50 protein-coding genes and 3 pseudogenes (2 of these 53 cut by a window edge) are annotated in these 57,671 nt (G+C 42.1%); 11 read left to right on the top strand and 42 right to left on the bottom strand.

What is annotated here, in order from left to right; all coding sequences use genetic code 11:
• The 16 genes from AC1DM9_RS05075 to AC1DM9_RS05000 form a co-directional block, all read right to left on the bottom strand.
• Window positions 1-1,186: the 5' portion of an extracellular solute-binding protein gene (locus tag AC1DM9_RS05075; protein WP_477512853.1), read on the bottom strand. It extends 380 nt beyond the left edge of the window; the window shows 1,186 of its 1,566 coding nt (coding positions 1-1,186); the start codon lies at window positions 1,184-1,186; its stop codon lies off the left edge, out of view.
• Between the two features lie 63 nt (window positions 1,187-1,249).
• On the bottom strand, window positions 1,250-2,131 hold the full coding sequence (locus AC1DM9_RS05070) for a carbohydrate ABC transporter permease (protein ID WP_057304608.1): 882 nt from the start codon (window positions 2,129-2,131) through the stop codon (window positions 1,250-1,252).
• A 15-nt stretch (window positions 2,132-2,146) separates the two neighbouring features.
• The gene (locus AC1DM9_RS05065) at window positions 2,147-3,130 is read right to left on the bottom strand and encodes an ABC transporter permease (RefSeq protein WP_477512854.1); all 984 of its coding nucleotides are present in this window, start codon (window positions 3,128-3,130) and stop codon (window positions 2,147-2,149) included.
• Window positions 3,131-3,417: 287 nt separating this feature from the next.
• The gene (locus AC1DM9_RS05060) at window positions 3,418-3,570 is read right to left on the bottom strand and encodes a hypothetical protein (protein ID WP_477578873.1); all 153 of its coding nucleotides are present in this window, start codon (window positions 3,568-3,570) and stop codon (window positions 3,418-3,420) included.
• Window positions 3,564-3,767, bottom strand: coding sequence for a hypothetical protein (locus AC1DM9_RS05055; protein ID WP_477578871.1), 204 nt, complete (start codon window positions 3,765-3,767; stop codon window positions 3,564-3,566). The genes AC1DM9_RS05060 and AC1DM9_RS05055 overlap by 7 nt, the downstream gene beginning before the upstream one ends.
• A 223-nt stretch (window positions 3,768-3,990) precedes the next feature.
• Window positions 3,991-4,461, bottom strand: a complete 471-nt coding sequence (locus tag AC1DM9_RS05050; protein ID WP_477512856.1) for a hypothetical protein — start codon at window positions 4,459-4,461, stop codon at window positions 3,991-3,993.
• Window positions 4,462-5,267: 806 nt separating this feature from the next.
• The gene (locus AC1DM9_RS05045) at window positions 5,268-6,416 is read right to left on the bottom strand and encodes an ABC transporter permease (protein ID WP_441887008.1); all 1,149 of its coding nucleotides are present in this window, start codon (window positions 6,414-6,416) and stop codon (window positions 5,268-5,270) included.
• A gap of 2 nt (window positions 6,417-6,418) precedes the next feature.
• Window positions 6,419-7,537, bottom strand: coding sequence for an ABC transporter permease (locus AC1DM9_RS05040; RefSeq protein WP_477578868.1), 1,119 nt, complete (start codon window positions 7,535-7,537; stop codon window positions 6,419-6,421).
• A 32-nt stretch (window positions 7,538-7,569) separates the two neighbouring features.
• On the bottom strand, window positions 7,570-8,505 hold the full coding sequence (locus AC1DM9_RS05035; RefSeq protein ID WP_477512858.1) for an ABC transporter ATP-binding protein: 936 nt from the start codon (window positions 8,503-8,505) through the stop codon (window positions 7,570-7,572).
• A 115-nt stretch (window positions 8,506-8,620) separates the two neighbouring features.
• Complete coding sequence (locus AC1DM9_RS05030) at window positions 8,621-9,733, bottom strand: sensor histidine kinase (protein WP_441887025.1); 1,113 nt, start codon at window positions 9,731-9,733, stop codon at window positions 8,621-8,623.
• Between the two features lie 21 nt (window positions 9,734-9,754).
• Entirely contained in the window at window positions 9,755-10,411 is a 657-nt protein-coding gene (locus tag AC1DM9_RS05025) for a response regulator (RefSeq protein WP_441887003.1), read from the bottom strand.
• 795 nt (window positions 10,412-11,206) lie between these two features.
• The gene (locus tag AC1DM9_RS05020) at window positions 11,207-11,815 is read right to left on the bottom strand and encodes a transposase (RefSeq protein ID WP_477578866.1); all 609 of its coding nucleotides are present in this window, start codon (window positions 11,813-11,815) and stop codon (window positions 11,207-11,209) included.
• Between the two features lie 92 nt (window positions 11,816-11,907).
• Window positions 11,908-12,105, bottom strand: coding sequence for a hypothetical protein (locus AC1DM9_RS05015; protein WP_441887000.1), 198 nt, complete (start codon window positions 12,103-12,105; stop codon window positions 11,908-11,910).
• A 1,055-nt stretch (window positions 12,106-13,160) separates the two neighbouring features.
• Entirely contained in the window at window positions 13,161-13,454 is a 294-nt protein-coding gene (locus AC1DM9_RS05010) for an HAD family hydrolase (protein WP_477512988.1), read from the bottom strand.
• A gap of 156 nt (window positions 13,455-13,610) precedes the next feature.
• The gene (locus tag AC1DM9_RS05005) at window positions 13,611-14,378 is read right to left on the bottom strand and encodes an alpha/beta fold hydrolase (RefSeq protein WP_477512987.1); all 768 of its coding nucleotides are present in this window, start codon (window positions 14,376-14,378) and stop codon (window positions 13,611-13,613) included.
• A gap of 28 nt (window positions 14,379-14,406) precedes the next feature.
• Window positions 14,407-15,354, bottom strand: coding sequence for a COX15/CtaA family protein (locus AC1DM9_RS05000; protein ID WP_477578863.1), 948 nt, complete (start codon window positions 15,352-15,354; stop codon window positions 14,407-14,409).
• Window positions 15,355-15,494: 140 nt separating this feature from the next.
• Here AC1DM9_RS05000 and AC1DM9_RS04995 point away from each other — a divergent pair, with 140 nt between their 5' ends.
• From AC1DM9_RS04995 to AC1DM9_RS04985, 3 genes and pseudogenes are all read left to right on the top strand, one after another.
• The gene (locus tag AC1DM9_RS04995; RefSeq protein WP_477512985.1) at window positions 15,495-16,124 is read left to right on the top strand and encodes a TetR/AcrR family transcriptional regulator; all 630 of its coding nucleotides are present in this window, start codon (window positions 15,495-15,497) and stop codon (window positions 16,122-16,124) included.
• A 980-nt stretch (window positions 16,125-17,104) separates the two neighbouring features.
• Window positions 17,105-17,362, top strand: coding sequence for an integrase core domain-containing protein (locus tag AC1DM9_RS04990; RefSeq protein ID WP_477512984.1), 258 nt, complete (start codon window positions 17,105-17,107; stop codon window positions 17,360-17,362).
• A gap of 304 nt (window positions 17,363-17,666) precedes the next feature.
• Window positions 17,667-18,950 (top strand): annotated as a pseudogene (locus tag AC1DM9_RS04985) (SpoVR family protein); the annotation flags it as partial.
• Window positions 18,951-19,391: 441 nt separating this feature from the next.
• Here AC1DM9_RS04985 and AC1DM9_RS04980 read toward each other — a convergent pair.
• From AC1DM9_RS04980 to AC1DM9_RS04965, 4 genes and pseudogenes are all read right to left on the bottom strand, one after another.
• A complete protein-coding gene (locus AC1DM9_RS04980; protein WP_477512960.1) occupies window positions 19,392-19,763 on the bottom strand; it encodes a DUF8051 family protein in 372 nt (123 codons plus the stop codon).
• Between the two features lie 112 nt (window positions 19,764-19,875).
• Window positions 19,876-20,670 (bottom strand): DUF6597 domain-containing transcriptional factor, encoded by a 795-nt coding sequence (locus AC1DM9_RS04975; protein ID WP_477578861.1) that lies wholly within the window; start codon window positions 20,668-20,670, stop codon window positions 19,876-19,878.
• 500 nt (window positions 20,671-21,170) lie between these two features.
• Window positions 21,171-21,493 (bottom strand): annotated as a pseudogene (locus AC1DM9_RS04970) (aminopeptidase); the annotation flags it as partial.
• 415 nt (window positions 21,494-21,908) lie between these two features.
• Window positions 21,909-22,196 carry a hypothetical protein gene (locus AC1DM9_RS04965; RefSeq protein WP_477578859.1) on the bottom strand — a complete coding sequence of 96 codons (288 nt, stop codon included), beginning with the start codon at window positions 22,194-22,196 and terminating at the stop codon, window positions 21,909-21,911.
• A gap of 931 nt (window positions 22,197-23,127) precedes the next feature.
• On the opposite strand from AC1DM9_RS04965, the gene AC1DM9_RS04960 reads away from it, so the two are divergent.
• Window positions 23,128-23,721 (top strand): hypothetical protein, encoded by a 594-nt coding sequence (locus AC1DM9_RS04960; RefSeq protein WP_477578857.1) that lies wholly within the window; start codon window positions 23,128-23,130, stop codon window positions 23,719-23,721.
• Between the two features lie 271 nt (window positions 23,722-23,992).
• Entirely contained in the window at window positions 23,993-24,439 is a 447-nt protein-coding gene (locus AC1DM9_RS04955; protein WP_364150309.1) for a hypothetical protein, read from the top strand.
• 184 nt (window positions 24,440-24,623) lie between these two features.
• On the opposite strand, the gene AC1DM9_RS04950 is transcribed toward AC1DM9_RS04955, so the two are convergent.
• Window positions 24,624-25,493, bottom strand: coding sequence for a hypothetical protein (locus tag AC1DM9_RS04950; protein WP_477578855.1), 870 nt, complete (start codon window positions 25,491-25,493; stop codon window positions 24,624-24,626).
• A gap of 726 nt (window positions 25,494-26,219) precedes the next feature.
• Here AC1DM9_RS04950 and yjcZ point away from each other — a divergent pair.
• From yjcZ to AC1DM9_RS04935, 3 genes and pseudogenes are all read left to right on the top strand, one after another.
• On the top strand, window positions 26,220-26,315 hold the full coding sequence (gene yjcZ, locus AC1DM9_RS04945) for a sporulation protein YjcZ (protein WP_477512965.1): 96 nt from the start codon (window positions 26,220-26,222) through the stop codon (window positions 26,313-26,315).
• A gap of 68 nt (window positions 26,316-26,383) precedes the next feature.
• Window positions 26,384-26,545, top strand: a complete 162-nt coding sequence (locus AC1DM9_RS04940) for a hypothetical protein (RefSeq protein WP_477512966.1) — start codon at window positions 26,384-26,386, stop codon at window positions 26,543-26,545.
• 485 nt (window positions 26,546-27,030) lie between these two features.
• Window positions 27,031-27,752: pseudogene (locus tag AC1DM9_RS04935) on the top strand (DUF2935 domain-containing protein).
• Between the two features lie 500 nt (window positions 27,753-28,252).
• Here the strand turns inward: AC1DM9_RS04935 and AC1DM9_RS04930 are convergent.
• From AC1DM9_RS04930 to AC1DM9_RS04915, 4 genes are all read right to left on the bottom strand, one after another.
• Window positions 28,253-28,447, bottom strand: coding sequence for a hypothetical protein (locus AC1DM9_RS04930; protein ID WP_477552108.1), 195 nt, complete (start codon window positions 28,445-28,447; stop codon window positions 28,253-28,255).
• 32 nt (window positions 28,448-28,479) lie between these two features.
• Window positions 28,480-28,740 (bottom strand): hypothetical protein, encoded by a 261-nt coding sequence (locus AC1DM9_RS04925; RefSeq protein ID WP_477578853.1) that lies wholly within the window; start codon window positions 28,738-28,740, stop codon window positions 28,480-28,482.
• 216 nt (window positions 28,741-28,956) lie between these two features.
• Window positions 28,957-29,106, bottom strand: coding sequence for a hypothetical protein (locus AC1DM9_RS04920; RefSeq protein WP_477552109.1), 150 nt, complete (start codon window positions 29,104-29,106; stop codon window positions 28,957-28,959).
• 726 nt (window positions 29,107-29,832) lie between these two features.
• Window positions 29,833-29,967, bottom strand: a complete 135-nt coding sequence (locus AC1DM9_RS04915) for a hypothetical protein (protein WP_477512968.1) — start codon at window positions 29,965-29,967, stop codon at window positions 29,833-29,835.
• Between the two features lie 433 nt (window positions 29,968-30,400).
• On the opposite strand from AC1DM9_RS04915, the gene AC1DM9_RS04910 reads away from it, so the two are divergent.
• The 3 genes from AC1DM9_RS04910 to AC1DM9_RS04900 all read left to right on the top strand — a co-directional run bounded on the left by AC1DM9_RS04910 (window position 30,401) and on the right by AC1DM9_RS04900 (window position 32,842).
• Window positions 30,401-30,724 (top strand): WGxxGxxG family protein, encoded by a 324-nt coding sequence (locus AC1DM9_RS04910; protein ID WP_339207494.1) that lies wholly within the window; start codon window positions 30,401-30,403, stop codon window positions 30,722-30,724.
• Window positions 30,725-30,928: 204 nt separating this feature from the next.
• Window positions 30,929-31,447 (top strand): DUF3231 family protein, encoded by a 519-nt coding sequence (locus tag AC1DM9_RS04905; protein ID WP_477550222.1) that lies wholly within the window; start codon window positions 30,929-30,931, stop codon window positions 31,445-31,447.
• A gap of 1,053 nt (window positions 31,448-32,500) precedes the next feature.
• Window positions 32,501-32,842, top strand: a complete 342-nt coding sequence (locus tag AC1DM9_RS04900) for a DUF2238 domain-containing protein (RefSeq protein ID WP_477512553.1) — start codon at window positions 32,501-32,503, stop codon at window positions 32,840-32,842.
• 126 nt (window positions 32,843-32,968) lie between these two features.
• Here the strand turns inward: AC1DM9_RS04900 and AC1DM9_RS04895 are convergent, their stop codons facing one another.
• The 17 genes from AC1DM9_RS04895 to AC1DM9_RS04815 form a co-directional block, all read right to left on the bottom strand.
• Window positions 32,969-33,196, bottom strand: a complete 228-nt coding sequence (locus tag AC1DM9_RS04895; RefSeq protein ID WP_477578851.1) for a hypothetical protein — start codon at window positions 33,194-33,196, stop codon at window positions 32,969-32,971.
• Between the two features lie 135 nt (window positions 33,197-33,331).
• Window positions 33,332-34,294, bottom strand: a complete 963-nt coding sequence (locus AC1DM9_RS04890) for a carbohydrate ABC transporter permease (RefSeq protein WP_305953938.1) — start codon at window positions 34,292-34,294, stop codon at window positions 33,332-33,334.
• Window positions 34,295-34,314: 20 nt separating this feature from the next.
• On the bottom strand, window positions 34,315-35,217 hold the full coding sequence (locus tag AC1DM9_RS04885) for a carbohydrate ABC transporter permease (protein ID WP_477578849.1): 903 nt from the start codon (window positions 35,215-35,217) through the stop codon (window positions 34,315-34,317).
• Window positions 35,214-37,763: a DUF5696 domain-containing protein gene (locus AC1DM9_RS04880; RefSeq protein ID WP_477578847.1), complete on the bottom strand. Its 2,550-nt coding sequence runs from the start codon at window positions 37,761-37,763 to the stop codon at window positions 35,214-35,216. Before AC1DM9_RS04880 ends, AC1DM9_RS04885 begins: the two co-directional genes overlap by 4 nt.
• 12 nt (window positions 37,764-37,775) lie before the next feature.
• Window positions 37,776-39,869 carry a YIP1 family protein gene (locus tag AC1DM9_RS04875; protein WP_477578845.1) on the bottom strand — a complete coding sequence of 698 codons (2,094 nt, stop codon included), beginning with the start codon at window positions 39,867-39,869 and terminating at the stop codon, window positions 37,776-37,778.
• Window positions 39,870-39,889: 20 nt separating this feature from the next.
• Entirely contained in the window at window positions 39,890-40,771 is an 882-nt protein-coding gene (locus AC1DM9_RS04870; protein WP_076271716.1) for a carbohydrate ABC transporter permease, read from the bottom strand.
• A 5-nt stretch (window positions 40,772-40,776) separates the two neighbouring features.
• Window positions 40,777-41,751 carry a carbohydrate ABC transporter permease gene (locus AC1DM9_RS04865; protein WP_477578843.1) on the bottom strand — a complete coding sequence of 325 codons (975 nt, stop codon included), beginning with the start codon at window positions 41,749-41,751 and terminating at the stop codon, window positions 40,777-40,779.
• Window positions 41,752-41,769: 18 nt separating this feature from the next.
• Window positions 41,770-44,712, bottom strand: a complete 2,943-nt coding sequence (locus AC1DM9_RS04860) for an extracellular solute-binding protein (protein ID WP_477578841.1) — start codon at window positions 44,710-44,712, stop codon at window positions 41,770-41,772.
• Window positions 44,713-44,796: 84 nt separating this feature from the next.
• Window positions 44,797-46,110 carry an ABC transporter substrate-binding protein gene (locus AC1DM9_RS04855; protein WP_477578840.1) on the bottom strand — a complete coding sequence of 438 codons (1,314 nt, stop codon included), beginning with the start codon at window positions 46,108-46,110 and terminating at the stop codon, window positions 44,797-44,799.
• Window positions 46,111-46,401: 291 nt separating this feature from the next.
• Window positions 46,402-47,838: a response regulator transcription factor gene (locus tag AC1DM9_RS04850; protein ID WP_477578838.1), complete on the bottom strand. Its 1,437-nt coding sequence runs from the start codon at window positions 47,836-47,838 to the stop codon at window positions 46,402-46,404.
• Complete coding sequence (locus tag AC1DM9_RS04845; RefSeq protein ID WP_477578836.1) at window positions 47,828-48,739, bottom strand: sensor histidine kinase; 912 nt, start codon at window positions 48,737-48,739, stop codon at window positions 47,828-47,830. The genes AC1DM9_RS04850 and AC1DM9_RS04845 overlap by 11 nt, the downstream gene beginning before the upstream one ends.
• 223 nt (window positions 48,740-48,962) lie before the next feature.
• Window positions 48,963-50,552 carry a DUF4091 domain-containing protein gene (locus tag AC1DM9_RS04840; protein ID WP_477578834.1) on the bottom strand — a complete coding sequence of 530 codons (1,590 nt, stop codon included), beginning with the start codon at window positions 50,550-50,552 and terminating at the stop codon, window positions 48,963-48,965.
• Window positions 50,553-50,582: 30 nt separating this feature from the next.
• Window positions 50,583-51,548 (bottom strand): metallophosphoesterase family protein, encoded by a 966-nt coding sequence (locus AC1DM9_RS04835; RefSeq protein ID WP_477578832.1) that lies wholly within the window; start codon window positions 51,546-51,548, stop codon window positions 50,583-50,585.
• Between the two features lie 180 nt (window positions 51,549-51,728).
• Window positions 51,729-53,333: a response regulator transcription factor gene (locus tag AC1DM9_RS04830; RefSeq protein WP_477578830.1), complete on the bottom strand. Its 1,605-nt coding sequence runs from the start codon at window positions 53,331-53,333 to the stop codon at window positions 51,729-51,731.
• 78 nt (window positions 53,334-53,411) lie between these two features.
• Window positions 53,412-55,139 carry a sensor histidine kinase gene (locus tag AC1DM9_RS04825; protein ID WP_477578900.1) on the bottom strand — a complete coding sequence of 576 codons (1,728 nt, stop codon included), beginning with the start codon at window positions 55,137-55,139 and terminating at the stop codon, window positions 53,412-53,414.
• 119 nt (window positions 55,140-55,258) lie between these two features.
• Window positions 55,259-56,782, bottom strand: a complete 1,524-nt coding sequence (locus AC1DM9_RS04820) for an ABC transporter substrate-binding protein (RefSeq protein WP_477578828.1) — start codon at window positions 56,780-56,782, stop codon at window positions 55,259-55,261.
• A 53-nt stretch (window positions 56,783-56,835) separates the two neighbouring features.
• Window positions 56,836-57,671, bottom strand: partial view of a carbohydrate ABC transporter permease gene (locus AC1DM9_RS04815; protein ID WP_076267726.1) — the 3' portion only. Its footprint extends 55 nt past the window's final position; the window shows 836 of its 891 coding nt (coding positions 56-891); its start codon lies beyond the right edge, outside the window; the stop codon is at window positions 56,836-56,838.

The raw sequence follows: 57,671 nt of genomic DNA, 5'->3' as shown, positions 1-57,671 counted from the left end.
GATCGTATTTCAAATTCGGATACCCTTCGTCGTTCCAGGTCCAATGCTCGCCCTCGACGCCGAACATCGTTAACTTTTTGCCTTCGTCGCTCGCCAGATATTGAAGGAACTTGATCGACGCCTCCGGATCCTTGTTTTTCTTCGTGATAAATGTACCTGCAAAGCCCAGTCCAGAGCTGACCGCTTTCGCATCTTTCGAAATGGAGCTAGGCAGCATTTGGAACGTATACGAACCGCCGGCGTTTTTGACCTTGATATTGTCCGAGTCTGCTATGCTGACCGTATGCATATGCGCGAATGCCTTCCCGCTGGTCGCATACTGATCGTCGATCTGATCGTTCGTATAGGCGAAGTTCTCCGCCAGAATGTCCCCTTCGCGGTACAGACGGTTCATAAACTTGAAGAAATCCAGCATTTCCGGCTTTCTGATCGCATAGTCCACTTTTCCGTCCCGCTCATACCAGCCGTCCAGAAGGCCCTCGACGCCGAACTGCGTCAGGAAGTATTGCTCGATCCAATCTTTGTCCATGATCAGAGGGATCATGTCCGGATATTTTTCTTTGACCATGCCCAAAACCTTCATAAAGTCGTCAATGGTGTCTATTGGCGGATTGCCAAGCTCTTGCAGAATATCCTCGCGCACCGCGATACCCGGGTTGCCGTCGCTGCCGACCGAGTATTTGTTCTGCACCATTTCCTCCTGCGTCGCGAAGGAGTTGCGCACCGTATAGAAATTGCCGTCATCCATCGTGTGGATCGCAATTCGTATCGGATCGATCTTAAAGTCAGGCGCGTATTTCTCGATCAACTCGTTCCAAGGATAAGAAAGCTTCGAATCGGACATCCGTTCGATGTTTGCGTTAGTAAAAACCAGATCCGGGAGATCGCCGGACGCGATCATGAGCGGAAGCTGCTTGTCGTCCGTGGCTACTGTCACTTTCAGCTTGATTCCCGTCTTTTCGGTAATTTTCTCGGCAACCGACCCCTTCCACTCCTTCACCGGATACCAGGAGGCATCGATAAACAAGGACAGCTCCTTTGCCTCGTTGCTTTTTGCGGGCTGTTCGCTCCCCTCCGAGTTATTGACTTGACCATCGTTGTTATTTCCGCATGCGGACATCAGAGATATCGTCATCATTAGGATGAGCGATAAGAGCAGTGCCTTCTTCCCTTTGTTTCTTTTCAAAATAACCCCTCCAACAAGTGATGTTTATATTAAAGCAAACGCTTTAATATCATGCCAACAAAATCAACCCTTCACGGAACCCAGCATAATGCCTTGAATGAAAAACCTCTGGAGGAACGGATAGACGCACACGATAGGCGCGATAGATATAACCATAGCCGCTACCTGAAGCGAATAGCTGGTGACGCCCGCTGAAGCACTGTTCGCAACGGCTATAGCGTCCATCGGCGCATTGCTCTTGTTGATAACCTCCATCATCCGGAAAGCGAGCGTCCGCAGACCTTCCGACTGCACGAAGTAAGCGGAATCCAGCCAAGAGTTCCATTGACCAACCCCCAAGAAAAGCGACATGGTTGCGATCAGCGGCATAGAGACGGGAAGGATGATCCGGTAGAAAATAACGAGCTCGGTAGCCCCGTCCATGTAAGCCGACTCCTTGAGTTCACTCGGAATTTCCTGGAAGAACGAAATGGCTATCAGCAGAAAAAACGTACTTAACATGGAAGGAATGACATAGACACCAAACGTGTTCAGCAGCCCCAGTGAGCGCAGAACGACGTAATACGGTATCAAACCGCCGGAAAAGTACATCGCGAATATAATGACCGTGAAATAACCTTTGCGAAACAGAAGATCGCGGTGAGACAGCCCATAAGCAACCAAACAGGTAAAAAGGACGCCTAGGGCGGTTCCAGCAAGCGTTCTCATAATCGTGACCAAAAAAGCACGGTACCAGTGGGGGTCATCCAAAAATCGCGCGTAATTTTCAAAGGAAAAGGTCCTTGGCCATAGATAGACGCCCCCAAGAAGCGAATCGGTTCCTTTATTGAAGGAAAGAATCAGGACGTAATAGAACGGATAAAGCATCGATAACGTCAGAATGGCTAGTAATGCATAAATCATAGCATCCATGATACGATCTTTTTGTTTTTGGCTGAGCTGCATGCACGCTCCCCTTTCCTAGAATAGACTTGATCCCGAAGTGCGTTTGGCAATGTAGTTGCTGGAGAAAATCAGGATGACGGAAATGACGGACTGGATCAAATCAATCGCTGCCGCATAGGAAAATCTCCCGTCTCTTAATCCGACCTTAAACGCATAAGTTTGCACGATCTCCGAGGTCGGATTGTTGATGCTGTTGCCGAACAGAAACGCCTGCTCGAAGTTGGAGCCCACCAGTCCTCCGCCCAGAATGCTTCCAATCGTCAGAATAAGTACAACGACGATCGTTCCTTTCATTCCAGGGAACGTAATATGGCGAATTCGAGCCAAGCGGCCCGCTCCGTCGATCTGCGCGGCTTCATATAATGACGGGTTAATGCCCGCTATGGCGGCCAGGAAGATAATCGTCCACCAGCCCATCTCCTTCCAGACGGCACTTCCAGTCGCCAGTCCCCAGAAATAGTTGGGGTTCGTCAATATGTCAAGCGGCTTGTCGATTATGCCTAGCCCTAGAAGCGCTTTATTGACCATTCCGATATCCGTCGACAGGAAGGCGAAAGCGATGCCTGCGACGACAACCCACGAGATGAAATGGGGCAAATAGCTGATCGTTTGGACAAAACGCTTAAACTTCAAATTTTTTACTTCGCTTAATAGAATGGCCAGCAATATGGGAGCCGGAAAAGCAAAAAGGATTTTTAGCAGACTCAATGCCAGCGTATTTCGAACGATTGTTCCAAACTGATAGTCATTAAAGAACTCCTTGAAATGCTTTAATCCCACCCAATCGCTTGTAAAAATGCCCTTAATTCCGGTAGAGATGGAATACTGCTTAAATGCCATTAGAATGCCGAACATCGGCGTATAGGCGAAGACAAGCAAAAATATCATGCCGAGCCCAACGAACAGGTGCAGCGTTTTTTGTTTTTTAAATCGCTTCCAAAACTGCGTTCGCTGTTCTGTTTTTCCCTTAATTCCGATTACGCGTGTATCCAACTCCATATCTGCTCCTCCTTTGTTTTCAGTGTACTCTTCGAATCAGAGCGTCGAAAGCCAACATTCATAAGAAAGCGTTGTCATTTTTGAAGATCGGATGGCAAGGTGCCCGGACAATAGCATCCCGTTGCCGCCGTTCAAATCGGTTTGCGATCCGCATAGAACGCGGCGATATCGTCCCTCGTATGCTTCCGTTTCTGGACAGAAAAAAGATGACCCCCGACGAATTGACGAATTCCGAGGGTCATCTACCGGCCAATGCTAGTGCGGCCTAGTTCTGCTTTGATCAAGGATTAAACTGCAGCGACAAGCGGTTTTATTTCACTCTTCCCTGCTTGGGCATTGGCGTTGACACAAGCAATCGTTTCAATCCGGAAGCACGGTGTAGACGACGCCGGCATCCGCATGAAAGCGGAGAAGGCCGGCCGGCCTCTCGGATTCACCAAACTGCCGGAAGCGCCGGGAGCAGATGAAGCTCGCCCGCACGACTCTGAAGCAGCATCGTAAAATTATTCCTACCCACTATAATGACGATAAAAATCACCATTAGTTGCGGTAAACTGCCCGTTAGCGTAATGAAGCAGCCGATCATTGTGATCAGCTGCTTCCGTTTTTTTATTGAACTATCGTTCCCCGTTAGCATTCCTGTAGAGCGTTAATTATCAGCTTTGCAAAAAAAGAAGCGCCTTGGTAGGTGGACTTATAATTGAAAGCCCAATTTTTTGCTCAAAAATCACTAACTGATGCTTCTCATACGAAACACCACTTATTTTTAATTGTTCATTATAGAACTAATTTTTTCACATCTTTCTTCTAACACTTTATTAATTCTTTGACTAGCAACATCGTACCAATTTTTATCAATTTCAAAAGCCGTCCATGACCGGCTTGTCATAATGGCTGCTTCCTCCGCAACCCCACATTGGATTCAATGAGGCTTTATGAACTTTCGTTCTTAAATTCTCGTACACCTGATTTTTACTATGGTACTTGATGTCTTTATTTACAGATTGTTCGGTTGGAGTTCCGATAAGTACGCCAATCTGCACACCTTTGAAGCCATATTCCTCATCATCCTCGAATATGTCCCCGCAATACCGATTTAAGCGATAAAATAAATCTTCATGTTCTAGAGTTTGCTTGGATCGTACAGGTACTTTGATTTCTACATATGCAGTTTTTTGATTCCAAAGCTTTTCTGAAAATCTATCTGAATATTTAAATGATAGTTTCGATTGGGTTAAATGCTTAAGAATATCATGAGCGTCTTCAGATTCTAAATATTCTTTTAATGTGCTTAAAAAAGCTTCTTCTTTCGTAAACTCGATTGGTCTCATAATAATCCCCCATTTTGGAATGTCACCAAAAAATGATGCCCAAAAGCCCCTAAAACTTCTGTTACGAATAATTTTAAACTCATTATATCAATAATGCATGGAAAAAAAGACCAAAATCAAAGACTATCGTAACAGAATGTTTAGCGTACAAAAAAAGCCATCCTTTTGAGGATGACTCTGAGCATTTTCAACTTTATTTTTGTTCAATAAGGAACCATTAGGCTTCTTTGACGTTAAGCGATGCCGCGCCTTACATCGCTTTCACATCTCTATTTTATTGGTGCAAGCTTAATAATAGAACTAGTTTCTCTTTACTACAGAAACGCCTGCCCCTCTATTAGCGATTTAATTATTCAGACTGTCCATCTGCCAATTTACTGAAATCCAAATGGCTAAAGTTTGCCATCATGTTTACAGTGATATTAACGGATATTCACGGCTGGTTAAACGTGGAGCAAAGGTGTTAAGGATTTCATCGAGCTCTGAGGTAATGATAAACTATTATTGATGAGTTTAGGAACAAAGAAGTTCCTTTAATGCCAATTACAGATGTTCCACAGGTTATACAATCTGCCGGCATGAAGAAATCAGACGTTAGATGGCTTAGCATCCCCTTTCCCTGCAGGGTTACCGCTTTAGAATTTAGCGACTCCGGTTTGAACTAACGGGTAACGATATCCGAGTTTGGTTTGGGAACATATCCAGGTTGAAGAAAATCGAAGACCTAAGCTCGTTGTAAAGTTCGAAATCTCCTACAATATAGTAGACTGGAAGTAGATAATTAATATACGGGATTAGTTTATTTCTTAAATATAGCTTCGAGTATCATTATTCCTGCCAAACTTATAGACGGCTATTAAAGATAAGGCCACAGAAAAAGCAATCAAAATGATCAAGTTCAAGGATAATTCCCCAAGGGATACCCCTTGCTGTAGATCGCTGAAGGTATCCAACAACCAATATTGGGGAAGAAAGTGCGCAAGCTGCTGCATGGTTTCCGGCATTAACACAAGCGGGAACATACATCCGGACAATAAGCTGCTAGGAATGAGGATCATATTCTGCATGCCGCTGGCTGTTGAAGAGCTACTGGAAAATGCCACAATTACAAGAGATAATCCTATTGCCACCAGTGCAAATAACACAAGTATCAGGAACATGCTCCAATAAGGAATACCCGGATCGACATGAAAAATAGTTATCATAATCAACAGTGTCACTGCAATCTGCAGCATCATCATAGTCAAATTAACGATGATATTAGATAAGACATAGGTTCTAGGGTTGATCGGTGAGGATAGAAGGCGATAATAGGTTCTATTCTCTCTTTCCTTGATAAGAATACCAGATAAATTCGAAGCGGACACTAGCATGAGGATGAGTAAGTATCCTATTGATTGATTGGTTTTGTTGAAATTGACAGATTGATCCTCCACTTTCTGGGCTGATAGTTCGAATCCCGTTTTTTGAAATTCGTCATATAGGGTAATAAACTTAGCCTCATCTCCTTTAGCTATCATGCCGATCGAAGCCATATTGTTAATATGTTGATCCAAGGATGCCTTTACCTGTCCGGTAACCTGCGCCCCCTTAATGGATACGATCTTAACATTTGCTGGCTTGCCAACAATCAAGCTTTGCGCGAAACCTGCGGGAAAGATAATTGCTGCATCCAGCTCTCCAGAAGCAATCTGACCATTTATCTCATTCTCTTCAAGCGCAATTACAAGCATGGAATCTTGTCTGCCCACCGAATCAATAACACCTTTTGTAATCGTCTGACCCCCATCATGATTAACAATGCCCATTTTTAAATCAACTTCTCCCGTGCCTCCTTGGACTAGTGTCGCGAGCAGAATTCCCATAACAGGAAAGACAAAATATATAAATAGATTCAAAACGTTTTTAAAGGTGGAAATAAACGTCTTCCGGATCAGCCATAATGTGTCTCTCATTCTTACAGCCCCTCCTTTCTGCGTATCATCGTTAATGCGATACCAAGCAAGACGATCGCGAAGCCGATATTCAACATCACGGCGTTAACCGTTGCTGTCATATTGTCTGCGTAGATCATTTCAAGAAGTGCAGCATTTGACCATTGCAGCGGAGAAAGAGAAGAGAGAGCTGCCATGAATCCAGTAGCCTTCTCGACCGGGAAGTATGAACCGCCGAAAAATGCGGCCAATTGGATAATAATCATCACAACAGTGCCTGATGCGTTACCCTTAATGATATAACTGAACCCGAGTCCTAAGCTCACAGCGAAAATGATTTCAGTAAAGAGCGTTATAAACACGAGACCCAAATTTTCTCCCCAGTAGGCATTAAACATGTATTTACTAATAAGCACTACAACAATTGTGAGTATCACATTTAACACAACAAGACCTGCTAATTTACCCACAAAAATTTCGATTTTCGTCACCGGTGAAGCAAGCAATCGGACAGCTGTGTTCCTTTTCCGTTCACTATCTATTAATTGTGCGGCCGTCAAGGCGCTATATAAAATAATCATTGTCGTAATCGCTACAGCGAAATAGTCCATGGCTCCCGGTTTCCTTGTCGCATTCAGCGACTCTTCCATCACATAGCTTTCACTGCCGCTTCCGCTCATGATCGCATCCGCTTGCTCCGAGTCGGTACCTGCTACTTCAGCCGCCAATCGGTAACGATCTGCAAATGCTGTAAGCACGCTCTTAGCAATACCGCTTTCAATTAAGCTCTGACTGCTGCTGTAATACTTCAGTCCATTGTCCGTAATCTCGACGTAACCCGCATAGCGGTTGTTCTTCACTTCTATTTTCCCATCCATCTTCTCGTCTGCCTTCTCGAGTTTAATACCGGCTTGACGCATCTGCCCCGTGAAGTCATCCCAATAGGTAGAGAAATCACTCGACGAGCTATTATTCTTATACAGCACTTTAATCTCATCAACCGTTAAACTACCGTTGAAAGCATTCGTAAGCGCCGTTCCCAAAATAAGCATGGTTAATAGCGGCGAAACCACCAAGAACAAAAGCATCTTGGGATCGCGGATAACCTTTAACTCTTTGAGCATTATTCTGAATACATTCATTTCCCCTTCGCCTCCTTACCCCTTCTTTCTTATCAGTCCCGCAGGCTTCTGCCTGTCAATGTCAGGAACACCGTCTCCAAACTTGGCTCATTCTCTTCCACTGAACGTATTTCAATATCGTCCGCCATCAACTGCTGAATGATTCGGTTCAAATTATTGACCTCGGAATCAGAGGTGATCTTAACGATTCGATCCTCCACTTCAACCCGGTTTACGCCAGCAATTCCCTCTAGCTTGTTCCTATCCAGATTTTCCGCCGAACGGACTTCGATACTTATATTTTTCTGATTCGTAATGATGGCCTTTAATTGACCTTTCGTTCCTTCCGCGATGATCTTGCCGTGGTCTATAATGGCGATTCTTGTACAGATCTCCTCGACCTCCTCCATGTAATGGCTGGTGTAGATGATCGTACAACCGAGTTCATTCAGTTTCTTCACGGAACCAAGAATATAGTTGCGAGATTGCGGATCAATCCCCACCGTTGGCTCATCCATTATGAGCAGCTTTGGCCGATGTGCGATTGCACAGGCTATGTTCAATCTTCGCTTCATGCCGCCTGAGAAGTTTTTGGGATAGCTTTTGTGCTTGTCGCCAAGACCCACGAATGCTAGTGCTTCAATCACCCGCTCCTTTAACTTTGCCCCTCTAAGTCCGTATAATCCGGCAAAAAAATGAACATTTTCGTAAGCGGTCATATCCTCATAAATAGCCATTTCCTGCGGTACAATCCCGATGTTCATCTTCGCAAATTTACCGTGTTTAGCAATACTCTTGCCAAGAACTTCGATTTCACCCTTGGTGATCCGAAGCAGAGAGGCAATCATGTTAATGGCCGTACTCTTACCTGCTCCATTTGCACCCAGAAATCCGAATATCTCGCCTTCCTTTACGGACATCGTGATATTGTCCACGGCAATAAAATCCCCAAATTTCTTCGTAAGCTGCTTAATTTCAAGTACGTTCATTCGTAACACTCCCGTTTCGTCTTTAGGATAATGTAATTGTAATAAAAAAGGATGCCCCTGTGACAGTGCACAAGTTCATCCTTAACCCATGAGAATCTTCCTATTTAAACTCATCTTATCCGTGAGGAATTAATGTAGTGACACTGAAGCCTCTTGAGCCATCGACGATAATTGTACCATTTACGCTTGCTGCCCGTTCTTCCATACCGATGATTCCCAAGCCTTTTATCACCTTCTGCTCACCTTTGCCGTTGTCGGAAACTTCAACCTTGATCAAGGTCCTCAGTACTTCGATATGGATGGAGACGAAAGTAGCGTTTGAATATTTCATGGCATTGGTCAACGCTTCCTGGGTGTTCTCCTGAATGACCTTCCACTGGATCGGAGTAATGATATCGACATTACCTTCATGAGTGAGAGAGGTCCTGATCGTATGCTTCGCTGAAAATTCATCAATAAATAATTTAATCCGATTTATTCCGAGCTTCTCTGTCGGTGGCTTCATATTTTTTAGCACAAGTCGGATACTCTCGATCCCATCCTTGGAGATATGGATTGCATTCTGCAGCAGCTCCGCCGACTTGTTCGGATCGGAGGTGAACAAGCGCTTCGAGGCTTCCATCTGGATCAATGCACCCGTCATCGAATGTCCGATCTTATCATGAATTTCCTGGGACAGTCGGTTACGCTCCTCCAGCTTAATCGTATAATCGGACTGTCTGATATATTCTTTATTCTCATTTAGACTCTCAGTCAAATGCTGGATATGTTCGTTTCTATTTTCTATGTCCTCTTTGAGGTCTGCAATTTTGCTTATGTAATTGTTAAGCAAGAGGGAGTAGAGGAAACTTAGCATCGCAACGAGAGCATATGTAACCAAGGTAGCTTGAGATTCTTGAGACAGCAACAAGAGCGGAACCAGCATGAGCAATAGAATAATTCCGCTTTTACGCAGGTATATAGTGAATAGTTCGTATATGTTCAGAGGGAACAGGAGTAAAAATAAGGGTTGGATATACGACGAGGACGCTGCAATAACCATCATGGATAGCAGAAGCACAATCGTCGTGATACTAACCTTTTTAGCGATATAGATGGAAATATTCAAACACAGGTAGAGGAGGATGGACAACATATACCATGGTGAAATCGAACCTATTGATACATAGGATTGAATGACCACATAGCTTAAGAGAATCGCTTTTACGCCCATTGTCCAGAGTTCTATAGGTGTTCCCCTCTCCGTCACTTAATCCACTTCCCCGGTCAAAAAATAAATCGCGATTTGTGTACGATGCGTAAGACCCTTCTTGCCTAGAATAGAAGTAATATGGTTAGCAATGGTGCCTTCTGAGATGAACAGCTTCTTCGAAATCTCGCGATTGGAAAGCCCTTTCGCGATGAGGGACATAATGTCGTGCTCTCTATCCGTGAATAAGCTTCTGTCGATCTTACTCCCTTTATTTTCTTTCTTATCTTTATCCTTGTCCGGTAGCAAACTAGATTTCAGCTTATCGAGCACAGCATCCTGCAGCACATTATGTCCGTTGTATACAGTAATGATGGCATCCCGAATCCGCTCTGGATCGTTATTCTTGAGCAGATATCCCTTCGCCCCGCTCCGAATCGCATCGAGAATAAACGCCTCGTCATCGAAGGTGGTTAGGATTAACGCTTTGGTTCCTGTCAGCTCAGAGATCAGCTTGGTCGCTTCCACACCATTCATATTGGGCATCTGCACATCGAGCAGTGCCACGTCTACATCATTCTCCCTGCAGAAATCTACGGCTTCTCGACCATCCTCAACCGTCGCCAATACCTCGAACTCATTGAAGGTGGTCAGTATGATCCTCATGCCTTCCCGGATAAAGGGATTGTCATCGGAAATTATAACCTTTATTTTCATCGCTGCTCACTCTCCGTTCTACGCTATTTAACAACATCCCTCACATTTAGCTTGTGCTAGAGCATGTTTCACTTATTCTCTAATTTTGATTATATAAAAAATTACTAGAATATGAATTAATCAATCGATATCACACTTTACTGGTTAAAGCAGCTGTGATCGCGTGTGCAAATAAACTGCTCCACTGGATTTTTGCGATTTTGACCAAGAAGGCAGCAAGCATTCTAGACTGAATATACAATACTTAGATATGAAGGAATACCTTCTCTATATCGGTGGGACGGTTCTTTGTTATTAGTATATCATTCTTCGTTTCGTCTTTAATAAATATTGACAAGCTACTAGCTGGAATAGTTCAACGAGGCTGCCGTGTTATACAGGCAGCCTCGTGATGATTGTTAAGCTATAGTTACCCGTCCCTCCGTTTTAAGGGTTTATCTCACATATACTCACTCATTCGCAGGATTTCGTCACCTTGGATCAAGTCCATCTCAGGAAGCAACGCAGTTGATGCCGCTTGAGATGGTGAGCTGGGCATGCGGAAATAGAGGAACACTCAGGAAATATTCCCCAGACAGTCTCTACTGCACGCATACTCCACAATCCCTTGGAGGTTCACCCTCCCAAATCTCAACGGGTCACTGCCCTTACATTCCTTCGTTATACCTGTCCAAGGTGTGGAGACCGATAGCGTTTAGCGGATGGGTCTGAGCCCTTATGGGTAACGARCTCGGTCCTCCGTGCTTTCTTTTTGAAATCCTGCGAATGAGTCAATATACGTGATTTCTACTTAAYTTAAGCTGCTTCTGCCCATGCAAGGACGGTTTTCTCTGGCGTGAACTTTTCTCCTCGTTGTATAATACCAACTAGAATTCGTGCCAGCTTTCCTATTAACTTAAATATGGATTGCTGCTTTTTCATCTTCTTTTCTTGCACATTATGCTCATGCAGATGRCGGAACACGGGATTATTCCAAACGAGCTGAACCGTCACGAGATAGAGATATTTTCGCAGGGCTGAGTCTCCTCGTTTCGAAAGAACAATTCGTCCTTTTCGCTTTCCTGACGTACTTTCAGCCAAATTTAGGGCAGCTTTCCGTAATACTTGATGTCCATGCGCATACTGTTTTAAATCTCCTGTACCAGCTAGTGTGGCAGCGGTGAAGATCTTCCCGAGACCTTTTATGGTGCGAAGCTGCTGTGCCATTGGAATCTCAGAAAGCAGAGCTTCGATGTCCTTTTCAATCTGTTCAAGCATGGTGGTAACTCGTTCATATTCTTCAAGAAGCCGTATTAAATCTACCTTCGATTCTTCTACAGCGGTTTGATCTCCGACACTGCGTTTAGCATGAGCGGTGAGCTGGGTAGCCTTCTCCATCCCCGTAGAACCCCCAGCGCGCTGCATATGGGTTCTCCAAGCACTGATTACATCCGGTACTCCATACGTCTCCAAATCCTGTGGGCAAGGGAATGTCTTGAGGGTCGCCAATGATCGCTTTACTGAAATAGCTCACTGAAATATTGCAGCCCGACCCATTCACTTCCCCATATTCCGTGTATGAATGTATAATCGCGAAACGCGATCTGGATTCCATACAATGGAATATAGGCGAAGACGAGATAATAAATCATTCCGGGCAACACCAAGAACCAAACATATTTCGCTTTCAATATTGATCGGTACAAATCTATCATAGGTTTCCTCCTCTGGTATAGCAGTTATCTGTAATCCTATTCTAGTGAAAGCAGGAGCAACTTCGTATGGCCGTTTTTTTGGGATTTATGTGTTTATTTAAGCCGAGCCTATACTATAAATCCAAAAGCGTTAGAAGGAGACCGTTAAGTCACTCTATAACTTTATATGGCAAAAAAAAAGAACAAGCGCGAAATCCCCGCTTATTCAGTATTTGTGTCAAGATAATGCTTCGATGTAGTTCTGCTGTATCTTAAAGAGACTATATCCTAGTAGAATTTCTTTAAGGAGTTAAGCTAAGAGGATTAATATTATCTTCTTTCGCTTAAATATTTGTCTCCATATCATAGAGTAAAGTCAGAGGAGCCTTTATGTATCAAGGTTTTTTCTGTCATCTGACGGTTCCTTTATTAACTTCTCAATTACGTTATACCCCTCGTATATTGAGTTGCTCCATTACCTCCTTGACCGTATGCCTGCTATTCTCAGTTCAATTGCTTTTGCCTTTACTTCCACTGGGTAACTTACTCTTGTTGCCAACGTAAAATCACCTCCAAGGTTGTCTCCATATCTTACGACACGGTTGCATTTTCTTGAAGGTGTTTTGATTTGTCTCACGTTATGGGGTCAGTCCCCTGTGAGTCACAATTCATAGCAGAAGGCTTCTTTTGTATCCAGTTGGTCCCACAACCTGGGTTACATCGAAAGTTGAGTTAATTATTTAGCCTCGATATAAAATCTCTTATAGATGCTATCAATTACTTCTTTTATATTTTCAGATCTCTTAAAATCATTGCTTGCGATGATTATTTTTTTTGCTTTGTTGAATGATTTCTTTGCTTATACTTCAGGAAATCCTTGCTGCTTACCCTATCAAGACTCTCGTGCTTGCACTTACATTCCTTTCAATAAATCAATCTTCATACTGCCCTAAAATATTGTTAAAATCTAGAAATAACACATACAGTCAATAATCTTTATTTATTTGCCAGATGAGCCTTAAAGAATCTTCAAAATACTCTTTCCGAAACCAATGCTTCTTATATATAAGCCAGAGCTAGCTTCGAAAACTATTTATTGTATCTCTGATTTCTAATAAAGAATTAACCCTTAAGACATTTCTCTTGTCCGATTCACTATTCTGTCTATCTAGCCATATACCTTTCATTCCAATTTTTTCGCAGGCTAAAACATCATTCTCCAGATTATCTCCAATATAAAAACAGTCCGCTGTCGACGAGTTGGATCTACTGCATGCTATTTCAAATATTTTTTCATTCGGCTTAGAATAGCCCACATCGCCTGTTGTTACAATTAAAACAAAGGAATTAATAATCCCTAGCTGACTCAATTTAAGTATGAAGCCCTTACTTAAGCTTAATTTTCTTCATATTTGTTGTCGTTTGATAAGGAAGGAGACAATAAATTGAACAACTAAATGATATGAAGGCAGCCGATCGATGATGGCTGCCTTCATGCCGTTATTGCACATATACTTTAAATTGTGCTATTTATTTATAAATTGCTCCATCCAATTCTGCATGGCATCAACAATCTTCTCCAACTGGTCATCTTCTCCGATTTGAGGATCACTATCTCCCTTTTGCAGGCCATAAGATCCGAATTGTCCGTGATTCCCGCCATTGATCGAAACATATTCCGTTAACTCGGGAAGATTGGCTTTTGAGCTTTCCCATACTTCATGTTTAAGAACCCCGTCAGACGTACCTGTAATTTGCAGCGCGGCAAGGTCGGTATCGGCAAGGTTTCCGCTCTCATCGGCATACGATGCTAAGAAGTAGATGCCTGCCAGTTGATCGCTGTGCTCTGAAGCATATCTGGCCGCAAACGCGCCCCCTAGCGAGTGACCTCCGATGACAAAGGATTCCCCCGGATGCTCCTTCACGAAGGAATCGGCCTTGTTTTGCCCAAAAATAGCCAGATTAAGCGGCATTTTTGCAATGTATACACGATGACCTAGCTTAGCAAGCTCGCTTGCAAACGGCGAATAGCTACCCGGCTCAACTAATCCGCCAGGATAAAAAATAATGTTGGGCTGCATGATGCTTCCATCCGCTGGCTCGAATGTGTACCCGTCTTTCCCTTGTGTTACATTTACCTCGCTGTTGCTTTGCAATGCCGACTCCGCTTTATTGCTTGGTGCGTATGTTTGAGATTTTAGATACAGGAATGATCCGGCGGCAACAAGCGCGATGAGGACGAAGCCCGCGAGCAGGATGCGCAGCCATATGCGTTTTCGTTTTGTCTTTGTCACTGAGCAGCTCTCCTTTGAATAACTTTCATTATTTTTCAATTGTTGCAGGCTTGGAAAGCCTCCATGTCAGATAACTCATGTAGGCAAGCATGCCAAATAGTACAGCAATAGTGGTCATATGGGCTAGTATAACGAACATGTACAATTCCGGACGGTTAAGCGTATACAGCATGCCTACACCAGTAAGAACTTGGAACAAAATGAGACCAACAGCAAACTGGGCTTGCATCGTCAATTCCCGATTGCTCTTGTAATACTTGTAAATCCAAAACCACAACATGACAACCAGCAAAACCAGCAGCATACCGGCGATCCGGTGAGTCAATTCAATTGTTATCCCTCCTGCCAATTCCGGCAACCGACTGCCTGTGCAAAACAATCCGGTACAGGAACCTGCCGAATCGGTATGACTTACAAATGCGCCGGTATAGACCACCAGATAAGAATATACGGTCAAGCACCATACAAAATAGCGAAATGCCTTGCTTGTCCTCGGCATTTTCTCGAATTTCGCAAGTCCCCGCGCTTTCTGTTCTTGCCTCGAGCCAAGACTCGTCATTAAAGAACTCGCTAAAGCGATAAAAGCAAAGCCCAAATGGAGCGCCATCACAGGGGAAGATTGTGAAAATACGACTGCTAATGCACCCATTGCGCCTTGAACGATGACAAAAACCAGTGTTAACGCTGCAAAAAATTGCAGATCTTTTCGCTGCTTCAAATACACTAAAAAAGTTAGCAGTGTAACCACTGCCAAAATGCCTGCAGTCGTACTCACCAGCCTATGCGTGTATTCGATGACGGAAGCAAGCGTATGAGCCGGAACAAATTCCCCGTGACACAGTGGCCATTCCGTGCCGCATCCCAGACCTGATTCTGTTCTGGTGACGATACCACCTCCAAATGTCGCGAAAAACATAAACAGCGTTGTTGCGTAACTAAGCCATTTCAACCGAGTAATCGTTGCCAGTGTTTTCACCTGCCTTTTCTAGATGCAACCATGACAATTTTCATGGAGGAGATACTTTGATCTCATTAATTATATTTACCGGTAGGTAAATTATCAAGGTGCTTTTGATTAAAATGATGAATTGTCATAAAATATTCATGGAGGTAGTTATGATAAAAAAACACTCGCAACGTGCGCCAGGTAGACCCAAACATGCAAAAGATGATCCTTCCATACGGGAAATGATTATTAAGACTGCATCCAAACGTTTTATGGAGTATGGATACGAGTCTGTGTCGCTGCTGCAAATCGCCGAAGAATGCCAAGTGTCCAAGCCTGCTATTTATTATCATTTCATTAGCAAACCGGAATTATTTAAAGTGGCAGTTACAACCGTCTTAAATCAAGTACATAGGCATATATCTCGTATTCTACAGGAGGCCGAACACCTCGAAGACGGATTGGTTACAGTAGCCGAAGCGCGGTTAACCAATCCCCATGCCGAAATTGAAACGATGCTGAGAGAGGCTGAGCCCTTTTTAAATGAGGAACAACTAATGGAAATAAGACAATCCGAGCATAGCATCTACCAGTTATTAGCGGAACATTTTCAAGTGGCAATGGACAACCATGTGCTTAGAGTCAACGATCCTATGCTTCTGGCACAAACCTTCTCCGCGATGATGCTGCTAGGAAATCGAAAAGACACCCTTCTAAAATACGCATCCAATAGGGCATTGGCAAAAGAAGTGGTTGGAATCTTTCTGCGAGGCACATCCAATGTGGGTAACAAAAAGTAAAAAAACTGAGCAAAATGACATTTATCGTATTTCTTTATGATAAATTTCTTCTAACAATCAAAGAAGGGGTCACCTTTGTTTAAACTATGTTTATCTGCAGTTTGATTCGCTCAATAAATTTATAGGTATTATCCCTTATGTCTCAATACACTATACTTTTAGCTTAAACCTAAAATACGAAAACCCATAAAATCAGGGGTTCGAGAAAATCAAAACTAGTAATTGCATTCAATTATGGAGGCTGTATTTGCAATCGGAGCCAAGATTAATGAAATTAAGCATCACTTCGCCCCTTCCCACATGAAGGGGCAACGGAATTTCCTGAGATTAATTTAGGGATTATCACTGTACGTGTGCACGTCTGCAATAGTTGTAAACATGTTGAGCTTTTCTTTAATCCACCGCAATAATATCAAACGAGCGCCGTAGACTTTACGGCACTTTATTTCCCTCTTGTCCAATAATGTGACTTCAGGGGCATATTCCCTCCTTTGAAATGTATAGCGAAGATCTAGATATCGATTACGGCGAGCATATTCAAATATTATTACTTATCTATATAGCGCCATCGTGCGATGTCAAAGCCACACAAAGCACTGCCTTTGACAGTCGATGTCCTCGCAAATCCAACTCATTTCCAATAGCGCAGCCGATTACCGTCACATTGGTGGGCCGGGTTGACGGCACTCCCACTTGCTGGTGAAATTACCATTCGTTTGAAAGAAGTCTAAGAAGCGAACGAAGCTGCCGAGGAAGTCCCAGATGCGCATGCGACGTACAAAGGAGCCTATTTGATAATAATCAATCACCAAATCACCATGACGTTCCCAAACAAGCACTTGAAGTTTAAAACAAATGCTGGCGGATTGAGGTGTTTTTCCAAGCGGTCAAGTAGGAGCTTGGATCTGAGAAACGTGTCATTCCACATCCGAAGTCCATCAATATGCACTTTGGAGCTATACCTGTGAGAGCACCTCTGCTTGATCCATGAGCGTATCCCGCCTAGGACTCCAAACATGAACGCCTACTTCGAGTCGTTCCATAGCATTTTGGAGCGCCATCTGTTCGGCATACGAGATTTCATGACCTACGAGAAGGCTTATGAAGCACTGGAGGAATACATGGACTTTTACAATAATCTAAAGATTCACGGGGGATTGATTCAGATGTCTCCAGCTCAGTTTTCAGAGTGGACCAAGACGCTGGAGGACACTTCAGCCTTCCATAGAAAGGTGTAACAGCACGATAATAAGAGCTTACCTAAGAATGAATATTTTTGTTCGGTAAGACTCCGGTTTTAGGGGGGCTAGCCGTTTACACCATCAGTAAAATGAAGCGTTGCCTTCTTGAAGTTCCAGAAATTTCGAAGAACGATTTTTGATATGTAAATTTATATATATTGCTTCCATTCAAATCTTTTTTAAGTAATTTATAACACATAAATCCATTTTGAAGATATGGTAGTCTACAAAAATAATATACTTATGATCTCATATTCCGCTCAGCTCTACCTACTATATATATTCTTCATATTTATTGTAATTTGATAAAACGTTCAACAAAATGAAGCTCCAATACGACTTCGGCTTAAGCAAAATTTATGAGCTCGTTATTAACTCCAACCCCTGCTACGCGTTTCTTCTAGAGGGCAATTCTCTCATTCAAAATAAACTCATCGTCGCCCATGTGCTGGCTCACTGTGATTTTTTCAAAAACAACGCTCGCTTTGGTGTAACCAATCGCAATATGGTCGAGAGCATGTCTGCTACAGCGGACCGTATTCATCAATATGAAATGGATCATGGCACAGAGGCGGTCGAGAAGTTTATCGACGCGATCCTTGCCATTCAAGAGCATGTCGACCCGACGCTCATTAAGCCTTATCAATTGGATAAGAAACGTTATATCGAAATGGTGCAAAAAGACAGCGAGCGCTCGGAATGGAATATCCCCTCCTCCTCTTATGATGACTTGTGGAATCTGGACCCGGATCGGACGGCTGCCGCCGCATCAGCTGCTCAATCGCAGGCCGCTGACGCCAAACGTTTTCCGCCACGGCCAGAAAAAGATCTCGTCTGGTTCATTGAGGAGTATTCCCCTACTCTTGAGGATTGGCAGCGTGATATTCTATCTATGCTTCGCGATGAGATGCTCTATTTCTGGCCGCAAATCGAGACCAAGATAATGAACGAAGGCTGGGCTTCCTACTGGCATCAGCGAATCATACGCGAGCTTGATCTAACTAGCGATGAAACGATTGAGTTCGCTAAGCTAAACTCCTCTGTCGTGCAGCCTTCCCGGCACACCTTAAATCCCTATTATTTGGGCTTGAAAATATTCGAGGATATCGAACGCCGTTTCGATAATCCAACGAAGGAAGAACAAGCACGCTTCGGACGCGTCCCCGGCAAGGGCAGAGAAAAAATGTTCGAGGTACGCGAGCTCGATTCAGATATTTCGTTCATCCGCAACTATCTAACGAAGGATCTGGTTAATGATCTTGATTTGTACATTTTCGAGAAAAAAGGCCCTGAGTGGAAAATTACCGATAAGTCGTGGGAGAAAATTCGCGATCAGCTAGTTTATTCAAAAGTAAACGGTGGTTTCCCTAGTTTGATGGTTAAGGATGGGGATTTTAATCGTGTGGGTGAGCTTTATTTAATCCACGAGTATGAGGGTATGGAATTGGATCTGAAGTATGTTGAGCGTACGCTGCCTCATGTCGTTCAGCTTTGGGGGAAAAACGTTCACCTGGAGACGTTTGTTGAGGATAAGAAGATTGTGTTCAGCTGTGATGGGAAGAAGACGAGTCGGAAGTTTGTTTGAGTTAAGAAGATAGTGCTTCTTAATTCTGCATTTAAAAGCTATTATGCATAACCATGAGACAAAAAACCCGATCTCATTCGATCGGGTTTTCTATTTTTCGGACAGAGGAGCGAAGGGAATCGGATCCCTGTCCGAAGATAACGCAACATAAGTTTCTACGGGTGTAGTCACAGTTTTGATGTCACCCTAGTATCGCTCCGAACCGGCTATAATTTGGGTCAGATAATAGAGATTTCTCTGTTATAGGAAAGCTATCTTCAATATGTTAAAGCATTTGGGCTTGAATAATACATCTGAAGATATACTCTCGTCTGCTAAATATTACAGCTGCTTGCACCTATGACTTATCTGAATAAACAAAGCCTACCTTTATCAACTAAATAGTCGAATGCTATTTCGGACGTTGCTAAACCGTAAAAACAACATACACAGTTCCTGCCCTCACGAACCGATGTGCACAATCGCCGTCACAAAGAGGAAGAGGAATACAGCCATGGATGCGTTAATGACTTCGAACAGCGCAAGTGGCTTAGACATTTTAGTCGGTGATTTTGGAAAGATACCCGCTAAGTCGATAATGTACACGATAAAGTATGAAACAGCGATGATTTGTGTGATTAAAATGGCATTTGGATGTGATATCAACAAGAGATAGCACGCGATAAACGACGTAATTCCAAGCAAGATAAGAAACAGATTAAACCCCCAAAATACACCTCCCTTTAATTTTGAGAAATCTCTATTCTCAATCGGTCCTCCCGGAACCAATATCGCCAATAATGTTACATTTAAAAACACTAGTAAACTTGCCATGATCATAATATCCTGCATCGTTATCTCTTCCTCTCATTTGTTAGTGTCTCAAGATTAACAGGAAGGATAAAACATGTATTGTAAAAAATCAGCATCTATGATCAGGTATTTATTACTTCTGACCATGCCATACATAACTAAGGGTTAATTCATGCGGCAGTTTCTCTAACTCTTTGACGGTTTTGCCTGCAAATCTTTTGGATGTTTTGATGAGGTGGGACTGATCATAGTAACGATACTGCATATCCTTCCTCAATCCTTCATCCTCAACATGTTTTCTGAACTTCACAATATCTCCAAAGGCCTTTGGGGTCAGTCCGATCTGTTTTTTGAAGAAACGCTCCAACGTACTTACTGAAATACCAAAAAATTTTGCCATACTCACAATGTTCAAGTTTTCATATTCTCGTTCTACATAAGCAAGCATTTTTTCTATGCGGTCAGTATCCTTCTTATTCAACGCCATTTTATGCAGCAAATAATGATTGATTGTTGTGATATGTTGCTCCACATCTCTAGATTTCATCATCATTCGGTATAGTTCATCTAGATCAGGGTCCACATCGATGGCTTGAACGATTCGCTCTGCCAATTCGAGGCTGGGCACATGAAACAATTGTATAAACCCTAATGGAGTTAATGAAATCCCGATTTGATACAGCTGTTGTCCGTATCGAACATATTTCACGCTTTTCATTTGACCAATCACAACCGTATTGGGGATCACCATTTCCTGATCTTCTCCCACCTGCCTATAGGCAGACCCATAATTGAAAATGATATTGATATACCCCAGTGGCATAATTATATCTTCTCTGTTGTCATCAGAGAGAAAGTCGAAGTCTACGACCCAAATATAGCCCACTATCTTATGTAAGGCATTTATTGGTTCAAAAGTTCGAATCATCGTATGCATCTCCTTCTAAAAAACTGGTGATTATCCACTTTTTGTCCACGTTTCCCTTGAACTCGAATTCCATAGGTCATTTCAAGGGAAAAAAACATGTCTCGATAAAACCCGCTATTAATTTTCTAGTTTATTGTAAACACAATATCAACAACCAAACAGATTTTCAATTCTCAATAAATTTGATGTCTACAATTCTGAGTGTAACAAAAGTCCTAACCGTATGAGGCCGGGCTTTCCCATGGTGGAGGTGAGGGCCTTGTTCATATCTCCATCTTACTTGCTCACGATGTCTATCCCCCGCCGACGATATTAGAGGTTGGATATAAACTCCGTGCTCTCTACGCTTCGCTCCAGTCCGCGCGGACTTAACCCAGGGTTCGCCCCCTCGAGACTCCACTCAACGCAAAAAGGACACCTCTAAGGTGTCCTTTTTCATGTTGGTAGAGGCGAACCGTGGCTGTGCAAAACCACAATTCGCCGTCGAGTGAACAGTCCTCCTAGAAAGCCCCATTCCCTTGTTGGAAGACAGGCTCGATGGTTCCGTCAGGAAGTTCGCCATCAACATCAAGATTTGCGCAGCCGATCATAAAGTCAACATGCGTAAGACTTACATTAACGCCCCGCTCCAGAAGTTCTTCGCTGGATGGTTTCGTCCTTCCTTCCATATTAACAGGATAAGCACTTCCTAGCGCCAAATGACAGGAAGCATTCTCGTCAATGCCGGTATTGTAAAGTACTCTGTTCAATTGGAGATCGGGGAATCATGCGGTACTAAAGCCACCTCACCGAGATAGGATGCACCTTCATCAGTATCCGGCAATCTATTTCTTAGCCACAACGGCATCATCACACTTTAGGAGTATAGAGTTTGTTTGGAGGGGAATAAAGAAAATCTTGACTACCTCCTGGTAAGGCCGTTAATTATTTTTCTCTTTTGTATTCTCTAAGTTTACCTATCCAGGCTTTTTCTACTTCTTCAATTATTATCAGATGTTTATTCTTTATATTTGTACGTCTTGAATTTAATAAGAAGTAAGTGTTAAGAAGGAAAAAAAATAATAAAAAACAAAGAAAAAATGAAGAGTATGATTCTGAACTCGTTTTAAAACTATGGATAATTTGAACAATCGACTCTTTATAACCTTCGTAATCTTGCTCTTTATTACTATTTGCAAAAACAAGGAGGCTCGCATTAATTGATATAAAGATTGTAAATGAAGCTAGTATTAATGGCACTATAAACTTACTAATAAGATCAACGTATGTTGTAGTGCAAGACCTCCTTCATAAGTTTTTAATTTTAACTTAGTAATTCTAAATTTCTCAAAGGATGACTCAGCCAAGCTCATATAAGCTTTATATAATCTCAGTGTTTCGTCTACTTTCCCTAAATTCAACTTATCCATTACTTCCTTGATTGGTGCATTAATCTTACTAATTTCATGCAAGTGTTGAATTATTACCACTATTGTAAAAATGATGATAGAAACAGCAAAAATTTGATTATTTGTTGATATAGACATTTCTCAACTTCCTCTCATTGAATTAATATTATATATCGGAGAAAATGAGTTAAGTATTATTGTAATTCCTGAAAGTATACTTTTAAAAGATAAAAAACTTGAAGCAAGATTGGTATTTAGTTGAGATATTTTTTGATTACAAAAAACAAAGTGATGGTAAAAATAGTATGTTATGAATGATTCATGTTATATAACTTCTGTTACAAATGCTTTTGCATGAAAAGTATCATTAACTTCATTCAACAGCGTCTTTCTAGGAATTTTACATCCAGAGATGCTCAACTGTTAAAATTGAACAGGACATTTAACCATTTTAGAAAGCATGCTTTTTGATACACATAAAAAAGACACAATAAAGCGTTTCAAAAACTATATATTTGATTTTTGGTACGTTTCATTTACTTATCACACATTTTGATACGGTATAATCATCGAGATCTTGATTAGTAATTGGTCTTTACATACCCTGTAGCCAGATGCTCTAAAAAATGATGTACATCACCATTTTTAAAATCAATTTGAACAATGATGCCCAGGATCTTCTTTTTACTCATGATTATTACATCAATTAAAAAATCATACTTTATCATATGAACGGAACCATTATGTTTTATAAAATAAGTTCGGTTTTCTGATTCCTTTTCCTCAAAAAATCTTTTTAATGTGGCTGCACTACTTATCCATTAATCCCTCCAGCTTATTCTTGAATAATTTCATATTGAGCATAGCACTAACATTTCTATATATAGTCAGCAATTAGTTTGCAAAAAGTATGATTCTCAAACTATATTTGTCTGCATTAGAGCAGGCTTTGGTGTCCTGCTCATTTTATTAAACTAACGGGCAGGTTAGTGTAATTACTTCTCGAATACCTTAGGTATTCGGAAATTATTAGTATCAATCTCTAATCATTTACTCGGTGGTGTCATCTGTGGGAATGAATTTTACTGCGTATATGTCACATAACCTTAAAAAAACTGAAATAATAGAGTTATGCAATGATTTAAATGAAAACAGTTCTCGATTTCCATTAATTCGTGAGTTTATTGATACACTTTTACCATTCAATCCAAAGGATAATGTGAGGAAGTGGCGTACAAGTTTTGATAGTGCAGACGGAACAAATAGCTTGGCAGGTCCCTGTGGAATATCACTTACATTGTCAGAGAAAGTATGTTATTTTCACCATTATTTTAGATGGAAAGGATTTTTAGTAGATAATGAGATACAACAGTTGCTGAGGAATGTTAGCTATGGATTTATGAGGACTTTTAACGCTTCATTTGTTATTTATGTCCCAGATAATGCTGCAAAAGAATCCGCAATTATGGATTTCATCAAGGAAGATGAGAATAAGTATATTAATTATATAAGAGAATGGCTATTAGAGAATTGTGGGTTACCAAAGAATAATATCAACGATATTTATAAAGAGTATGAAGATTACTGGGATTCAGAAGGATATTATATAGATTATTTTAATGAAGATGAGGAGCCTCATAAAAGTTCAGACTTGATTTCATAAAATAACGATTTCAAAATGGAATCTATCGTTCCACTAACGGGGAATGATAGTTCAATGATAGCAGCGGCTTTCTAGGACTTTATTTCTCGTCCATGGCTGCCGTCGTATTCGCGAACCATACTGTCTATTAGTGTGTATTGATATCCACTCATGTACAATGAAAAGTAAGTTTTTCAATTCTATTAAATGTGCTTATCTACTAGTAATACCGCACAAACAAATCTATCAATTTTATATATACTATATTATTCCCCATATAGGAGATGATATAGTGAAAATTAAAACATCAGCTAAGAGAGTAGTAAAGACCAGCGCGATGAAGAAAAAATTGAACACTCAGTTAAAAAAGCAAGTTCGGGTGAAAAACACCACTTCGGGTACTGTTAGAAGCACAGGTGTTCTCAAAAAAAATCCGAGTACAACATTTGCCCATACCGAAGTCATGAATCGGAGATCTTCACCGATAACCGCAACCGTTATGGTCTTTAATTGGGATACCAATTCACCAGTAAGAATTGGTAACAACACCGTTACCATACCAGCCAATTCCCTTCGATTTTTCAATACAAATCTCGCTGGTGTCAACGATCACTATGAAGTAGTTGTCATCCTTTCAGCTACTTCAAATGTTATTGTTAACCATTTCGGAGTAGCTGGGGATGTACCGCAAGATGGTAACATCGTTCTGGATCGTGACTTTATTTCAATTACGTTATAACATGTTATAAAAAAGCGCCCATAATTTGGCGCTTTTTTATTGCACAGTATTATCTATTTGTCTTTGTAAATGCCTATAAGTGCTTATATATCAACGTTTATGGATACATCAGCATAGGACCATACCGTTCATCTCAATTATTGAACTAACGGGCAGGCTAACGTGGAAATATCTTGAATACATTTTAATGGAGAAATCTCAATAAATTAGAGGAACATAATGGGGACAGATATTCATTGTTTTGTAGAAGAGAAAGTGTATCGATATGAAGGCGTAAACCGAATGAGCAAATGGATATTGGTTGATAAATGGACAAATAGCAGTTATGCGATTCTTTAACTTTCACCAAGCAAATCAGTTTACAACAAGGTATCCTATGACGCGAGGAGTGAATACGAATTGGGTTGCCTTGTTCAAAGCTCCATTCGTACCTACCAGGAATCCAACCGTCTCCAAATTTAATTTCGATGTAACTGCCTGCATACACAGGCTCACGGCCGACGAAATGTCGAAGTCCTCCCTCGCCGCTATGACCAAGTGTAATCGATCCCTCGATTACCCCCTCTTTCTTTGATTGTGGTATCATCGGATCTTTTTCCCCAACCCATCTTTTCACTTTAAGTTCATAGCTTGGAACGGGCTCCAACCAGTCCGCATCTGAGTAATACAATCCAGTATGATTACCAAATTGGTATTGGTTTGGTGTAAATAGAATCCTAATTTCATTGAATGGTGGTACGCGTACTATCTCTTTCCCAACATCCGGATAGCGACGCTCTATCAGACCAGACCAAACTTCGGATATAAACGAATCGTTATCTTTGAGTTCATATAGTGGCAGTGTATCCATAAAGTCAGATCGTCTTTTTCCTGCCGCCTTGGCATCTTCTTCTTTTTGCCTTGCTCCTGCGTACGGATTGAGCAGATAAAGCCCAAAGTGATAAAGGTGTATATCAATTTCGTTATTAATGAGCTTGTCTACGAGGATCTTCAGGACTTTTAGGCGATCACTTTTCGTATTTGTGGAGATGAGCAGAAAATTCACGTTCATCAAGTTTTGAAAGAAAGTCGCAGGATACTGGTACACGTATTGTTGGCCATTAATACCCTTACCCCTTATTCAGATAATCAAAGGCCAAACCGCACCGGCTTTACCATCCATTCCTCTTTCCATAATCCTCTGTACTTCCGTTCTCTCTCCTGAGCTGCTTCGTAGTCGTACCATGAATAACCAAAACCTTGAATAATACGGTTATTACAGCTGCATTCGCAAATTTGGTTTAAAGACCCCTTTGCCTTCCGAAAATCCTTTATATATAACTTAGGCATCATATTACCACAGCGTGCTCATTCAAATGTCATTCCCCGTTTTGTTATTACCGCCTTCCTGTTCTGCGATGGCGGTGCTAAACATTCCTCAAGCGTTATCATTTCCATCCCAACACCACCTATTTCTTAGTTGCACCTATAATCAATCATGTCTCTACACAAGTTTCTTTTCCGCAAATATGGCAATACCTAACAGCTGGCTCACTGATATCAATCAGGTGATCAGTATCTAAAATTTCAAATGACGCTTTGCAATTTGTGCAATCGAAGTTCACATTCAATCCCCCTCATGTATTTGGATATTCATTCAACTTTGTCTCATAAATCGTTCACACTTATTGTCCTATCCTTTTATATAAGGCTAGTATCATTCAGGAACAAACATCCAATCACTCAATTCTATCAATACATACTCTACATGGTAGTCAAAAACAGGGAGGTGAAGTGAATAATGCACAATAACCTTGGTACGATTCTGGTGCTTTTCATTCTATTAGTAATCATCGCTTGTAGCTGCAACGTCTTCCGCCACCATGACAATTACTAATCCCATAGACGTAAACTGTGTACGCTAACTTTTACAATTCACTAAGACTTAAGGAGGTAAATTGAATAATGCACAATAACCTTGGTACGATTCTGGTGCTTTTCATTCTATTAGTGATTATTGCTTGTAGTTGTGGCGTCCTCGGCCGCAACGAGAAAAGAGAAGATAGACGAGAAGATAGAAAAGATGAAAGAAGAGTTGAAGGCATCAATACAGGCTGCAACTACTGAGAGTATTAATTTTGAAGTTCGATCAACTTTCACCTTTTTACAAAAATAAAATACGATCTATTCAGAAGGCCCATTCTATGGGTCTTTTGAGTTCTAATAATTCATATCAAAATCTTCAATATTCAGTTTGATCACTAATCACCGCAGAACAAACGTCCAGCCCCAAAGTGTCATCCACACAAATCTGCATTGCTTTTTAAATATTGGGAGGCGAGTGTTTGATGGGTGAAATTATTGATGGTTCTACTATGCTTATTATCCTGGTATTGTTCACTTTGTTGGTGATTATTGCTTTCATTTCAGTAATCAGACGGTGTTTATAAATCCAAATCTTTCAAATACAATTCACACTTTCCACATATTTGTGTATTCAAACTGAGTATTCATCACCCATTACTAAATTAAAATCCTGGGTAGGGAATAATACAAGTTTTCCATTCATACAGTACTCTTAAAGATTACTTCTTTGAGGGAGGATTCCGCCATTGTTTGATCAGTCATTTGTCGCTCGTTCTCTAGAAGAAGTTAGGTTTTGGTCTATTTCTATGCCATCTTCGAAACGATCGAAAATAAATCTAATGCCTTTACCTTTGGAACAGATCCCGCTGTAATTAAAAGATTTAATGAAGAAGTGCATACTGCAGTCTAATATATTTGGGCTTTCAAAAGAAAAGTACTTGGTTTAATACTGACGTGTCAACTTCCGGGTGCAAACAACTTCCCATTGTTGGTCGATCATGTAAGCAGAGAAGCGAATTATTTCAGAAATCGGTTGTCAGAATTAAATTCTGGTCGGTTAGAGCCGCTGCCTGATGCAATAATTGACGAGAATGTTTTCTTTTTAAGAATCATGGCTGATCACGCCAAGTTCATCAGTCATTTACTTGATCCTTCCGAACGGAAGCTAGTGGAACAAGCAAATAATTTTAGTCAAGAATTTGATACCTTACTATTTCAAGCAAAGGACTTGGAATCTATGCGTCCTCAATCGCAATCGGTTCCGTTACTTGACCAATTTCTTGATCAAAACAAGGTGTCGGGTAAATCGCTTCGTGATTTTAAAAGGACTGCTCGTGACCTCATTGAAGCCTGTCGAATAAAAAGTATTATTCATCCGTTATTGGCGGATCATGTATTCAGAGAAGCAGAACATTTCCTCGTTATAATCGATATGTTTGAAAACAGTCTGACAGGTAAACCTGCTTAATCTTTGAATTGTAGAATTATTTCCATTATGTATTTTTCCCCATGTCCAGTCGGTAATAGTTAAATGAAAAAAACTATGCAATAAGGTTACTAATACCTGATTGGATATGGATAACCAGAATACTACTTTCACACCTCATATGTTCATCTAAAATATTCTGAGTTGACCTTTGCTTATTTGCAAAGCATTTATTGCGTGTGGAGAATAAGCTGAGTATCCGTTATCTGCGTTCTCCGGCCAAACGATATAGATTCGATCACCAACAGCAGGACATTTAACAACGCCTTCTCTCCATCGATTGTCTGTTTTGTGGTTCTACGATCTCTCCTGTTGCATTGGCCAAATCATCTCCCCATGTTCTTCCGTATTCAGTCTTGTTCTCATCGATATCCTGTTGTAGATACCTACCATTCAAAAACGTCCTGAGCCATTGCATTTGGTTGGCAGAAATCTTGCAAAGCTTGCTCGATACCTTGCAGACGCTTCAATTCCTCTCGTAACTATTCGTTTTGCTTTGCATTCAGATTAAAATGACTTGTCAGTTCTCGAAGCTTTTGGGTTTGTATTTCTCTTGACTCGCATGCCGATTTTATATCCGCTTTTAATTGTTGATTTTCCGACTGAGTTGCTAGAAGGTCAGCTTCCAGGAATGCTATGACCATCCTGTTTTCTTCAATCTCCTGTTTTGCGTTCATATGAATCCTCCTATGTTCTTTCGTATTCAAAGCTATCCGTCAATTTCTTTAACCTTAAATAACGCTTCAGTCGCAATCATTGACTCGCTATTCAATCTTTCGAGTGCTTCTTGCATGATTTTAAACTTCGATTCCATTGCTGCCTTTGCCCCTGCTTTACTTCGGCAGCCAACGCAACATATCCGGTCGAATCGATCCAACGTCCAACTGTCTTCCCATACCAACTCACGACAGTAAGGGCATTCTCCCAAGATACAGCCGCTTGCCATCCGCAGTACCTCAGTACCCTTCATGTCCTTCCGTATTCAATCTATAATATAGTGATATCCAGATCACGATTATATTTTTTGCGGTAATCTTGATAAACCTTCAATACCTCAGACTTTATTTCTTCAGGGTTGTACTTTAGTGCTTGCGGATCTGTAGCTGTCCATAGTACAACATGAAAGTCATAATTTTTTTCTCCATCATCATGTTTATATGGAATTTTCCGACCTACTATATGTTCTTCAGTTAATGTAATTCTTAATGACCATAAATACAGGGATCTCACGACGTTTTGGAGACGGTTTTTTTATTGATGGAAGACACATATATCCAATGCCACCTAAAACTAAAATGACAATAGCCATAAAAATAATTTTACTCAGTTCGTACATATAGATGACCTCCTTGAGTTTACTTGTTTTGAATTTCAGCACCTTTAATTCAAAAAGTGAACATGAGATATTTTATATACGAAAATAGCGAGCAAACCTATATGGTCTACTCGCTATCAAAATTTATTTCATGTTATTATTCTATTGTTCAACAATATACGCGCTTAGATATCATTCATTTGTATTAATGTTCAGCTTCAACCATTCGGCTCTTCCGGAATAATAAGCGGCGTAAGATGCGTGTGATATTCAGGCCAATCAGAGTCAAGCGGCGAACCATAATATGGTGGTTCCTCAATTGGAAATGAAACCACAATACTTCGCCTTTATCTTCGTGCCATTCATTTATTGGGCGTGGGATCGTTGCATCCTCAAATTGTTTTAGACGCGTCACTGCTAATTTGTAATTATAAAAGTCTAGTATGTACCAAATTCCCCAATTGTACTCTTGTAATTTCTCAGTGTAGCGAAGCATCCAGTTTGTACTTCTTCTGTTAAGCGTCTCATTAAATCCTCCCATGTATTACTGTATTCAGACTTCGTCAACTTAAATAAGTTTATCACGTTGTAGACGTTCTCTGAATCCATCTTCAATAAGTCTTTTTTGCAGGAGGCTAATACATGTTTCATTTATAGATTTAACACTGTCTATACTTTCAGAAACGACGGGGGAAGTATGGTCGAATTCGTCTAGTTGTTGGCGCTTCAGGAACAAGTACTGTAGCTTCAAAATTTCCCCCTCGTAGTGCACTCAGCTATTTTAGCTTTGTTAGCTTCAAAGTTTTCAAACAGGTTTTCCCGTTCTTTTTTTACAGAGTCCGTCTCGTCCCACTTAGCTTCCATTTGCTCCTTGATTTTCATATCGCCCTCCCTTAATTACTTCGATTCATTAATAACACCTAATGATCACCTTTTTGATTTCAGTACATAAAATATATGACAACCATATTTAAATCCCTCAAGCCCTCCCAAACCTCTGGGAGGCCTTTTTTATTCTATAGGTGTTCATTTCAGGAACAGTTATTGAATAATCGCATATAATTACAATGAACACTCCTTTAACGTCCTCGACCTAGCCAGTCGAGGATTTTTCGATGTATTTCTATATTCATCCAGATACTTCGTCCATCCAACAGATACATAAGTCGCGGTTTTCAAAACTCAGCTCTCTTATACCGCAATTATCGCATCGCTTACAATCGTATTAATTGAGTTACTTAAAAGCAGAATATTTTTTTTCAGTAAGGGAAACTTATAAACGTAAAAAATTTGAACACAAGGAGAATTAGTGAATATGAAAAAAATTTACTCGTTGCTATTTGCCTTTACAATCCTATCATCCGCACTGTGTTTCCCTGCCTTCGCGGAACAATCAAATCAAGTAGATAGGATGACAACAGATAATAATCGTATGAACAGTTATGGAACAAACAACACAACCACTAATCAAATGAATGGCTATGGAGATGGCTATGGAGCAAATAACACGGGTATGAATGCAAACAACTATCGGACAAATGCGACAACAGACGATAGAAGAAATAATTGGGGCTGGCTTGGTTTGCTTGGCTTAACGGGCTTAATCGGATTAAGAAGCCGAGATCGGGAACGTACTTAAGCAAGAATAGAGAATCGTTTTTCATGAACCCCTGCATTTAATGGGGGGTTCATTTGAGTGCAAAATAGCTTCGTTCATTTTTTCTGCCTAATTCGAAGTGTTTCCACGTATTTTTGTGAATTTCACCCTTATTCGTATTATTTCTGTGTAGTTAAGCATATTAAGTCAGTTCAAAAAATTAATGAATCAAAAGGAGCAAATCAAATGGGAATTTTAAGCGGCAATCCAAAGGATGAACCAATGCACTACGGTGAAATATTTAGTGTTTGGCAGGCTTCAACTGTAGCAAAAGGCGCTGTATCCTGTTACCAAGCATACTTAAACCATGCTGGAGACAAAGACTTAAAAAAAATACTGGATGCTCTCATTGATCAAGCAAAGATGGAGATTAAAGAATGTGATACATTGCTTACTGATAACGGAATTGCTTCCGTACCTATGATGCCTGAAAGACCCCCTGTTAAACTCGAAGACATCCCTGTAGGTGCAAGATTCTCTGATCCTGAAATTGCCGCTAAAATTGCTGCTGACACATCACTTGGATTAGTTGCTTGTAGCCAAGTTATGGGTCAGTCTATTAGAGAAGATATTGGAGCTTTATTTGCGAAATATCATCTTACTAAAACTGCACTAGGTGTTAAAATACTCGAACTGAGCAAAGAAAAAGGTTGGCTTATACCTCCTCCACTTCAAGTAAAGCGACCAGAGACTGCTAACGCATAAGAATAAGTTGCCAACCTGCCCAATGGGCAGGTTTTTTAATCCTCCTCATGTAATTACAAATTTCCTTTTCAAACTGCTTTGAGATTAATGTAACATGCTTGCTACTCCCGTAATCTTCAATGTTCAACTTACCTGTATATTCCTTAACGACCATCGGATATAATAACTCAGGAGGTGAGTGCCTATGAAATGTGCATATTGTGAAAACTTAAAGCTTATAAAAGGAAGAAAAAAGTTATGTTATATTTGTGCTATCATCAAACGTTAAGAGAATGACAATCTAGTTTCAGAGGTCCCGTACATTAAATACGGGTCCTATAGTAATTCAATATTCAACGAATCAGCTAATGAAATACATTTTTAACCATCAGGCTAATAACCTCGGAGTTGAATTGAAACTGTTGAATTTTCAACTATTTTCACTGTTGACTGTCACTTTACCCCACTAAAGGATTATATTTACCCTCTTATCCTCAGCCATATTTGCCGAGGATTTTTGTTGTATTACAATATTCAAATGGTTTTCCTACTTATCCAGCACAATGTTCCCGGCATTGAACTTATCTGTCACTGGCGAATGCACAAGCGAGCTAATATCCTTAAACATAAAGTAATCTAATATCATAAACTTCAGGAGGTCTTGGCGATTAGCATGAAGAAGAAATCAAAGAAATTAAAACCGTACATTCGATTGAAAGGCAACCGCATTAAAAGTACGTTTAATGAGCTTGAGCTTCTGGAACCTCATCCAAATAAGCAATTAAAGTCTTTACTCCACCATATCTATACTTACTTACCATCTGGCTCCTCTAAATGACTTCTATTCCAATTGGGTTGTCTGGGATAAATCTGTTAATACTATCCCAGCTACCCGTTTAAAAAACACAACATGACCTTCTCTTGCATCTAGCACCTCCCACGGTCTTCGTTATTCACTCTTTTTTGCTGCGGTGATTAAAATTTGATTTGATGATTCATAACTTGCCAGCGTTTTGTATTTACTTTCTTAAAACCGGGAACCATACTGTCACCAATGTAAGGAGTGAAATTCCCATGACTAATGAACGACTGGATTGGACAAGTACAAGCATTCCTTTTGCTCGAAATAAACCTTTAAAATTAATGATCTTCATCTTCATCCTAATTTTTGGTCTTATGGCCTTATCACCCACTGATCGATCTCATTGGCTAGCTGATAGTATACCGCTTATCCTGGTTATCCTTATCCTTGTCTTTACTTATAAGTGGTTTCGTTTTTCAAATCTGTCCTATCTTTTGATGCTTGTTTTCTTTTGTCTTCATAGATTCCAAGCGCTAAATAATATCAAGATTGGTGTAAGTAATATTACCGTCATTACCCATTTCATGGCCGTTCCTCAATATATTCGCTCATAATCGTAATGGGGTAGTAGTAATCTCTTTCCTCGTCGCTACCAAACAGATTGAAAATTTGCGCGGACCTTGTAGGTACTGTAAAGATACTTCAATAATTTCCCCACGAGTAGCTGCAATAGCTGGACCCTATAAATCAATTTTATCACGTCGAAAATAAGCTTTCTCTAGCTGACCAATGATTTCCTCTTTGACCTCTTCCGTTAAGCGACCATCCAGCGCTACTAAATGCGCGGCCTCATATGCCTTTTTTTTGCAGTACTTGATCCCTATATGTAAGGTTCTCTCCACGCTGGGCTGAAACAAAAAATAGAGAATGAACAGAGATAATATAACGAATGCAATAACAGCTTTCATATAAAAATGCCGGCATGCTCGCAAAGCATGCCGGCTCCCCCCTTACTTATTTTAATTTGGTTGGGACCGTTGTGTTTTCTGAGATGGTATGTGCTCGAGTCTTTTGCGTAGATAACTAAACACTTCATTGATCATTTACCCGATCAATCCGCTGCGCTCTACGCTTTCTACGAAATAGCGCTGTGCAAACATATACAAAAGTACGATCGGTGCAATAAACAGCAGCTCGCCCGCGTTTTTAACCATATAGGCATAGAGTGGGTCCGTCATAGAGAAGGAAGCCCACATGACAGGCAACTTGGTCGATAATACATCTGTTGATGTCAGGAATAGAGAGACGAAATAATTGTCATTCCACTGCCACACGAACGAGAATAAGACAACTGTAACGATCGATGGAATGGCATTAGGCAGCATGATGCGGTAAAACGATTGAAAAACGGTACATCCATCAATGTAAGAAACCTCCTCCAGCTCCATAGGAATGCCTCGGAAAAACTGGAGAAAAATGAAGATAAACAAACCGCTCTTTATTCCCATACCGGTAGCAGATTGAAGAATAAATGGCCAATAGCTATCCAGAAGATTAATCCCCTTCTGTCCAGTGAACAACTCGATAAGACCGAATACATCGAAGTAACGATAATTGAGATAAGTTGTAATCATAATCGTTTGCACAGGCACGATAATAGTAAAGATAACGCCCCCGAATAAAATCTTACTCCCTTTAAAGCGCAATCGCGCAAATCCAAATGCCGCCAGAGAACAGGAAATCACTTGCAGGAGAGTCGAAACTCCCGCAATCGTAAATGAGCTCATGAATGTCTTCGGATAGCGGAGCGCCTCAAAGGCAATTTTTAGCGTATCCAATGTGAAGTTTTTCGGAATCCAAAGTACGGTTGTATCATACAAATCCACACGATCCTTAAACGACACCGATAGTTTGAAAAATAGCGGATATAAAATCACAAAGCAAAAACCGATCACGAGTATCGTTCGAACAGTCACCCAGCTCCAATGCTTACTCCAATTAAGCAGGCTGAATCGCCTTGCACGTTCTCTCCAAGCTGTTGCGCTTGAACGGATGGCCAGCTTCACTGTATCCCCCCCATTGCTTGTTAATCGTAATAAAATACTTTGCGTGAAACGAGTGTCATAGTCACAAGTAGAATGACGGATACGATAAGAAAGTATACCCACGCCATCGCTGCGCTGAGGCTGAAATTAAGTGTTTGAAACGCCGTATCCGTTATCATCTGGCTTAATGCGTTTGTACTATAGGAATCAATAACGGTATACACGATATTCGTCAGTAAAATAGGGCTAAGCATCGGGAAAGTAATTTTCCAGAACGCTTCATAGCCGGTCGTCCCCTCAATTTTCGCTGCTTCATACAAAGATGGTGAGATCGATTGGAGCGCTGCAAGGAATATCAGTATCTGCACACCAGATGAGCTGATAATTTCATAAATCCGATCGACTGATCCTGTAATGTAGCTAATAATCCCATTACCTACACCCGCCTCAACCAGCATTCGCTGAAGCTCAAAGCTAGTAAAAGCAAAGCCTCCATCCTCACTTGAAGAACCCGTAATCGTTGAGGCAATGGATGCCATCTCGGAGCTGTTCTCCAGTGATAGCACGGGGGCTGCAAGAAGTACCGGAAGAAAGAATACAGCTCGCGCAAATACCCTCCCTCTAAATTTCTGATTAATCAACGTTGCGACAAATAAACTAAATATCGTAATAGACGGCACATTAATCAAAATATCAGAAATTGCCTCAATCAGCGTTCGATTGAACGTTGGATGCGACATAAATAGCTGTTTATAAAATAAAAATCCTTCATATTTGGTATCGAAGCCACCCTTACCAAGAATTAGCGTATTTAAGCTATACAGAAAGGACTTATACAGTGGAATGCTAAACAAGAAAACAAAGCCTAGAAACCAAGGAGTTACAAAAAGAATGCCTAGTCTAGACTTTTTCTGCTGCAGCGTCGGACTTTTACGCTTCATCATAATCCACCGCCGATCACGCGGTAACCCTGTGCTTCAATAGAAATATCGTCTACTGTTACCGCTGATTTATTGTAGTTCACTATTATTTTTTTGCCTTGTTCAAACGTTGTTTCGAATACTTCATCAGCTAACTTGCGGTGGCCCTTAATCGTCTGATCCTGCACATCCCTTAAGATGGCATTGGATTCCTTATATAGTTGAACGGCCTCCTCAAACCAGTCTCCATAATGCGGAGAATATAAGCTGTTCAGCTTCGTATCACGAATCATAGTAGGCTGTGCGTAAAACCATTGATAAAATACATTGGATCCTGTCTCCAGCGTTTTTAGCAAGGCGGTTCTCTGATCTTGATCACGGCCGAGGTTTATAGGCGTTCCGGCATAGTCCACATATCCGTGCAAAACCATAGAGTAGAATGGCACATCTTCGTCAGCAATATTAAATTCACTGCTCGTGAGCGGAGCATTTACGATCGTCTTCGCATACGGCAATGTGTAAGCATTCCCTCCGCTAAGCATGATTTTCCCGGTTACTTTTTTAATCTTCTGCAGATTTTCACCTATAATCCCTATGGCTTCCTGTCGGTTAACGGTTTCATGAGAGGTAACATCACTGTTTAAATCCTCTCCCAAATCACGTAAGGAAACGCCATCGGAGTCAAATGATTCATAGTTCTTCAGAAACTTATCTACCACGCCCGTCAATTTACGAGGTGAGAGCAAATAGTAGAGCATATCTGAAGGATTGGTTGTTACAATATCATCATCAAAGCTTTTAGCAGATTTACGATTAAGGAAGCGCGTGGCATCTTTTGATGCTTGAAAGCCCTTGCCATTTTCATAAACTCTCTGAAAAGCAACGTCCGGATATACCTCGATATTGTTTTCCTCTGCATAATTTAATAATTTCTCAAACTTCTGTTTTCCACCAAGAATAGAATCCAGCTTGATCGATGAAGGCAGCCTGTGCTGAACGCCCTTGTTAAACCAACCTGAATATTTGAGCTGGATTTGGAATATGTCACGTTGCTGCAAAGACTCCAGTATTTCTATCGCCTGTGAATAGGTGGTTACCGCTTCGGTAGATGGATAAGGAATACCTAGAAAGTTTTTACGAACTGGAATTGAGCCGATTAACTCCAGAACGAATGGCGTGTCGCCCCCGCTTTTTTGCCGAGTCAAGCCATAGTGCTTAATCAGATAGTCCCTGTAGTAATTAGCCATTCCCGTATAATCAGCAGAAGAGTCTTCTAAAAAAGCATAGCGAATTTGAAGACCACTATCATACATCTCCGAGTATTTAGGAACCTGCTTGGTAACCGAGCCCGTTCTAAACACAACTGGTTCCATATCTTTCATTTTGAAAGTGGCACCTACCCGGTTATAGCTATTCAGCTTGCCGCTCGTATCCGCCGTTATTGTTGCCTGGGCATCGCCCTGTTCAATAATGGCAAACATCGCGTGATTCTCCTGCTTCATTCCAAAAACAGGAAATCTAGAAACCTGTGTATATTGAACCTCAGTTTTCGAATTTTGCAGCGGTGTCTGATCGATGCCATACAGCGGAACCTCATAGGCACGTGCTGCATGGTTGTTATTGTTCAAATAAATGAGTGCTCCTGATCCATCCGGCACAAACATATAACCTTCAGCCTCATTATCAGCGGCTCCGAAAAATGGAAGTAATTGCATCGTATGAAGAGGGAATGCGTCCGAATCCATCACCTCATCCGTTGCAATTCGTGCAATGAGATTCTCACCCTCAAGCTGGTAGATAAGCGGGATAGTAAATCGAGGTGCTACATTTTCTGCCTGATCCCCATTCTCCCCCATCTGGTTATCCTCTTGTGCATCTTCAGCCGTATAGCCGATGGACTCAAGAACTGCCACGACGTCCTTTACGACATAATCCTGCATTTTTTTGCGCTCATACTGCTGCTTCTCCTCGTTGTAGAAAAAACGAGTACGAAGCTTATTTCTAACGGCTTCATCCGCAATTTTGTTCAAGATTCGTTCTTCAAACCGTTCTTTGCCGACAGCTTTTGGGATAGAACTTAGACCCTTCTCTGAGCTTCCGATTTCGTAAGTGATTTTGACGCCGTTATCAACGAGAGCAATCTCAAACTGATTCTTCTTAATGCTCTCTTCTTCATTGTTCATAAAGGACTCATGCCCTTTGTCATTGAAATACGAAATAATCAGCTGTGAGGCTAGATTGGTTTTATTAATTGCCGTTGCAATCGTATCTTTGGCATGATCAATGGGATTGGTCGACCATACTTGCCCGTTGCGTTTCTCCCTCACACTGACCTCAGTCGTCTTCTTATCGATAAATAGCTGCAGATACTCATTCTCAGCAATCATACCCATTCCACCCGGAAGTGCGCTCATTTCGGAAGCGATAGTCACTTCGTGGTTATCTTTCTTCACTTTCTGACTCTCGTTCGCAGCCTCCATCTCGCTCCTGAACATGGTTTCGTAAAGGCATGATGCTGCAATAAGACAGCATAGCATCATCAATATCGTCCGTTTCTTTCCCTTATTCATGTACGCACCTCCTCACGCTCTTGCCCTGATTTCTGAATAGATTGAAAGTATGAAAGTGGTCATCTGCTGCAGTAAGCTAAAACAAAGGATGCATAGAAAAACAATAAAAACCATGACTACAACGGTGAGGAATAAAGTCAGTAGTGTTTTGAAAATAGAGTATTGGTGAATGGTCATCATACCCACGAACAACAACCACAAAAACCAGCAAATAGCTGCAGACTCAATCAAATAATAAAAAGGGGCTTCTTCATGCGTAATCATATTACTGAATACGACTTGCGGCAGGTACAAAATAATGAACGGCAGCAGCGAATAACCAACAGCCGTAATAATCTCAAGAAACTTTCCTTCACCGTCCATTAATGTTGTCAGTGACCAGTTAGCCACACAAAACAAAATAAATGGCAGCACAATATAGATGAGCTCATCCACGCTGTTAAGTGTGCTTAGCTTATTGAAATTAACAACAAAGCCCGAGTATTGCCGCTTCAAAATCATCGTCACGACAAGTAACAACAGAATAATCAGCGCAATTTTTACTCGACCCTTCTGTTCATACTTCATCTCCCAGAATCCGTTGAAAGGTCTCATCATTGTATAGAAAGGCGCTTTTACAATATTGGTTTCAACAAAGTAGAGCTTCGGCTTTCTTCTGACCCAATAGATACGGATTGCAACGAAGAGCGCGGCAGCCGAGAGTAGAACCGTCATAATGGTACCGAAATGTTCCCATACATATTGCTTGCGGTATTGTTTGAAAGCTTCTGAATAATACTTCCTGTTATTTCCGTTTTTGAAATAATTCATGGCCATCTTGTTCTCGTTTTTCTTAAGAAACGCTTTGCCCATACTAATATAAGCGATATCGAAATTAGCGTTTAATTGAAGCACCTTATTCCATGAATAAGCAGCTTCATCCACCTTGCCCGCATAATGGGCCTTTACAGCTTGCCTGATTAGTTTGCCATAGCGAGTCGGCGCAAAAATCGTCATCCGGTTCATCTCATTATCCAGAACCGCTATTCGCTCTCCGAGCATTGAAAGGGCAACCGGTTTTTGAAAGTTATTAGCCTGTGTGCCTATTCCCCCAAATTGATAGAGCAGGTTGCCATCGCGGTCATAGGTAAAGATGCGGTTGCGAGTGGAGTCTAAGCCGCTATACATGCCGCTTTCATCGGATACTACATCAATGAATCTGGAGCTTCCTCTATTTTTTTGGTCACTCACTACACTTTTTGTAGGGTCAAGACGAATAACCGAAATGTCTCCCATCGGAGGGAAATAGCCTTCACGGCGCAATATGTCCTCCCCACTGGGATTAAACCTCTTAATTGGTGTTTTCGAATTAGCCTCCGAAGACACGGCATAGATTAGGCCTCGATCATCGACATCCACATTACTGAATTCAACCGGCAGGAATAACTCCATTTTCCCGACTTGCTCCTTGGTCGATAAACGTTTCCACAGCAAGTCAGTTGGATTAAATCTCACCTTGTTCGTTCCGATATAACCTTTAAAACCGCCTGAAGCGTCAAGCTCCATAATCCCCTCAAAGGCACCTTGCGCAATCACGTAAATCCGATCAAACTTATCAACGTACAGCTTGAAGGGGAAATATTGAAACCCTTCCGGGATTATGCTGGACTCAGGAGCTCCGAACAATTGAATGAGAGTTCCATCATTGCTGAGCTTAACGATCCGATTGTTGTACGTATCCGCTACGTAAATATTTTGTGAAGCATCGACAAATACGCCATAGGGCTTGTTGAAGGTTTCCTTCTTGCCGTTATTGTCGAAGCCGTCTATCGTACGAATAAGTTTGCCATTCTCATCTAAGCTGACGATACGATTGTTTCCTGTGTCTGCGATATAAATCCGATGATCCTTGGCAACAAATAAATCCTGCGGAACATTAAAATGGCCGATACCAAGCTCCGATCCGTCCACATGCTTTTCGGCCAGATAAGGATATGGCGCAGGCTCCGCCTCTTCCCAGTAGGAATAGTTGTATCCGTGATCAGGCAGAGCATAAGCCGGAACAGCGAAGCCGGTAATGAAGCACATAAGGATAAGAAATGATGCAATGCCCCTTATGGACGCCAATTGCGTTCCCCCTTTCTCTTTTATTCTTTCAGCCCTGATGTCGACATTGTCTGAATCACGCTGCTTTGCGTCACGATAAAGATCGTGACCGGTACAAGCATCATAATGAGCGCAGCGGCAGCCATCGGTCCTGAACGAGCAAATCCTCCGGACAAAATTTGGCTAAAGGCATAATCCATCGTTTTTAACTGTTCACTAAATACATAGGAAGCGCCCTGGCCCCCGCTGCCTGTTCCCCATAAGCCTTTAAAGGAGAAAATAATAAGCGTTAGCCACGCTGGCTTAACCATTGGCATGACTATGGTCCAAAAGATCCGGTACTCGCTCGCACCATCAATCTTCGCGGCTTCGATTATCGCATCAGGGATTTGCTCCATAAATTGCTTCATTAGAAACAAACCCAGCGAAGTTGCTAGAGCCGGGAAAATCAGCGCCCAATAAGAGTCGAGCAAACCCAGCCACGTAATCGTTAAATAGTTGGGAATGGAAGTTACCTGAGATGCAAACATCAGCGATAGGATAACAATTCCAAATAGGATATTGCCGCCAGGAAGCTTCAGCTTCGCCAACGGATACGCTGCCATGGAAGCTAAAATGACGTGCCCGACCGTGCCGGTTAATGCAACAAAGACCGTATTAAATACATAGCGAGAAAGCGGTACCCATGAATCAGAAAAAATAAGTAACAAATCATAAAAGTTATCCACTGTCGGAGAACGTACAATAAATGTAGGTGGAAACAGGAACATCTCATCCAAAGGCTTTAACGCAGTGCTGATCATGAAAACGAAAGGCACTGCCATGAATGCTCCCGCTCCTAGCAATATTAGAAAAAGAGCTATATCAACAGGAAGGGAACGATTGAGTTTCTTCTCTCGACGCAGGCGAAAGCTTATATTCATGCTCTCTAGTCACCCACCTTCCGAAGCAATTTCTGCACGACCAAGTTCGAGCCAAGCATAATCGCGAATAATACGGTTGCAATCGCACTAGCATAGCCCATCTCGAAACGGATCGTCCCGAAATCATTCAGATGCGTTACTATTGTATGTCCCGCATACTGCGGGCTTGGGAAGCCGACTAGGCTTGTTGCCACATCTGCGACCGCGAATGAAGATGTAATCTGCATAACCGCGCCAAACATCAGCATCGGACGCAGTGAAGGCAATGTAATAAACCACAGCTCCTGCCAGCGATTTCTTATGCCATCGATCGCACCAGCTTCAATTAGCGTCATATCCATTCCTTGTAATCCAGCGATAAAAGCCAGAAAGGCTGTACCGAGGCTTAACCAGAGCTGAACCAGCATAATAATCGCCAGCATGTATTTGGGATCCTGCAGCCATTGAATTGGTTCAAGAATAAATCCCCATTTCATCAGGAATGCGTTGATATAGCCGAAAGAATCGCCAGAGAAGGCAACTTGCCATATCAAATATACATTTCCTGAAATCGAAGGCGCATAAAATAGAAGCGTTATAATTGACCTTATCTTAGGTGAAAGCTCGTTGATGAGCCATGCAAGAAAGAAGCAAACGACATAGCTGAGCGGACCGGTTATCGCCGCGAACAGCAGCGTATTTTTCAACGCAATTAAAAACACTTCATCCTTGACGAACAAGTTGGCATAATTTTCCCAGCCCACCCACCCTGGCGCTTCAAGTACATTAAAATCCGTKAAGCTAAGTCCGAATGCCATAAGGACTGGGAAGGCGGTGAAGATAAAGAAGAGTATGAAATATGGAGCAAGGAGTACATAGCCATGCCGTTTCACACTAATCTCGCCCCGTAGATGAGCAAGCCTCTTCCGCCTCTCGCTAGGCTGCCTCTTCAATCTGCTTGGACCCTGCAATTCAACGCTTGCTTGATTTGGGCCTGACAATACAACCGCCCCCTCTCTCTAGTTTGGCAAGCCGAACTCTTTTCGTTTTTTCATAATTTCCTCATTAATAAATTTCGTATAATGGTCTATCGCTTCACGTGGATCCTCGTTAGAGATAACGACGCTGCGGAACGCATTGTCAAGATGACGGCCAGTGAAATATCCGCCAGCAACCTCAGGCAATCCCTTTGCCCATTTCCACTGCTCCATTAATACGTTGTAATCCTTTACCTGCCAAGGAATCCGAGCCACCGCTTCCAGATTAGCTGTGGAAGTTCTTCCAGCCGGCCCGAAAATGGCTTCAATTTCAAGACTGTACTTCGCCTGCACATCCGTGCTGGTCCACCAATCTAGGAAGGACCATGCTTCCTCCTTATGCTTACTGTCCTTCAGCATAATAGCAGCGGTTCCAGTTGCAGGCACTTCCCGGTGAATAGTGCCGTCAGCCTGCTCAAGTCCTGGCACAAGAGTAAAATTCCATAGTCCTTTCAGCTCCGGTGCAACGACGTTGATGAGATTGAATCTCGTATAGTCAGCAATCGCGATTGGCATCTCTCCACTGCGGAAACGGTTCACGAAGTCGGTCGTTAACGGCAGCTTATAGGTCGTATATAATTCCGTCCAATCAATAAATGATTTTACAGACGCCTCAGTATCTAGTGCGCTCGCTTTATCACCTTTGCGATAAATTTCCCCGCCGTTTTGGAACAGCATCGTACCAAAGGTAAAGTTAACCGGCAATGTAGCGTTATCTTGTACGTTCGCCCCCGTTTTCACCAAAACCTGAATAGGGAAGCCGAATAACAGATTTTGCTTCTGCAGCTCAGGAATGATCTCAAAGACATCCTCCCATGTTTGCGGAATTTCCAGATTCATTTCCTCGAGAATATCCTTCCGATAAAATAAAACCGGAAATTGCTGCTCAATAGGCAGTGCGAATGTACCCTTATTGAATTCATAAGGAACTAATGCGCTCTCATGGAAGCGCTGCTTCACCTTGTTGAACCCAGGGTATTTGGATAAATCCTCCACTGCATTCCGCAAGGCATAATTGACTGGCTTATCTTCCGGCAGAGCGAAAGAAACATCAGGACCGCGTCCTGCCAGCATGGCTTGCATGAGCACGCCTTCACTGACCACTTTTATGTCGACGGCAACTCCGGTTTCAGGAGTAAATGACTCATCAATAAGCCGCTTCGCAATTTTTGCCTGATCAATCCCCTGCGTCATCCACACCGTGATTTTTTTACTGCCTTTCTCCGTCGAACCGAGTACATTGTAATCGGTGAAGAAAGAGAGCATGAACGTGCCCACTTGATGCTTCATTCTTTTGAAAAACTTCGCTTTGACAGCAGGCATTTTCTTATCAGGAGAGGCAATGACAAGATAATCAATCGATAAAGGCATATAATTGATAGAATAAATCCAATCTCCTAATGAGCTTGTATTGGATTTGAACGTCTCTAACCGGCGTGCTATTGTCTCTGGAGCATCTACCATGTCTTGCAGCTGAAAAATGAGCCGATTCAATGAAGCTGTGCGATCACTGCTGCCACCAGATATTTTCTCTACACGCTCAACTATAGATTTCAACACTTCAATTTGTTTGGTGAAAACTTCAATCATCTCTGGAATTTTTTTATCAAGCTGATAATCCCGATATTCATCCGGTACCGTGCCCGTCACCATAATAATGCGCCGGAAAATATAATTTAGATCCAGCACGCTGGACTCCACTGTTCGCAGCAGCAATGCCATTTCTCCGAGTGTCACTTCAAGCTTAATCTCATGCTTGCCTTTCGTTAAATAAAATTGGTACGGACTCTTCCCGTCTCCAAGCTCATTCATTTCCCAGTTCGTTGAGAAACCAAAGGCAATGCCATCAGCCTCCTGAAACGGCAGCTTGCCGTCAATATACATTTTGCGATAAGAAATCATACCTCGTTGAAAGCTTTGTTTATATTTAATGCCGATATGATAAAGTCCATCTTCCGGCACTTCTATATCCCAAGTCATCCACTGACCGGATTCCGACCAGTTGAAGCCGCCAATCGTGTTGAGTCGGATTTGAGACATATGATAAGGCTCGGTAGACGGGCTGCTGCGATCCATCATCGGATAAAGTACTTGACTTGACTTCAAATCCGCAAATTCCCCTTGAACCTTGATCATTACATCAGAAGCGTCTTTATAACCATTCGATTCATATTCAGCGGCAACCGCTTCGTAATCCTTTGCTTGTTCAACTTGGTTCAGCTTGATAGAACGAATCAGCATCTTTTCCTTTGCGGAAACTAAAGTGATGCTGTGCTTCCCTGGAGTAAAATAATATAAATAGGGTTCATTGTGGCGACCATCCGCACTTTGTGCGTACGTCTCCTGCCACATCGGCAGCTCTACCTGCTGGACATGGGTGTCATTCCCACGCTTATCACGTGCAATTTCCGCTTTGCTCGTCCAAACTCTTCCGAACACCAAATTTCTGCTCTCAGCAAACGGCGCTTCTCCATCAATCAGCAGCTCGCGGTCAATATCCGCACCCTCACCCTCCATTGGATAAAAATTTATTGCAATATTATATAGGCCTTCATTCATTACATCGAACTCCCATGAGATACTTCCCGTTTCATCCGATTCAACCGCATTGCCCGCCAATCCAGCCATGTCGTTAACGACGTTAGCCTTCATGTCTACCACTTTAGAGAAGGTATCTCCTGGGATGATAATCTCTTGCCCTGGCCTAGGCGCATTATGATGCTTCACCAAATATTGGTCGTATCCGTTCTCACTCTTACTACCGAGCATCTGCTCCGAGATAGCTTCAGATGTATCAGCAGCAATTGAGGCTGCCTTTACCGTGGACATCCCCTTTGATTGAAAGCTCTGGGGCAGGATGCACACAGCAGATAGCGTCACTAAAAGTACTACCTTGACTATTCCATATTTATTGACGTTGGCCATATGGAATCCCCCTTTCCGCTTATGAGCAGCACCCCAACCATAGAAATGAATTGGGGTGCGCGCAGCGTTTTATGCAACCAAATCCTATTTCTTCAAAGTCACATCAATTGCAGCCTGAGCAAGCGGTTTAATTCTTGCAAGCTCACTTGCAGGTGTCGCTTTTCCTGTCATGATATTATTAATCGCTTCATCGAAATAACCCTGAAAGCCATCATAGGCAAAGAACTGCATCACCGTTCCGTTACCAAGCATTTTACGCAGCGTATTGAGGCCCTCTTCACTTCTAAAGTTAGCTTCTTCTCCACGAATTACGCCATCATAGCCTTTTTCAGGGTTTCTCTCATAAAGCTCCTGCCAAACTGTCATAACTGCTTTAGGGTTTTCTACATCCGCCATCAGATGCCACATGTTTACAGTTATTGGAACAACATAATCGGTTGCTTTAGGACCCTTAGGAAAGAATACATAACCCCAGTCATCTGCCAAGCTGCCATTGAAATCTGCTGAAACCCAACGAGCTCCAGGATAGAATAGCGCTTTACCTTCCACAAAAGATCCGCCCACAACTTTATGAACATTGTATAAATCGGAGACAAACTGTATAGCTTCTAATGCTTCCGGTCCCTCAAATGTAATTTGGTCATCTTTCGTTACAGATCCGTTATTGGAGTAAATGAAAGGAAGCGTTAGGCTCGAAGCTGTATCGTAAGGAGTTACGCCGAATACGCCATCCTTCGTAGCGGCTTTGGTCATCGCTAGAAACTTATCCCAAGTCCATTCCCCCTTTTCCTGCAATTCATAAGGATCTTCTAAACCGAATTTTTGAATTAACGTTTTGTTATAGTAGAATCCATTGCCGTTATTGTCCTTGTCAGTGAAGCTGTACTGCTTCCCGCCGTAGCTGCCATTCTTCAACATAACTTGATTCCAGTTAGGGTCTTTCATATCCACTAGGTCATCAATATTGCGAAGATACCCCTCACTAACCATCTTCGGAATCGCCCATTCCGTCGGAATCATAATAATGTCGGCAAAAGGCTGCCCTGCTACGGAAGTTGTTACTATTCTTGATTGAATCTCAGCGAAAGGTACGGTTACATACTCAATTTTCACATTGTATTTTTCCTCTGCTTTGCGTTGCATTTCCTTCTCTTCCTCATTCAAATAGTTTTCCATTCCCCACCATTGCCCGATGCGGATCGTTCCGCCTTTAAAGTCAATCTTCTCATCGACTGGCGCAGTTGAAGGTGGCGCTTCCGTTGCCGTCTCCTCGACGGTCTCCGTTGTAGGAGCCGGGGTTGGCTCATCCTTAGGCGCATTAGATCCGGAATTTTGCGAGCAGCCAGTAAATACCAACATTGCAAAAACCAGCATCATCGTTAATAATTTTAGCTTCATTCTTCTTTCCCCCTTAAAATCATTTTTTGGATACATAGCTTACTAAACCCAAATGAATGATCGCCTAATGTATAAGGATTGGAGTATATTTGAAAGCGGTTACATTTGGTTGTAATCCTAATTATAAGAGATTGGTTTAAAGCGAGGTATCTGTACAAATTCATACTTTTTCTACATAAAAAACCTAAACGATAAGGTCCATCAAATCTCATAATAAATAACGATAGATTATCTAAAAATTTTACATACTACTACACCGTAAGCAGGTATACCCTCTAATAAAAGAAGCACCTACGCGAGCTTCATCTCCGCACGGAACCTTGATGGCGTGGTACCAACAACTTTTTTGAAAATTTTTGTGAAGTAGAAATAATCCTGATATCCCGCCTTTTCTGCAATTTCACCCACCATTAAATTAGTATTGCCAAGCAGCTTGCAGGCATAGGTAATGCGTAATTTGGCGATATATGCTGTAAACGTCTCACCTACTTCCTTTTTGAATAATTGACTGATATAACTAGGGTTTGTATAAAACTTGATCGATAAGCTCTGTATCGATATATCTTGAATGTAATTTTGATTCACATAGTTCAGAATAGCTCTAAAGGTTTCATTGCTAATTTCTTGTGAGACGTTTTCGGTCGCTTCAAGAATATATCTGCTTACATATTGACGTAAACAATGAATCATTTCAGATAGGGAGCCAAAAGAAGCAAGCAGCAGTTCATTGCTATATAACATCTTATCGGACAGCTCAATTCCAAATTGGTACATGAATGAAAGTACGATATTATAAAGCTGGAGTGCATGGCTCATAGTCAGACTGCCTTCTCTGAACAGGACGAGTACTTGGTCAAAAGCAACATTCGCAGCAGCTATATCACCTATTCGAATAGCATCATCAATTCTCTTCAGCATTTCGTTAAAAGGTTTGCGTAGCGGGGGTTTTTTGCGAAATATCGCTGCTTTACCAGCAATAAAGTAATGATCAGCTAATGAATTCGCGATTTCAACCGATTCCTTTAGTTTCTCTATTTCTGTTATTTTTTCACTTACACCAATTCCACGGATCCGATCAGGCATCCCTTTGCTTATTTCATTAATTGTCTTCTCCAATTGAGCCCATGCCACGAGATACAGAGACTTTGATCTTCCGATCTTAACCTGCAAATAGTTCTCTGAAGCCTGTACTGACTCATTACCGATAGTGGAACAGACGATTAGGCCAACTCCATCATTAAAGCCATCGATTAGGCCATATTGTTCGAGCTTGTGTGTAAGTCTATTGCGATTCGTTTCGTTTGGTTCTTCCAAAAATAATTGAAGTGGATTTTCAGCTGTCTCATGTTGTGCTTCATTATTTTTCTTGAATTTGCTTAGGATCGATATAATATCCTGTTCATCGAACGGCTTAAGGCAATACGCAAGCGCACCATAAGTGAGCGCCTTCTGCGCATAAGCAAATTCTGCATAGCCGCTTACGACAATAAATTGCGCTTTATGCGGAAGCTCGCGTGCTTTTTTGATTAGCTCCAGACCATTCATACCTGGCATACGGATATCGGTGAATACGATATCGGGAAGTATAGCTTCAAACATGGTCAGTGCCTCTGTCCCGTTATGAGCCATTCCTACAACCTCAAACCCATAAGCATGCCAATTAACACTCGCCTTAAGACTCTCAGCAACCCATGCTTCATCATCAACTAGCAGAACCTTATAATACATTCGAAAATTCCCCCTTCGTCGACAGCTTCACCGTTACCCGAGTTCCTTCACCTTCCTTGCTAGCAATATCAAGTCCATACTCTGAACCACAGATCAGCTTGATCCTTACATTCACATTGGCAAAACCGATGCTGTTATCTCTCTCGCCTATCAGCAATCCACTCGGCTCCGAGTCCGACAATGTAGATTGGACCCACTCCAGTTGAGCTTGATTCATCCCTACCCCATCGTCCTCAAAGACGATAATCAAGTCTCTGTACACATCCAGATAAGCGCTTATCCTTAATAAACCTTGCTTTTCTTTTAACTCTAGTCCGTGATAAACCGCATTTTCGACAATTGGCTGCAAGATCATCTTCGGCACTTGGCAGTTGCGGGCAAGACCATCGATATCAAATATCACACTAAAGCGGGTACCAAAACGCAGCTTTTGAATTTGTAAATATGACTCGATGATAGAAAGCTCCGTGTCCAGGGGAACATTTCCTCCCCCCTTAACGCTGTAATGAAATATACTTCCAAGCAAAGCGGCAGCCTCTCTAATTTCAAGAACCCCTTTTACTGCAGCCATTCCTTTGATCATTTCCAGCGTATTATAGAGAAAATGAGGATTAATTTGGCAGCGCAGGTATGCAAGCTCAGCTTTCTTCTTCTCTAGCTGCATGAAGGAAAGCACCGCATTTGTATCCAGAAGCTCTTTCGCTAAGGAATCGTTCTTGTGAAGCAAAATGTTGCTTGCAATAATAGTGAACATAACTGCTGCGAAAACAGCTCCAAACACAAATATCCAAATAAAAGAAAAGCGAATCGCGTTCATGTCGCGCATCAGTGCGTCTTTAGGGATCATATCTACAATCTCGCTCGAATATTTTTCACTGTTTGAGCTAATGATCTTAGCCATTTGCAAATAACTGGTGCATAAGATGAAAAGTAAGACAAAGGTGATGGATAACGCGATTATGGATAACTGTGAACGAATCGAAAGCTTACGCAGCAAGGACACGTCTATCGCTCCATTCTCATGCGTAGGTTGATGAAAATGATGTGGGGACTCCCCACTAAGAAACTGATAAATAAAAATATCAAGCGCTTAGCAGGAAGTTATGGTGTTAGTAAGGTATCAATCAGATGGATGCGGCTTCGAGCAATCGTCGATGTACTTGCTGAAATGCTGCTGCATCGGTATTTGCTTCTGTAAAGCTTGTCATGCAGGAGTTTACTAGCTCATCCGCTATTTTACGGTCAGCTTGAGCTATCTGTTGAAGCAATTCATAATCCTCAATGCCCATCCTCATCGACTCCAGCCTCATACTTAGCCAAGGTCCATCCGTACCCGGATAGACGATATGAGTATCGCCGGCAGGCACCCTTTTGGCGTGAACGCTTGGAGCAAGCATGGGATTTGTCAATTCAAATGGATCCTGGCCTTCCAGGTAATAATTCAATCCCCAATGTAGATAGCCATTCATTTTGTATAAGTAATTGCCCCAGTGCAAAAATCTTGTTTTGAGAAGAGGAATATCTAGAAAGCGATTCATATAATGACCGCCTGGGTTCCAGCATGTATAAAACCATAGCGTATCGCCGCCAGCCTGGATTCTTTCGTAAGCCGATTTGTTGCGATCATAGTCCCTATTCGTTGGTACCCAAATATCTAATGCTCCTTCCAGTTCCGTATGAATGATTGCGTCAATAAGTGGAACCCCCGGCATGAACTTTCTAACTATGCCTGCCAAGACCCGATAATCTTGAGCCGACTCTTCAAGCGGTTCATCAGCAATATGCTGTACGGTTAAGCTCAACCAGCCATTAGTGGCAAGGAACTTGTTCCAGGAAGATAGATATTGCGATATAAATGTATAGCCTTCCGGGCTTGTTGCTTTTATGTTGGTATCATAGTTTAAAACGAAAAAAGAATCGTCCCAGCCTCTTCGACCAGCTATATGCCCGCCTTCTATACGGGTGAAGCCCAGACCTAAAAACATTTTGATTAACGTCTCGACACGTGAGAAGTCAAATTCATAGCTTCCGCTTCCCTTTTCCTTGATATCAACCAATTCCATGCCGACTAAGAAATGAGTTTGACGAGTCCGGCGCATCGCTTCTCCGTATTGGTAAACCATGTTCCAGAAGGGCTCCGACCATTTTTCGAGGTTATGCCACTTTGCAATATTTCTAAATGAGAACCAATTCGTAATCGACAGCGTTTCCTCTTTGGCAACTTTAGCTTTAAAGACCTCTATTTCAACAGGAATGACATAGCTATTGCCATCAATATGAAAACGGAGCTCTCCGACATGCTGATGTGGATTTGCGGATTCGTCCACTTTCCAGCAAACATATAGGGCATCTTTCTCAGCACGCGCTTGGAATTCCTCGCCGACCGGCTTTAGAGCATCGTACACACGGAACGGCGCAAGTCGTGTTACATAATCGGCTGGAGTGCCTACAGGTACGGTGGAATAATCAGGCCCTGTATTCTCATTCACCTGAACATCAATGAGCTGATACATGGAAGTATTCTTCACAAATTCAGACTCGGCCGAGACATATTCCCATGTTATTTTCGCATTAGAAGGGAGTCCCTCCAACAATATTTGGCAGCCAACATAAGTGCCTCGCGCCGTCTCTAGATTAATGCTTCTCGCCCCTGCATCTGATAATTCAGTATCCGGATAAACCCACTCATTCACATCGAATATTTGCCAATTCATCAACAAGCCTCCTCGCACAAGCTTTTATAATTAGTCGGACTGGTTCGGATAATGCTCAGGCAAAACCGCAATCGTTCCGTCATTTTGGCGAATCCATGTATCGAAATTCCGCTCGCCTGCCTTTAATCGGATAACTCTTGCTCCCGTTTGAAAATGATCCTTGCGGACATTATCCACATAACTCACATATCGCGTAGATCGGCCGTAACAAAGGCGGATAGCATGCAGCGTTCCGCTAAAGTCATTCGCATGATCATGACCAACAAACGTCCCCATTACATCTCCCATCTCCACCATCGCCGAGAAGAAACCGGAATTTATAACCGGTGCGCTTACTCCATCAAAGCAGTGTCCCAGACAAGTCTGATTATTCCATACCTCTTGATACTCCGGCAGAGGAATATGAAAGAACGCCAATGCTGGTAAGGGCGAATCATTGTTAATGGACGACAATTTCTGCGATTCGGAGACATACCATTCAATTTGATCTCTTCGAATCCAGTCATAGCCGCCAACCGACGGGTTAGAAGAATAATCACCGCTGTCGAGGAAATACAAAGCAGCGGCCGTTTCATCATTTTGGTCAAGAAGAGTAATGATATAATTACCAGACCCGCTTACATTCGGTGGATCGGCTTCAGCGACACAGTAGCTGTGGGCTAGCTGTTCTTCATGCATTTGCTCACGAGAAACGGCTCCTTCTGAATCATGATTGCCGAAAACAGCTGCCCATGGTATGCCGCTCTCCTCCGCTACCGCGACAGCATCGCGTAAGGATTGAATCGGATCATTTCCTCTGGCGCTAGCTGTAACATCACCGGCAAATACGATTAGATCCGGCTTCTCTTGTTTGATAACGCTTTCCATTGTCTCTCTTGTCAAGCGATTAAATTCCGGTGTATCCGGGTCATAATCTCCCGCGTCTATAAACTCCACATCGGAGAATTGGACAATGACGAAGGTACCATCCTCACGAAATTTCATTTTATTGCTCATCCGGCTGATCTCCTTTCACTGTAAAGAATGCTGTACTTGAATTGTATGAACACAGCCCATTTCACTCTACCAGAATAATGACTATCTACTAACAGACTGGTGACTTCATTACTTTCTATAAGCTGCGGCAAAAAAAAAGCCGCCCAATTAATCGGGCGGCGATGAAAAACAACGAACAATTCAGCTATTCGAGCTGCCTGAAAGCTTCCTAAACTGCTGGGGGTTCGCTTGATAGACACGCTTGAACATTTTAGAGAAGTAGGAAAAGTTACTATATCCAATCGATTGAGCGATCTCTGAAATCGGCATTGTCGAGCTGGCAATCAACGCTTTGGCAATCCGCATCCTCTCGTTAAGCAAATAATCTGTAATACTCATCCCTACCTCCTTTTTAAACAAACGGGAGAGATAAGCAGGATTGAGATGAACGTATTCTGCGAGCATTTCCCGGGTGATATTCTCCCTGAGATGATCAGCAATAAATGCTTTAAGACGCGGAATGACTGACTCTTCCTGAAAGAGATAGCAATATACCTTTTGAATCAGATTTATACCCCACTCTTCCATCTGCTCTAGCGTACGCGGAGGCGCTTTCATTTGAGGGACGCTAGTGTCTTGAAGCAGTTGATGGGCAGAGAGACCTTTCTTCTGCAGCAGGTAGTGAATCATCTGCAGAAATCCCTGATAATAGGCTTGCAGCGCGTTTGCACCAAATCGTCGATCCGAAGCCAGCTCCTGAAGACTATTCCTCAGCTGCTGAACCAGTTCTTTTTCTTTGCCGTTTTCGAGCAGCAGCGCCCAAGCCGTAAAGTCAGGCAAGCAAGGATCTGGAAAAGGATCTGGACTCTGCTTGCTAAGCCAGTTCAGTTGATTGGACTCACTGAGATTATTGTACTCCATGGACAACAGCGTCTTATACATCACCGTTAACTCATGCAGTCTCACAGGCTCACCGATGTAGCAGGATACCGTACAGTTTATGTATTGACTGCAAGCATCAATATACATATTGCATCTATCACCAATACGATCACGAAGCGTGGACTCCTCTTCCGGTGAGAAGTAGAGGATCGCCAACGTGACACCGTTCTTGGTCTGAACGACCTCTCCTCGTGAGTCGGCAATCAACAGCTCGGAGGATGATTGACGAATGGCGTACTCCATCACTTCCTCATCCCGCGTGCTGAGTTCCCTCTTCCAATTTTCTACGCTGACTATGACTGGAAGCAGTCGATCATCCGGCTTCAATGTTATGCCGTACTCAGCTGGCAGGCTGCAGTTGTCATTCTCTCTAGCCACAATACGTTCTGACAGCAGATCGTACCAGAAGCGTTCGCTAAGCAGCGTCTTTTTTTTGTTCCACAACTCATAATATGGCTTGTATTGTTCGCTCTGTACCAGTTCTGCACTCTTCTTATTCACACTAAGAATAGCTTTCCGGATCGCTTCTTCCAAGACTTCATATTCCACAGGCTTCATCATATAGTCAAAGCTGCTGAGCTGAACGGCCCGCTGCATAAACCTAAAATCGTCGTGAGCCGTCAAGAAGATCGTCTCCGTATTCGGGGAATTCTCGTTTACCCACTCTAGCAATTCGATTCCTGTGTTTTTCGGCATTTCGATATCACTAATCATGATTTGAATTTCTTGCTCCTGAAAGATCTTAACAGCCTCTCTCATGTTATAGGCATCGAATACCGCAGAGACACCTAGTGCATCCCAGTTGATTGCATCCTTTATCCCCATGACGGAGTACATCTCATCATCAACAATCAGAACCTGCAAGCTCTTCGCCTCCTGCTATCATGATAAATCTATTGGAATCAAAAACCTGTCTATTATAATCCGAGCCAACGCTATACCCTAATCTACTGGAGCCTCGACAGGAATCTCCAACTCTATTAGAGCGCCAGAGTCAGCGCAATTATCGAATTCCAAGCGAAAGGTGTTGCCGTAAAGAAGCTGCAAGCGATGATAGCTATTCCAGATGCCCAAATGCTGGTCATTTGTTTTATGGAAATAGCGACCACTCCGTAAGGAGTCCAGCAGCTCTTGCGAGAATCCACTGCCGTTGTCAACAATCCGAATGCGGCAACGTTTTTGATCGGTATCTATTATGGAATGAATCTCAATATGAAAAGGATCATCCATGAAGTCGAAACCGTATTTGATTGCATTCTCGATAAAAGGCTGCACGATCAGGGGAGGAATCTGTACCTTCTTCGAGTCCTCATCCATCACAAACCGATAGGTTATCCTTTCGGGAAAGCGGAGCTGCTGAATACGCAAATAACTGTCCATATGTTCCATCTCTTCGGAGAGAGTAACAAACTGCTTGCTCGTTTTGGTCGTAAAGCGAAAGTATTTCACTAGATTAAGGCACATCGCTTGAATTACGGAATAATTTTTGAGCTGAGCAAGGTTATAGACCACATTAATGCTGTTGAGCAGGAAATGCGGATTAATTTGCAGCTGTAAATGCTTAAGCTCCGCCTTATGAGCTCGAATATGTTCTTCATAAACGTTAATTTTCAGTTTTTGAATTTGATGCGCCATGTCATTGAAGGTTTCATTGACCATATAAAACTCCCTAGAAGGAGAATTGTTCAGCCTATATGCCCAGTCCCCTCTTTTGAGAGTGCGCATGCCTTTTATTAAGTCATTCATCGGCCTGAGAATAATACCGTTAAGATAAATCAAATAGAGAGAGAGCATCACAACGGCAAATACCGGAATCCAAGCAATAATCATACGAAAACGAGCAAGATTATGAAGCATTCGCTTTTCCGGAATGAACGCAGCCAGCGTAACATCTGTTGATATAATTGGATTACTGACGACAATGTAGGTATCTTTTTCTCCCATAATCCTCTGGTATTTCTCGTAGAAGTCAATAAGAGGAGGATCGGCGAAACCGCCAACATCGAAGCTTCCGGTGATCAGTTTCCCCTCACTATCCGCAAGAGCAGCAAAACCTTCTCTTCCCAGCTGAATCAGATCCAGAGGAATCATCAGCTTTTCCAGGCGAACCCATGCTCCCAAGTATACACCAGCACCCGAATCCACAATGCGTACCAAGCCATGTATGTTACCAGAGCTAACTACCCTCCACCCTGAAAATAACGGGCTGCCAGGCTTTACTGTGTCAAGCAAGTCCTGAAGGCCTTGCTTGATGGCCAAATTTTCATCGTAAGAGGCTGTTTTGATATTGGTATGAATCAGATCAAGATATGCGTTAGAATAGGCGAACTGAATATCTACAGTGCTGTCAAACCGATTATATCGGCTTAAGCTGTTCAGGATCCGCATCTTGGTCAATGTATATTCGTTAGAGTTGTAGACCATCTTGTTCAATGACAGAATATCCACATCCGCGGTTGCTAAATCGTATAGAAAATTAGTTTCTATGCCAAGCGCAGTCTGGATCTGGTTAGAATATAGTGTGATCATACTTTTGCTCGACTCCGCCGCTTGTTCTCGTACGGAATTGGAGGCCGTGTAATTACTGTAAAGCAGCAGACAGACTAGAGGCAACGTAATGGTAATAAAGCCGACCGTTAACTTGAAACGCAAAGAGCCTTTAGGATTCATCACAGTTCTTCCCCTATTCCTTCATGTCGGTATACCTTTTGCATTTTATTATGGCATATCTCATCAGGTTGGAAAAGAAGGAGGAGTTGGAGGTTTACTCTCCAACTCCTGCATATAACTTATTTCGTATTCGCTTTGGCCCACTCGTCTAGCTGGTGCTGCTGTTCTTCCAAAATTTTCTGGTATCCCGCAGCATTACGCTTAGCTTTATACTTGGCAATTGTTCCTTCCACATCATCGACAGCACCTGAGTTCAGAACCATCTGGAACTCTTTATCTACGTTACCGACTGCAGCCTTCTCAGCCTTAACTGGTGCCTCATCGAAGGTAAAGCCAAGAGCGATAGAGCGTTCGGAACTTTCGTTGAACTTCTCGAATTGTTCCCACTTGTCAGCGTCTTCGTTTGCCCACAGGTATGAGATGAACTGATTTCCGAACATCCAACCGCCTGGGCTCGGGTAGCCTTGTGTCTCAGCGGTTACGCCTTCTGGATAATCAATGACGTTGTCTGCTTTTTTAACATAGTGCGTACCTTCAATTCCCCAATCCAGCATATTAAGAAGTTTAGCATCCGTATACAGCATATTAAGAAACATCATTGCTCTCTCAGGATCCTTGGAAGTACGGGAAATCGATAGCAATGCTCCATTTGCTTCACCTGTTGTTGTATAAGGTAGAGCTGTCTCAACTTGTACGAGCGGCAATCCCATTGTTACAGACATTTCTTTATCTTTACCAGGCTTCAATGATGAACCGATTGCAAAGGCTTTGCCGGCTTTCATCATGTTCTCTGCTTGACCGCTTGAATCTGAAGTCATAACATCCTTATCGAACCAACCATTAAGATTCCATTGTCTCATACGCTTAAGAAAATCAATAAATTTAGGGTCTTCTAGGGTATCAATAGCTTTCAACTCTTTGCTGTCACGTGAAATTATACCGCTATCGTAATTAGCTGCTCCCCAAGTGTTTGCAAATTTATTACTAACAACGGGTACTATACCTTGTTCTTTTTCTTTAATCACTTTAAACATTTCTTCCATTTCCTCCAGAGTTTTAACTCCTTCAGTATTGAATTTATATTTATCAACCAATTCTTTGTTTAGAAGGAAACCAAAACCTTGTGCGAATTCCTTTTTGGTAGGAACGCCATAAGTCTTGTTGCTAATTTGTGCGCCTTTCATAAAATCATCGCCCAAAATGGCAGGGATATCTTTACCGTGTTTTGCAATGAGATCTGTCAGTTCTACAAATTGTCCTTTGGATACGTCTAATCCATAACCAAACCATCCGGCAGTAAAGATGAGATCAAAGGATTCGCCGGAAATTTTCATCAGGTTAGTCTTGTCTGTCCAAGAGCCCCAATCAATCGGTTTCAATTCGATAGTTGCGTTGATTTTTTCTGTTAAGTATTTGCTCATTTCATCCTGAACAAGCTTTAGCTCCTTAGGCACAGCACCAGGATAAATCAATGTAATTTTGTAAGGCTTGAGACTTGCAGCATCACCAGTCTCATTGGATGGTGTGTTATTCGTATCCTCTTTTGGAGTGTTGGAACCTCCTGTTTTGTTCTGTGCGCATCCGGACAGAACTAGCATAACAATGATGATCAGGGTTAATCCGATTTGCAGCTTTTTCTTCAACGTAACCAATCCCTTCTTCTCTTTGTTTTTATCGGAAACCTAGATGCGTATTCTTAACCTTTAACCGCACCGCTGGTGATACCGCTGATGTAGAATTTTTGAAAGAATGGATAAGCGACCAGGAGCGGCGCGACGCCGATAATGGCGAGTGCCATTCGAACACCTTCGGTTGGCATTTTGGAAAGAAGTTCGCCTACTTGACTGGATGTATCCGCCTTCATAATTAGAAACTGTACATTATTTAGCGTCTTGGTCATAAGGTACTGGATATTCATCAAATCTGGTTTATCGATAAACAGCATACAGTTGTACCAGTCATTCCAATAAGCTAACAAATTGAAGAGGGCGACTGTCGCCATAATTGGAGCTGAAAGCGGCACCACTAGCTTCATGAAGATAGTCAGCTCGCTCGCCCCGTCGATCGTGCCTGACTCAACGATAGATTCTGGTATCGTGTTGGCAAAAAAACTACGCATCAACAAAACGTTAAAGGCACTCAGTAATAGATTGGGTATAATCATGCCAAACAGTGTGTTTTTGAGCCCAATCATTGTCACATAGGTGATATACCAGGGCACCATGCCTCCACTAAACAACATCGTGAAAAATAGAAGAAATGACATCGTGCGGCGCAGCGGCAAGTCTTTGCGTGATAAAGGATAAGCGAAGAGCGCCGTTATAAACAAGCTGACCGTTGTTCCAATAAGAGTTACGAGAATGGTTACTCCATAAGATCTCGCAATCTGACCAAAGTCATTAAATAAGAACTGATAAGAGGCGAAATTAATTTTGCTTGGAATTAAGCTGTATCCGTTCTGGGCAATAGAACTCTCATCTGAAATGGAGACCATGAATACTAAAATGAACGGGAATAGTGACGCTATGCTGA

The sequence above is a fragment of the Paenibacillus sp. 01T431 genome (assembly GCF_056398625.1).
The sequence above is the reverse complement of the archived record's forward strand: the minus strand, read 5'-3'. Positions and strand labels throughout refer to the sequence as shown.

What these genes read in the sequence shown, in the direction of transcription:
- AC1DM9_RS05050 (WP_477512856.1), bottom strand. Translation starts at nt 4,461, where the DNA reads ATGAGACCAATCGAGTTTACGAAAGAAGAAGCTTTTTTAAGCACATTA.
- AC1DM9_RS04940 (WP_477512966.1), top strand. Translation starts at nt 26,384, where the DNA reads ATGCACAATAACCTTGGTACGATTCTGGTGCTTTTCATTCTATTAGTG.
- AC1DM9_RS04825 (WP_477578900.1), bottom strand. Translation starts at nt 55,139, where the DNA reads ATGAATCCTAAAGGCTCTTTGCGTTTCAAGTTAACGGTCGGCTTTATT.
- AC1DM9_RS05025 (WP_441887003.1), bottom strand. Translation starts at nt 10,411, where the DNA reads ATGAAAATAAAGGTTATAATTTCCGATGACAATCCCTTTATCCGGGAA.
- AC1DM9_RS05040 (WP_477578868.1), bottom strand. Translation starts at nt 7,537, where the DNA reads ATGAATGTATTCAGAATAATGCTCAAAGAGTTAAAGGTTATCCGCGAT.
- yjcZ (WP_477512965.1), top strand. Translation starts at nt 26,220, where the DNA reads ATGCACAATAACCTTGGTACGATTCTGGTGCTTTTCATTCTATTAGTA.
- AC1DM9_RS04995 (WP_477512985.1), top strand. Translation starts at nt 15,495, where the DNA reads ATGATAAAAAAACACTCGCAACGTGCGCCAGGTAGACCCAAACATGCA.
- AC1DM9_RS04835 (WP_477578832.1), bottom strand. Translation starts at nt 51,548, where the DNA reads ATGAGCAATAAAATGAAATTTCGTGAGGATGGTACCTTCGTCATTGTC.
- AC1DM9_RS04975 (WP_477578861.1), bottom strand. Translation starts at nt 20,670, where the DNA reads ATGATTCGAACTTTTGAACCAATAAATGCCTTACATAAGATAGTGGGC.
- AC1DM9_RS04895 (WP_477578851.1), bottom strand. Translation starts at nt 33,196, where the DNA reads ATGAAAGCTGTTATTGCATTCGTTATATTATCTCTGTTCATTCTCTAT.
- AC1DM9_RS04860 (WP_477578841.1), bottom strand. Translation starts at nt 44,712, where the DNA reads ATGGCCAACGTCAATAAATATGGAATAGTCAAGGTAGTACTTTTAGTG.
- AC1DM9_RS05055 (WP_477578871.1), bottom strand. Translation starts at nt 3,767, where the DNA reads ATGCTAACGGGGAACGATAGTTCAATAAAAAAACGGAAGCAGCTGATC.
- AC1DM9_RS04880 (WP_477578847.1), bottom strand. Translation starts at nt 37,763, where the DNA reads ATGAATAAGGGAAAGAAACGGACGATATTGATGATGCTATGCTGTCTT.
- AC1DM9_RS04855 (WP_477578840.1), bottom strand. Translation starts at nt 46,110, where the DNA reads ATGAAGCTAAAATTATTAACGATGATGCTGGTTTTTGCAATGTTGGTA.
- AC1DM9_RS04905 (WP_477550222.1), top strand. Translation starts at nt 30,929, where the DNA reads ATGGGAATTTTAAGCGGCAATCCAAAGGATGAACCAATGCACTACGGT.
- AC1DM9_RS05035 (WP_477512858.1), bottom strand. Translation starts at nt 8,505, where the DNA reads ATGAACGTACTTGAAATTAAGCAGCTTACGAAGAAATTTGGGGATTTT.
- AC1DM9_RS05065 (WP_477512854.1), bottom strand. Translation starts at nt 3,130, where the DNA reads ATGGAGTTGGATACACGCGTAATCGGAATTAAGGGAAAAACAGAACAG.
- AC1DM9_RS05045 (WP_441887008.1), bottom strand. Translation starts at nt 6,416, where the DNA reads ATGAGAGACACATTATGGCTGATCCGGAAGACGTTTATTTCCACCTTT.
- AC1DM9_RS04930 (WP_477552108.1), bottom strand. Translation starts at nt 28,447, where the DNA reads ATGAACGCAAAACAGGAGATTGAAGAAAACAGGATGGTCATAGCATTC.
- AC1DM9_RS04920 (WP_477552109.1), bottom strand. Translation starts at nt 29,106, where the DNA reads ATGTACGAACTGAGTAAAATTATTTTTATGGCTATTGTCATTTTAGTT.
- AC1DM9_RS04850 (WP_477578838.1), bottom strand. Translation starts at nt 47,838, where the DNA reads ATGTATTATAAGGTTCTGCTAGTTGATGATGAAGCATGGGTTGCTGAG.
- AC1DM9_RS04885 (WP_477578849.1), bottom strand. Translation starts at nt 35,217, where the DNA reads ATGATGAAGCGTAAAAGTCCGACGCTGCAGCAGAAAAAGTCTAGACTA.
- AC1DM9_RS04900 (WP_477512553.1), top strand. Translation starts at nt 32,501, where the DNA reads ATGACTAATGAACGACTGGATTGGACAAGTACAAGCATTCCTTTTGCT.
- AC1DM9_RS04965 (WP_477578859.1), bottom strand. Translation starts at nt 22,196, where the DNA reads ATGTCTATATCAACAAATAATCAAATTTTTGCTGTTTCTATCATCATT.
- AC1DM9_RS04925 (WP_477578853.1), bottom strand. Translation starts at nt 28,740, where the DNA reads ATGAAGGGTACTGAGGTACTGCGGATGGCAAGCGGCTGTATCTTGGGA.
- AC1DM9_RS05015 (WP_441887000.1), bottom strand. Translation starts at nt 12,105, where the DNA reads ATGATAGATTTGTACCGATCAATATTGAAAGCGAAATATGTTTGGTTC.
- AC1DM9_RS04980 (WP_477512960.1), bottom strand. Translation starts at nt 19,763, where the DNA reads ATGGCAAGTTTACTAGTGTTTTTAAATGTAACATTATTGGCGATATTG.
- AC1DM9_RS04840 (WP_477578834.1), bottom strand. Translation starts at nt 50,552, where the DNA reads ATGAATTGGCAAATATTCGATGTGAATGAGTGGGTTTATCCGGATACT.
- AC1DM9_RS05070 (WP_057304608.1), bottom strand. Translation starts at nt 2,131, where the DNA reads ATGCAGCTCAGCCAAAAACAAAAAGATCGTATCATGGATGCTATGATT.
- AC1DM9_RS04845 (WP_477578836.1), bottom strand. Translation starts at nt 48,739, where the DNA reads ATGGCTAAGATCATTAGCTCAAACAGTGAAAAATATTCGAGCGAGATT.
- AC1DM9_RS04870 (WP_076271716.1), bottom strand. Translation starts at nt 40,771, where the DNA reads ATGAATATAAGCTTTCGCCTGCGTCGAGAGAAGAAACTCAATCGTTCC.
- AC1DM9_RS04915 (WP_477512968.1), bottom strand. Translation starts at nt 29,967, where the DNA reads ATGAAAATCAAGGAGCAAATGGAAGCTAAGTGGGACGAGACGGACTCT.
- AC1DM9_RS04910 (WP_339207494.1), top strand. Translation starts at nt 30,401, where the DNA reads ATGAAAAAAATTTACTCGTTGCTATTTGCCTTTACAATCCTATCATCC.